This is a genomic window from Nitrospirota bacterium (genome assembly GCA_035873375.1).
Classification (GTDB): Bacteria; Nitrospirota; Thermodesulfovibrionia; order Thermodesulfovibrionales; family JdFR-85; genus BMS3Bbin07.
This window is the reverse complement of record JAYWMQ010000016.1, coordinates 1-50,655: the sequence shown is the minus strand read 5'-3', so window position 1 is coordinate 50,655 and position 50,655 is coordinate 1. Positions and strand designations below refer to the sequence as shown.

Annotated in this window: 45 protein-coding genes; 24 read left to right on the top strand and 21 right to left on the bottom strand. The window is 48.1% G+C overall.

The features are described 5' to 3' along the window. The 15 genes from VST71_04210 to VST71_04140 all read left to right on the top strand — a co-directional run. A partial coding sequence (locus VST71_04210; GenBank protein ID MEC4684922.1) for a hypothetical protein occupies positions 1 to 189 on the top strand: 189 nt, incomplete at its 5' end. A gap of 14 nt (positions 190 to 203) precedes the next feature. Then, the gene (locus VST71_04205; protein MEC4684921.1) at positions 204 to 470 is read left to right on the top strand and encodes a hypothetical protein; all 267 of its coding nucleotides are present in this window, start codon (positions 204 to 206) and stop codon (positions 468 to 470) included. A gap of 43 nt (positions 471 to 513) precedes the next feature. Then, entirely contained in the window at positions 514 to 1,245 is a 732-nt protein-coding gene (locus tag VST71_04200) for a Crp/Fnr family transcriptional regulator (protein ID MEC4684920.1), read from the top strand. A 168-nt stretch (positions 1,246 to 1,413) separates the two neighbouring features. After that, positions 1,414 to 1,932 carry a general stress protein gene (locus VST71_04195; protein ID MEC4684919.1) on the top strand — a complete coding sequence of 173 codons (519 nt, stop codon included), beginning with the start codon at positions 1,414 to 1,416 and terminating at the stop codon, positions 1,930 to 1,932. An 84-nt stretch (positions 1,933 to 2,016) separates the two neighbouring features. Then, on the top strand, positions 2,017 to 2,979 hold the full coding sequence (locus VST71_04190; GenBank protein MEC4684918.1) for a YfdX family protein: 963 nt from the start codon (positions 2,017 to 2,019) through the stop codon (positions 2,977 to 2,979). A gap of 321 nt (positions 2,980 to 3,300) precedes the next feature. Continuing rightward, positions 3,301 to 4,656: an APC family permease gene (locus VST71_04185; GenBank protein MEC4684917.1), complete on the top strand. Its 1,356-nt coding sequence runs from the start codon at positions 3,301 to 3,303 to the stop codon at positions 4,654 to 4,656. Then, entirely contained in the window at positions 4,616 to 7,219 is a 2,604-nt protein-coding gene (locus VST71_04180; protein ID MEC4684916.1) for a plasma-membrane proton-efflux P-type ATPase, read from the top strand. Before VST71_04185 ends, VST71_04180 begins: the two co-directional genes overlap by 41 nt. A gap of 235 nt (positions 7,220 to 7,454) precedes the next feature. Next, positions 7,455 to 10,061, top strand: coding sequence for a plasma-membrane proton-efflux P-type ATPase (locus tag VST71_04175; GenBank protein MEC4684915.1), 2,607 nt, complete (start codon positions 7,455 to 7,457; stop codon positions 10,059 to 10,061). Between the two features lie 63 nt (positions 10,062 to 10,124). After that, complete coding sequence (locus VST71_04170; GenBank protein ID MEC4684914.1) at positions 10,125 to 11,159, top strand: NAD(P)H-dependent glycerol-3-phosphate dehydrogenase; 1,035 nt, start codon at positions 10,125 to 10,127, stop codon at positions 11,157 to 11,159. Positions 11,160 to 11,411: 252 nt separating this feature from the next. Then, entirely contained in the window at positions 11,412 to 12,884 is a 1,473-nt protein-coding gene (gene glpK, locus VST71_04165; protein ID MEC4684913.1) for a glycerol kinase GlpK, read from the top strand. Between the two features lie 47 nt (positions 12,885 to 12,931). Further along, positions 12,932 to 15,082 (top strand): alpha-glucan family phosphorylase, encoded by a 2,151-nt coding sequence (gene glgP / locus VST71_04160; protein ID MEC4684912.1) that lies wholly within the window; start codon positions 12,932 to 12,934, stop codon positions 15,080 to 15,082. Between the two features lie 45 nt (positions 15,083 to 15,127). Beyond that, positions 15,128 to 16,087 carry a magnesium transporter CorA family protein gene (locus tag VST71_04155; GenBank protein MEC4684911.1) on the top strand — a complete coding sequence of 320 codons (960 nt, stop codon included), beginning with the start codon at positions 15,128 to 15,130 and terminating at the stop codon, positions 16,085 to 16,087. Positions 16,088 to 16,385: 298 nt separating this feature from the next. Then, complete coding sequence (locus tag VST71_04150) at positions 16,386 to 17,258, top strand: metal ABC transporter substrate-binding protein (protein ID MEC4684910.1); 873 nt, start codon at positions 16,386 to 16,388, stop codon at positions 17,256 to 17,258. Continuing rightward, the gene (locus VST71_04145) at positions 17,255 to 18,058 is read left to right on the top strand and encodes a metal ABC transporter ATP-binding protein (GenBank protein MEC4684909.1); all 804 of its coding nucleotides are present in this window, start codon (positions 17,255 to 17,257) and stop codon (positions 18,056 to 18,058) included. Before VST71_04150 ends, VST71_04145 begins: the two co-directional genes overlap by 4 nt. Next, the gene (locus tag VST71_04140) at positions 18,051 to 18,896 is read left to right on the top strand and encodes a metal ABC transporter permease (GenBank protein ID MEC4684908.1); all 846 of its coding nucleotides are present in this window, start codon (positions 18,051 to 18,053) and stop codon (positions 18,894 to 18,896) included. The genes VST71_04145 and VST71_04140 overlap by 8 nt, the downstream gene beginning before the upstream one ends. Positions 18,897 to 18,909: 13 nt before the next feature. Here VST71_04140 and VST71_04135 read toward each other — a convergent pair whose 3' ends face one another. The 9 genes from VST71_04135 to VST71_04095 all read right to left on the bottom strand — a co-directional run bounded on the left by VST71_04135 (position 18,910) and on the right by VST71_04095 (position 32,357). Further along, positions 18,910 to 21,585 carry a cation-transporting P-type ATPase gene (locus VST71_04135; protein ID MEC4684907.1) on the bottom strand — a complete coding sequence of 892 codons (2,676 nt, stop codon included), beginning with the start codon at positions 21,583 to 21,585 and terminating at the stop codon, positions 18,910 to 18,912. Continuing rightward, complete coding sequence (locus VST71_04130) at positions 21,575 to 22,414, bottom strand: universal stress protein (protein ID MEC4684906.1); 840 nt, start codon at positions 22,412 to 22,414, stop codon at positions 21,575 to 21,577. The genes VST71_04135 and VST71_04130 overlap by 11 nt, the downstream gene beginning before the upstream one ends. Before the next feature lie 84 nt (positions 22,415 to 22,498). Then, positions 22,499 to 23,887: a bifunctional DedA family/phosphatase PAP2 family protein gene (locus VST71_04125; protein MEC4684905.1), complete on the bottom strand. Its 1,389-nt coding sequence runs from the start codon at positions 23,885 to 23,887 to the stop codon at positions 22,499 to 22,501. Positions 23,888 to 23,984: 97 nt separating this feature from the next. Then, positions 23,985 to 24,536 (bottom strand): phosphatase PAP2 family protein, encoded by a 552-nt coding sequence (locus VST71_04120; GenBank protein MEC4684904.1) that lies wholly within the window; start codon positions 24,534 to 24,536, stop codon positions 23,985 to 23,987. 92 nt (positions 24,537 to 24,628) lie between these two features. Then, the gene (locus tag VST71_04115) at positions 24,629 to 27,697 is read right to left on the bottom strand and encodes an efflux RND transporter permease subunit (protein ID MEC4684903.1); all 3,069 of its coding nucleotides are present in this window, start codon (positions 27,695 to 27,697) and stop codon (positions 24,629 to 24,631) included. After that, positions 27,697 to 28,782, bottom strand: a complete 1,086-nt coding sequence (locus tag VST71_04110; protein ID MEC4684902.1) for an efflux RND transporter periplasmic adaptor subunit — start codon at positions 28,780 to 28,782, stop codon at positions 27,697 to 27,699. The genes VST71_04115 and VST71_04110 overlap by 1 nt, the downstream gene beginning before the upstream one ends. Continuing rightward, a complete protein-coding gene (locus VST71_04105) occupies positions 28,779 to 30,206 on the bottom strand; it encodes a TolC family protein (protein ID MEC4684901.1) in 1,428 nt (475 codons plus the stop codon). The genes VST71_04110 and VST71_04105 overlap by 4 nt, the downstream gene beginning before the upstream one ends. An 89-nt stretch (positions 30,207 to 30,295) precedes the next feature. Beyond that, complete coding sequence (locus VST71_04100; GenBank protein MEC4684900.1) at positions 30,296 to 31,699, bottom strand: ATP-binding protein; 1,404 nt, start codon at positions 31,697 to 31,699, stop codon at positions 30,296 to 30,298. Then, complete coding sequence (locus tag VST71_04095) at positions 31,680 to 32,357, bottom strand: response regulator transcription factor (GenBank protein MEC4684899.1); 678 nt, start codon at positions 32,355 to 32,357, stop codon at positions 31,680 to 31,682. The genes VST71_04100 and VST71_04095 overlap by 20 nt, the downstream gene beginning before the upstream one ends. A 118-nt stretch (positions 32,358 to 32,475) precedes the next feature. Here VST71_04095 and VST71_04090 point away from each other — a divergent pair, with 118 nt between their 5' ends. Both VST71_04090 and VST71_04085 read left to right on the top strand, forming a co-directional pair. Then, positions 32,476 to 33,402: a sulfite exporter TauE/SafE family protein gene (locus VST71_04090; GenBank protein ID MEC4684898.1), complete on the top strand. Its 927-nt coding sequence runs from the start codon at positions 32,476 to 32,478 to the stop codon at positions 33,400 to 33,402. Between the two features lie 64 nt (positions 33,403 to 33,466). Next, positions 33,467 to 33,823: a HEAT repeat domain-containing protein gene (locus tag VST71_04085; protein MEC4684897.1), complete on the top strand. Its 357-nt coding sequence runs from the start codon at positions 33,467 to 33,469 to the stop codon at positions 33,821 to 33,823. A gap of 53 nt (positions 33,824 to 33,876) precedes the next feature. On the opposite strand, the gene VST71_04080 is transcribed toward VST71_04085, so the two are convergent. After that, entirely contained in the window at positions 33,877 to 35,226 is a 1,350-nt protein-coding gene (locus VST71_04080) for a TolC family protein (GenBank protein MEC4684896.1), read from the bottom strand. Continuing rightward, a complete protein-coding gene (locus VST71_04075; GenBank protein MEC4684895.1) occupies positions 35,223 to 36,155 on the bottom strand; it encodes a carbohydrate kinase family protein in 933 nt (310 codons plus the stop codon). Before VST71_04075 ends, VST71_04080 begins: the two co-directional genes overlap by 4 nt. Positions 36,156 to 36,472: 317 nt before the next feature. Between VST71_04075 and VST71_04070 the strand changes: the two genes are divergently transcribed. From VST71_04070 to VST71_04060, 3 genes are all read left to right on the top strand, one after another. After that, complete coding sequence (locus VST71_04070) at positions 36,473 to 36,718, top strand: peroxidase (GenBank protein MEC4684894.1); 246 nt, start codon at positions 36,473 to 36,475, stop codon at positions 36,716 to 36,718. Then, positions 36,719 to 37,027: a peroxidase-related enzyme gene (locus VST71_04065; GenBank protein ID MEC4684893.1), complete on the top strand. Its 309-nt coding sequence runs from the start codon at positions 36,719 to 36,721 to the stop codon at positions 37,025 to 37,027. 195 nt (positions 37,028 to 37,222) lie between these two features. Beyond that, positions 37,223 to 37,720: a YajQ family cyclic di-GMP-binding protein gene (locus VST71_04060; GenBank protein ID MEC4684892.1), complete on the top strand. Its 498-nt coding sequence runs from the start codon at positions 37,223 to 37,225 to the stop codon at positions 37,718 to 37,720. Positions 37,721 to 37,860: 140 nt separating this feature from the next. Here the strand turns inward: VST71_04060 and VST71_04055 are convergent, their stop codons facing one another. Beyond that, complete coding sequence (locus tag VST71_04055) at positions 37,861 to 38,121, bottom strand: RNA-binding protein (protein ID MEC4684891.1); 261 nt, start codon at positions 38,119 to 38,121, stop codon at positions 37,861 to 37,863. A gap of 408 nt (positions 38,122 to 38,529) precedes the next feature. Here VST71_04055 and VST71_04050 point away from each other — a divergent pair, with 408 nt between their 5' ends. Further along, on the top strand, positions 38,530 to 38,997 hold the full coding sequence (locus VST71_04050; protein MEC4684890.1) for a hypothetical protein: 468 nt from the start codon (positions 38,530 to 38,532) through the stop codon (positions 38,995 to 38,997). Here VST71_04050 and VST71_04045 read toward each other — a convergent pair. From VST71_04045 to cdaA, 4 genes are read right to left on the bottom strand one after another with little or no spacing between them, the layout of a single operon-like run. Further along, positions 38,972 to 41,302: a DNA internalization-related competence protein ComEC/Rec2 gene (locus VST71_04045; GenBank protein MEC4684889.1), complete on the bottom strand. Its 2,331-nt coding sequence runs from the start codon at positions 41,300 to 41,302 to the stop codon at positions 38,972 to 38,974. The two genes, VST71_04050 and VST71_04045, sit on opposite strands and share 26 nt — an antisense overlap. Before the next feature lie 54 nt (positions 41,303 to 41,356). Beyond that, positions 41,357 to 42,706, bottom strand: coding sequence for a phosphoglucosamine mutase (gene glmM / locus VST71_04040; protein MEC4684888.1), 1,350 nt, complete (start codon positions 42,704 to 42,706; stop codon positions 41,357 to 41,359). Continuing rightward, positions 42,703 to 43,353, bottom strand: a complete 651-nt coding sequence (locus VST71_04035) for a CdaR family protein (protein ID MEC4684887.1) — start codon at positions 43,351 to 43,353, stop codon at positions 42,703 to 42,705. The genes glmM and VST71_04035 overlap by 4 nt, the downstream gene beginning before the upstream one ends. Further along, positions 43,350 to 44,120 carry a diadenylate cyclase CdaA gene (cdaA, locus tag VST71_04030; GenBank protein MEC4684886.1) on the bottom strand — a complete coding sequence of 257 codons (771 nt, stop codon included), beginning with the start codon at positions 44,118 to 44,120 and terminating at the stop codon, positions 43,350 to 43,352. The genes VST71_04035 and cdaA overlap by 4 nt, the downstream gene beginning before the upstream one ends. Before the next feature lie 187 nt (positions 44,121 to 44,307). Here cdaA and VST71_04025 point away from each other — a divergent pair, with 187 nt between their 5' ends. Beyond that, complete coding sequence (locus VST71_04025) at positions 44,308 to 45,786, top strand: transglycosylase SLT domain-containing protein (GenBank protein MEC4684885.1); 1,479 nt, start codon at positions 44,308 to 44,310, stop codon at positions 45,784 to 45,786. A 24-nt stretch (positions 45,787 to 45,810) separates the two neighbouring features. Here the strand turns inward: VST71_04025 and VST71_04020 are convergent, their stop codons facing one another. The 4 genes from VST71_04020 to VST71_04005 are packed head-to-tail and all read right to left on the bottom strand — an operon-like array spanning position 45,811 to position 48,845. Next, positions 45,811 to 46,569, bottom strand: a complete 759-nt coding sequence (locus tag VST71_04020; GenBank protein ID MEC4684884.1) for a tetratricopeptide repeat protein — start codon at positions 46,567 to 46,569, stop codon at positions 45,811 to 45,813. Continuing rightward, the gene (locus VST71_04015; protein MEC4684883.1) at positions 46,569 to 47,231 is read right to left on the bottom strand and encodes a histidinol phosphate phosphatase domain-containing protein; all 663 of its coding nucleotides are present in this window, start codon (positions 47,229 to 47,231) and stop codon (positions 46,569 to 46,571) included. Before VST71_04015 ends, VST71_04020 begins: the two co-directional genes overlap by 1 nt. 42 nt (positions 47,232 to 47,273) lie before the next feature. Further along, positions 47,274 to 47,870: an orotate phosphoribosyltransferase gene (pyrE, locus tag VST71_04010; GenBank protein ID MEC4684882.1), complete on the bottom strand. Its 597-nt coding sequence runs from the start codon at positions 47,868 to 47,870 to the stop codon at positions 47,274 to 47,276. 24 nt (positions 47,871 to 47,894) lie between these two features. Next, positions 47,895 to 48,845, bottom strand: a complete 951-nt coding sequence (locus VST71_04005) for an NAD-dependent epimerase/dehydratase family protein (GenBank protein ID MEC4684881.1) — start codon at positions 48,843 to 48,845, stop codon at positions 47,895 to 47,897. Positions 48,846 to 49,145: 300 nt separating this feature from the next. Here VST71_04005 and VST71_04000 point away from each other — a divergent pair, with 300 nt between their 5' ends. Both VST71_04000 and VST71_03995 read left to right on the top strand, forming a co-directional pair. Then, positions 49,146 to 49,373 carry a DUF2283 domain-containing protein gene (locus tag VST71_04000; GenBank protein MEC4684880.1) on the top strand — a complete coding sequence of 76 codons (228 nt, stop codon included), beginning with the start codon at positions 49,146 to 49,148 and terminating at the stop codon, positions 49,371 to 49,373. Positions 49,374 to 49,429: 56 nt separating this feature from the next. Then, positions 49,430 to 50,338, top strand: a complete 909-nt coding sequence (locus VST71_03995; protein ID MEC4684879.1) for a cation diffusion facilitator family transporter — start codon at positions 49,430 to 49,432, stop codon at positions 50,336 to 50,338. 88 nt (positions 50,339 to 50,426) lie between these two features. Here the strand turns inward: VST71_03995 and VST71_03990 are convergent. Further along, a partial coding sequence (locus VST71_03990) for an addiction module toxin RelE (GenBank protein MEC4684878.1) occupies positions 50,427 to 50,655 on the bottom strand: 229 nt, incomplete at its 5' end.

The following is a 50,655-nucleotide window of genomic DNA, read 5'->3' as shown; positions in this document are numbered from 1 at the left end:
TTTAGGTTTTATGATGGGACTGATCGAGGCATTCATACTATTAAATCAGCGCTTCGAGAGATTAACAGGCAAAAATGTAATTCGTCAATGGATAAGATGGGGCTCTATGCAACTCATAGAAAAACCTCGCTTGTTTTAGGGTTAGTTCCATCCAATCCCGGGTCTTCAGAGGATACTTGCACCTGCTGAGTGTGCGAAAAAGAATGCCATCATTTCACCCCGCCGGCACAAGGGATGCACTCTATATTGACAAGAGGTTATTGACCATTGTGAGAAAGTACAGGGGCAAGGCAGTGCTGGTGGTAATAAATGTGAGTAACGATATTATCTTTCTGCCTGAATATCAAGGAAGTTTCGACCTGATCAGTTGCAGGGAATTTGATGGAAAAGTATCACCGTACGGCGTATTTTTTTTAACAACAAACACAAAAGATTTCTCGGAAACCGGCCCCACCAATAAGGATATCTAAGCAGGTCCGTCAATGGCCTGTTAGAAGAAAAGGAGATTCACACATGAAGCCTGATTCACCATTTTATGACCATACACTGAAGGAGCTGAGACAATCGGAGTTATTCGGCAGGCTTGATCAAGCCGTTGTTCAGGAGATGCTGCTGTCATTTCAGCGGGAGACCTGGCCGAAAAAATCGACTGTAATGCACCCGGAGCAGACCATCAGGAGATTCTATGTCATTATTTCAGGCAGGGTAAAAATGACAAGGGTCAACCCTGACACGGGAAAAGAGTTCACCATATTTCTTCTCGGGTCTGGAGATGGGTTTGACGTGGTCTCCCTTCTTGATGGAAAGAAGCACAATGTATCGGTGATTGCCATGGATGACATTGAGGTCCTCACTGCCCCCTTTGATACCATCCACAGCTGGATCGAAGGGCATCCTGCTTTTAACAGGGAATTTCTTCCTTACATCGGTAAACTGATCCGGCAACTCACAAATCTTGCCTCTGATCTGGCACTCCACGATACAGGCACCAGGTTAGTGAAACTCTTCCTTCAGCATACAGTTCCGGGGAATCCTCATCCCCGGTTGAGGCTGATACACGATCTATCCAATGAAGACCTGGCCAGCATGATTGGATCAGTCCGTGCAGTTGTCAACAGGTATCTGCAAAAACTCCGGGAAGAAGGAACCATTATCGCCCGAAGAGGCAGTTTAGAGATAAAGGACCTGCACGCACTGGTGGAAAAAGCAGAATCCCGCCTGGGATTAAAGACTGCAAAAAAATAAGACTCCATTATACAGCTTCCCTTCCCCTGTTTTAGCCTTTTTATCTCCAGCCCGGGGTAAAGCATATCTTTTGTGTAACTTAAGTAGCAGAAAGAGTCTGGCATAAGGGGGTATCATTTTAATCAGTTGGTCAGAAGACCAGTAATAGAACATTCAAGGAGGCGAAAGATGTCTGAAACACAAAATTCAGTGGTATCTATTTTCAACACCCACACTGAGGCAGAAGAGGCGGTAAGGGAATTACAGAGGTCCGGGTTTGATATGAAGAAACTGTCCATTGTCGGCAAGGACTATCACGCTGAAGAACATGTGGTAGGTTATTACAATACGGGAGACCGTGTTAAGTACTGGGGCAAACTGGGGGCGTTCTGGGGAGGATTATGGGGACTCCTGTTCGGATCTGCATTCTTCTTCATTCCAGGTATCGGGCCTGTCGTTGCAGGTGGTCCCCTGGTAGCATGGATTGTAAGCGCCCTTGAAAGTGCTGTGATGCTGGGCGGGCTTAGCGCCCTTGGAGCAGCATTATTCAGCATCGGGATTCCGAAGGACAGTATCCTTAAATATGAGAAATCTCTCAAAGCCAACAAGTTCCTGCTGATAGCTCACGGTACAAATGAAGAGGTCGAACATGCCCGCAAAATTTTAGAGGCAACAGGCGCAATAGAGACAGCGGTTCACCATGGCTGACTACTGCCGGAATGACAGATAGGAAAAAAGCTGATATTTAGAAGACCCGGTTGAAGCCGGAGAACATAAAAGGAGGAATTCAACATGCAAAAGAGAATCCTGGTATTTCTGGCAGCAGGCATCTTAATGTTAGGTCCGATAACCTCAGGCACTGTATTCGCACAGGTTATCCATGAAAAGGTCACGGTCAGTCCGACCAGAACCCTTACCGCCGGTGAGGAATCGATCATCTCATCCTCAGCGGTCAAGGTCTTGCGGCATATTGCCCAGGCCAGGGCGGATATCCACGAAAAGGACCTGAGTCATGCCAGGGCAGAGCTGAAACAGGCCCTGACCCTGATTGATATCATAAGGGCAACACTACCGACAGCTAAGGTAAAAGACCACATCTGGGTGGCAAAAAAGCATCTCTCCTATGAAGATACGGAGGCCGTTGTCCCGGACCTGGTCCCGATCTATGCCTCTCTGGATGAAATCGCAGATATTGTTCCGGTGAGTAAGGCCAGGGAACATATAAACAGGGTCAGGGCGCATCTGAAGAGGGGAAACAAAAAAGGTGCTAAAGAGGAGCTTGAACTGGCTGATGAGTCCTTAATCTATAGCGAGGTTGACCTGCCGGTCTCTTATACTGAAACGCATATTATAGATGCCCAGGGCTTTCTGGCCAAAAATGAGCCCAAAAAGGCAGACGAGGAATTAAAGGCAGCTGAGGATGGGGTGCAGTTCGTGGCTATTGACATTAACACCCCGTTAACAAAGGCAAAGAAGAGTCTATGGAAAGCCAGCAGGGACTATCTGGCCGGAGACCTGTCTGCCACCAAAAAAGATCTGCAAGAGGCAAAGGCATCTTTAGGGAAAGCAACCAAAAATGCAGATGCAAAAACCAAAGTAAAAGTAAGCAAACTTCTGAAAGATGTTGAGGCCATTGAGAAGGAGGCGGATAAGGGTGCAAAGGCAGTCGGCAAGGACCTGAAAGGTCTCTATGAGCGGGCTAAAGCCCTCACACTGGAGACCATGAACCTGTTTGAGGCTGGAGGAACACACTGATACCAGGACAGCTATATGGGTGAGGACAGGGACAGGGACAGGGACAGGGATACAGAAATTTCTCTCGTTTTTGACAGACATCCTGTCTGTCTCCCTCCCTGTCCTTTTCCAACAGTCGCCAGGTTTTCTACCGAAGATCCCGGGAGATAATTAAAGTGTTGTATTGTTGCCTCTCCGGAGATATAATATTCATATCTCCTGCTTGGGGGTAAAGATTGAAGCAAAGGATTCCCGGTTATGTATTGCAGTAGCTGTTTTGATGGTGAAAGCCCCGGGACATGAGATTCCGACATACCAAGGTTGCACATTTAATAGCCCTTGATGAATAAAACCGCAAAAACAGAAAAACTCGGTCTCAAGGAGCTCATAGCCATGGGCGTGGGGGGCATGGTGGGGGGCGGTATATTTTCCGTCCTTGGCCTCTCTGTGGCATTGGCCGGTCACGCAGCCCCTATCGCCTTCATCATTGGTGGCATAATCGCCTCTTTAACCGGTTATTCATACACTAAACTCGGTCTGACGTTTCGTTCGGATGGCGGCAGTTTTACGTATCTGGAACGCGCGTTCAGCCAAAGAAACGTTGCCGGAATCGGAGGCTGGATGCTTGTGGCGGGTTATATCGGGACAATGGCCCTTTACGCGTTTACATTCGGGGTTTATGGAGCGGCAATGTTCGGTGCAAAGGCGCATCTTCAAGCCATGCACCACCTGCTGCAATCCCTGATCCTTCTTCTCTTCATGGGAATCAATCTCTACGGTATCAAGGCCGCAGGAGAGAGCGAGGACCTGATAGTTATGGTCAAGGTGCTGATTCTCTCCCTCTTTGCATTTGCCGGTCTCTTCTATATCAGGGTGGATCACCTTGTGCCGGTTTTCAACATGGGCGGCAGAGGGGTGCTGATGGGTGCAGCCCTCGTATTTGTGGCCTATGAGGGGTTCGAGTTAATCCCGAATGCGGTAAATGAAATGAAGGACCCCGGCAGGGACCTTGGCAGGGGGATTCTGATATCCATCGGCGTTACCATTGCCATTTATATCCTTGTTTCCCTGGTTGCAGTGGGCAACCTGTTGCCCGCAGAGATCAGCAAATATAAGGAGTATGCCCTTGCCGTGGCGGCAAAACCATTCCTGGGCAAAGCGGGCTTTATGTTGATAGGGCTGGGGGCACTGCTCTCCACCGCATCCGCCATAAATGCCACCATGTTTGGGACTGCACGCCTTGCAATGGTGATGGCACAGGACTCCGACCTTCCGAGGGTTTTCTCACACAGGGAACGGAGAAACAATATCCCCTATGTGAGCCTTATATTTCTCACTGTGCTGACACTGCTCTTTGTGAATACAACCGACCTGACAATCATATCATCATTTGCCAGCTCCACCTTTCTGCTGCTCTTTGCGGCAATCAACCTGTCAGCCGTCAGACTCCGGAAGAGGATTGGTATAAACATGGTTACACCCCTTTCAGGCCTTATCCTGTCACTCTTGTCATGGCTGGTCCTGTGCGTTTATCTTTACAGGTCATATTCGAAGGGCCTGGTATGGATAGGTACAATTTATCTGTGTGTAGTAGTGGCGGAATTGTTCTTCAGTGAACGAAGATTGTTCTTTAAACAGAAGCTCGAAGGAGGTAAGGATGGCAAAGACCGAGGATTACGAAAAGTTATCAGTAGATGAAACGATTAAAGCACTACAGACAGACAAAGAGAGGGGACTATCATCAGAGGAGGCCAGAAAGAGATTAGAGCAATACGGCTACAATGAAATCCCGGAAAAAGAGGAATCTACATTTCACAGGGTCTTCAGGCGCTTCTGGGGACCTATTCCCGCGATGATCGAAGTTGCGGCCCTGCTCTCTGCAGTAGTCCGCAGGTGGGAGGATTTCACAATAATAATGATTCTGCTTCTAACCAATGCATTCATAGACTTATGGCAGGAGTCAAAGGCATTAAATGCCTTAAAGGTATTAAAGGAAAAACTGGCAAAGCAGGCGCTTGTTTTGCGGGACGGAAAGTTTCAGACAATAGAGGCCAAGGAGTTGGTCCCCGGAGACATCATAAAGGTAAGAATCGGGGACCTGGTCCCGGCAGATGTAAAACTCGTAGAGGGGGATTATCTGCAGGCCGACCAGTCGGCACTGACAGGTGAGTCATTACCCGTCAGCAAAAAAGTCGGGGATGTCGCATATTCCAATTCCATAATAAAACAGGGAGAGATGTTATCAGTAGTTACCAACACGGCACTGAATACCTTTTTCGGTAAAACCGTTGCACTTGTGGCAAGGGCCCAGAGAGAAGAGAAAAGTCATTTTCAGAAAGCCGTTGTCCATATAGGAAATTATCTGATTATCATCACCATATTCCTCGCCGCAATTATCCTGATCACTGCCTTGTTCAGACATGAAAATATGATCGAGATACTGAGGTTTACCCTTATCCTGACGGTCGCCGCAATTCCCGTTGCACTGCCTGCGGTGCTCTCCGTGACAATGGCTGTCGGGGCTATGAGCCTGGCAAAGAAACAGGCTATTGTAAGCCGCCTCGTCTCCATAGAAGAACTCGCCGGAGTTGATGTCCTCTGTTCCGACAAGACGGGAACATTAACCCAGAACAGGATGACGGTCTCTGATCCGGTCACCTTTTACGGGCATAGCGTTGAGGAATTAATGCTTTATGCAGCACTTGCTTCAAGTGAAGAGAATAAGGACCCGATAGAGATGCCTATTTTTGAGTACCTGAAAAAAACAGGAAAGCTGAAAGAGTTAAAACAGTATCAGCAGCTGAAGTTTACACCATTTGATCCTGTAAGCAAAAGAACAGAGGCGACTGTAAAGTCAGGGGACAAGACGTTTATAGTTACCAAGGGGGCTTCCCAGGTAATACTTGAGTTATGCGGAGATCAGGTTGACAAGCAGGATATACTGGAAAAGGTGGAGGATTTTGCAGAGAAGGGGTTCAGAACACTGGGGATTGCAATAAAGCAGCCGGACGACAAACATTATGAATTTATAGGCCTGCTTCCGCTTTTTGATCCACCACGGGAAGACTCAAAAGAGACGATAGAAGAGGCAAAGAAACTCGGGTTAAACATCAAGATGGTTACGGGAGATAATGTAGCCATTGCAAAACATATAGCAAATATCCTTGGGGTTGGCGAAAACATTCTGGATGCCAGAGACCTTAAGGGAGCAAACAATAAGGAACTTATCGTGTTGGGGCAGATAATTGCAAAATCGGTATATAAAAGGTTGTCTCCGGGCGCCACGGAAGAGGATGCACAGAGGGTTGCAGCCGGGATTGTAAAGGATCTGGAAAAAGAGTTTGCAACCATGGAGCTGCCAAAGGGCTACGTGAAGAGGCATGAGTCGGAGATTATAGAGGTGATAGAGGATGCCGATGGCTTTGCCCAGGTCTTTCCTGAGGATAAATACCTTATCGTTGACAAGCTTCAGAAGGCCGGGCATATCGTTGGAATGACGGGTGACGGCGTCAATGACGCACCTGCATTAAAGAAGGCGGATGCCGGTATCGCAGTCTCAGGGGCAACGGATGCCGCGCGGGCGGCAGCGGATCTTGTGTTGCTGGCACCGGGATTGTCCGTAATCATTGATGCCATAAAGGGGGCAAGGGTCACATTTGAGAGGATGAAGAGTTACAGTCTCTACAGGATAGCCGAGACAATCAGGGTAATCCTCTTTATGACGGCGTCGATCGTTATATTCAATTTCTACCCGGTTACCGCAATCATGATTATTATCCTGGCCTTTCTGAATGACCTGCCAATACTGGCTATTGCATATGACCGAACCAAGGTGGATGCTGAACCCGTCAAATGGAATATGGCGGAAGTGATGAGTATATCCACCATGCTCGGCATTCTGGGTGTCATTGCAAGCTTTGGAATCTTCTATATTGCCGAAGAGTATATGCACCTTTCTGCCCCTGTTGTACAGAGTTTTATATTTCTAAAACTGGCAGTGGCCGGACATCTGACGATATTTATAACACGGACAGAGGACCGTTTCTGGCGGAGACCATACCCTGCCCCCATACTGCTCTGGGCAGCTATCCTGACAAAAATTCTCGCAACCCTCTTTGTGGTATACGGATGGTTTGTTGCCCCTATAGGCTGGAAATATGCCTTGATAGTTTGGGGGTATGCCATTGCCTGGTTTGTTATTAACGACTTTGTCAAGGTCTGGGCATATAAGTTATTGCGAAAGGACAAGATTATTGCCTGAAACAAGTGAGTTATGAACCGGTATCCACCTTTCAGATTATGCAGAGCAAAGGTTGATGAGGGTTCCGGATTCCGGATAAACAGCTTAACAGGAGGGATGAGGAATGGAAGGGAGATGGAAACAAAGAGAGCGGGGTTGACAGGAAAGATGGAGAAGGATTGTGGCTTAAGGGTTATACACCTATCCACCGTCAGGAGACAAAGGAGCTCCTCGACGTCCTTATAAGGAGGTTGTTATGCCAAAAACCACAGATGATTACAAAAAGCTCTCTATCGAAAATACGCTGAAGGAACTGCAGACCGACAGGAACAGGGGGTTGTCGGAAGGGGAGGCCCAGGAGAGACTTGCCCGATACGGACTGAACGAGATACCCGAGAAGGAAGAATCCACTCTCCGGAGGATTTTAAAGAGGTTTTGGGGACCCATTCCGTGGATGATAGAGGTTGCAGCCATTCTTTCCGCACTGGTTCAGAAGTGGGAAGACTTTGTAATAATAATGATCATGCTCTTTGTCAATGCCGGACTGGACTTCTATCAGGAATCAAAAGCCATAAGTGCATTAAAGACCCTGAAGGAAAAACTTGCCAAAAAGGCGATAGTTCTCAGGGACGGAAGGTTTAAAGAGACTGACGCAAAGTATCTCGTCCCCGGAGACGTCATAAAGCTTAAGCTTGGAGATATCATTCCATCGGATGCAAAACTCCTGGAAGGCGATTATTTATTGGTCGACCAGTCAGCCCTTACAGGAGAATCCCTGCCTGTTGAGAAAAAGGCAGAAGATGTCGTCTATTCAAACTCCATAGTCAAGCAGGGCGAGATGCTTGCACTCGTTGTAAACACAGGTCTTAACACTTACTTCGGTAAAACCGTGGCACTCGTTGCAAAGGCAGAGAGGGAAGAAAAAAGCCATTATCAAAAACTCGTCATAAGCATAGGTGATTACCTCATTGCGATTACACTTCTCCTCACTATAGTGATAGTGTACGCAGGGATACACAGAGGGGAGACCCTGATTGAACTCCTGAGGTTCGCACTTGTCCTCGCTGTTGCCTCAATCCCTGTTGCCCTTCCAGCGGTGCTGTCTGTGACAATGGCAGTCGGTGCAGTAAGCCTTGCCAGAAAACGGGCAATAGTCAGCAGACTCGTTGCCATAGAAGAGCTCTCAGGGGTCGATATCCTGTGTGCGGATAAGACCGGGACACTAACCAAAAACGAGCTCCTGGTGGAAAACCCCGTAATTTTTGACGGGTTTACGGAACGGGATCTGGTACTGTATGCCGAGCTTGCGTCAAGGGAAGAAAATAAGGATCCCATTGATATGGCAATTTTCAGCTACGGGCAGAAAATGGGGTATAAAGATATAACCGAAAACTATCAGCAGATTAAATTTATCCCCTTTGACCCGGTAAGGAAACGGACAGAGGCAGCGATAAAGTCAGATATCAGGACCTTTACTGTAGTAAAAGGAGCGGTTCAGGTAATTCTTGAACTCTGCGGTAATGGCGTTGACAGGAAAAAAGTGGAAGAGATCGTTGAGGACTTTGCAGAAGAAGGTTTCAGGACGATTGCAGTTGCCATAAAAGAGGAAGATGAGAAGTATTTCAGACTTGTAGGGATAATACCCCTCTTTGACCCACCGCGTGATGACTCAAAATCAGTGATTGACAGTACGAGAAAGCTTGGTGTTGATGTCAAGATGATCACTGGAGACAACATCGCCATAGCCAGGCAGATAGCAAGGCTTCTCGGGATTGGAGACAGGATATGCAGTGCCGTGGCATTGAGAAGTGCAAGTTACAGGGAGACGGTCCTTTTAGGAGAGGTGCTCGCGAGGGCGATTTACAAAAAACTTCAGCCTGACATGACGGAAACCGAGGCCGAAAAGTTTGCAAAGGCTGTTATTCAGGAACTTGAAAAAGAATTCAAGAATATAGAGATCCCGGAAGGGTATATCAAAAAGCATGAGTCGGAAATTATTGATTTAATAGAGCACTCACATGGTTTTGCAGAGGTGTATCCTGAAGACAAATACATAATCGTGGAAAAGCTGCAGAAGGGCGGACATATGGTTGCAATGACAGGAGACGGGGTAAATGATGCGCCTGCCCTTAAAAAGGCTGACTGCGGCATTGCAGTTTCAGGGGCCACGGATGCGGCAAGGGCTGCCGCAGATGTTATCCTGACCGCACCGGGCCTGTCAGTTATAGAGCACGGTATAGAGCTTTCCAGGGTTATCTTTGGAAGGATGAAGAGTTATACAATATACAGGATTGCTGAAACCATAAGGGTAATCCTCTTCATGTCACTGGCCATTCTGATGTTTAACTTTTATCCGGTGACCGCAATAATGATTATCCTCCTTGCCCTGCTGAACGACATACCGATACTGACACTTGCCTATGACAATGCAAGTGTGCAAAAAAAACCCACAAAATGGAATCTGCAGGAAATACTCACAGTCTCTACTGTCCTCGGGATAGCAGGTGTCCTGTCGTCTTTCCTGCTATTCTTTATTCTTGAAAAATACCTCCACTTCTCCCGTGAGCTTATACAGTCGCTGATATTCCTGAAACTCCTTGTTGCCGGACACCTGACTATATTTCTTACAAGGACTCCCGGGGGCTTTTTCTGGCAGAAACCGTATCCATCCGCCCTTTTGCTCTGGGCAAGCTTTTCCACAAAGGTTATAGGTACAATCTTTGCCGCTTACGGATGGTTCATCACACCCATTGGCTGGAAATACGCCATATATATCTGGATTTATGCCATTGTATGGTTTATTTTTAATGACTTTGTGAAGGTGGGGGTCTATAAATTCCTGAGAAAGGAAAGGATCGTTTAATATAAACCTTGCCTGAGCAGAGAATCGGCAAGATGAACTATAATTCGTCAGGGAGGCAGGATTGTGAAAACAGGCTTTGTAGGATTAGGGAATATGGGGACTGCAATGGCAGACCTTATTGCCTCTAATGGACATAAAGTAACCGGGTGGGAACATGACGGGGGCGTTGTAGATGAAATAAACCGCAAACATCTGAATTCCAAATTCCTGCCAGGGGTAGAACTCAACCCCAATCTTACGGCAACAGGAGAATTGAATAATGTATTTGAGGAATGTGAAGTTGTCTTTATTGCCATTCCGTCTGTCTTCATAAAAAAGACCCTTACTTCCGTTAAAGACAAGGTTACTGAAAAAACCATACTGGTAAATCTGGCCAAAGGGCTTGACAGGCATACAGGCCTTACATCATTTCAGACTATTGCCTCGTTATTCCCCGCCAATAGAATAATGATGCTCTCCGGCCCATCGATTGCCAATGAATTTTCAAGAAAGATGCCGACAGTAGTTGTACTTGCAGGGAAGAGCAGGGAAGACTTATCCATTGTCTCGCGTATTCTGGACAATAAATACTTCAGAACGCGGTTCTCCGATGACGGAATCGGCGTGGAGCTGGGAGGAATTTTAAAAAACATTTATGCCATTGGTCTGGGGATGTTTGACGGAAAGAATATACGCAGCGTTAACTTCAGGTCAGCATACCTGACGATTGCATTAGAGGAAATGGCAAAAACAGGAAGACGTCTCGGGGCAAGAAAGGAGACATTCTTCTATCTTTCAGGGATGGGGGATCTGCTTGCAACCTCTTTAAGCGAACACAGTCATAACAGAAGAATGGGCGAGTTGCTGGCCAGGGGATTAAGTCTCGAGGAAATAAAGAATCAGATGGGCATCCTGCCCGAGGGATATAATGCCCTGCAAAGCATCCTGTATATTGCCGAGAAGTTTCATGTCTCCACTCCGCTGTCCAGGAGTCTGTGGGATGTGATTAACGGGAGATATGAAGTTGAAAAGTTTATTTACTTATTCATAAAAGATTTCTTTGAGGAAGAACCGGTAGATGAAGATAATACGACAACAACAACCCGGAAATCTGGATAGATGGTTATTGGAAGCAACATGACAGAGTCTTCACTCATTCTCGTCCCGAAATACTTCGGGGCTCCGAGGCAGTTTTATCCTGCAATAAATGCGGATAAACCTGAAAACCGTTCAGACTCTGTCATGTCGCTTCCTTCCTTTAATTGAGGTTTTTTACTGCTGTATCCGGATAGCGGTTTGTTGTGCTGGATTTGCTCCATCGTTATATAAGGGATTACGTATTTAATGCCGAGGTAATATACGGGAGGAAAGATGAAGGTTGTTTTGGCAATTGATCTTGGAACCACAGGAAACAGGGTTATCGCATTCTCTGAAGATGGAGCAATTGTTGCAAAATCCTATTACGAATTTCCCCAGATATTCCCGCAACCGGGATGGGTGGAGCATAATCCGTTTGATATATTGAACACCACAAAAAAGGCCCTGAAAGACGTTATATCGTCGGTAGGGATTGACAGTGTGGTCTCCATAGGGATAACCAACCAGAGAGAGACAACCATCTTGTGGGACAGGAAAACCGGAAAGCCCGTCTATAATGCAATTGTCTGGCAGTGCAGGAGGACAAAAGAGATATGCGACCAATTAGCTGAACATTCACACATTATAAGGGAAAAGACAGGACTTCCCCTTGACCCGTACTTCTCAGCAACAAAGATTAAATGGATTATTGAAAATATCGGAGGGGTTAAAGAGCAGATCGAAGAAGGAAATATACTTTTTGGGACAGTTGACAGCTGGATTCTGTGGAACTTGACGGGTAGAAAAATTCATGCAACCGAGCCGGGTAATGCCTCCCGCACACTCTGCTACAATATACGCACACTGGGTTATGACGACGAATTACTCGGAATATTCAGCTTGCCGGGAAGTATATTCCCTGAGGTCAAGGAGAGCGGAGGGCATTTTGGAAATACGGACAGGACAATTACAGGCAAAGAGATCCCGATAACCGGCATATTAGGGGATCAGCAGGCCTCCCTTTTTGCCCAGGGAGGCTGGGAAGAGAAGGTGGTAAAAAACACCTATGGGACCGGTCTCTTTTTGATGACATCGACCGGCAAGGATCTGCCTGGCTCCGGAAGGCTGTTAAACACAATAGCCTGGAGGATAGACGGTGAAGTCAACTATGCAATGGAGGGAAGTATTTTTGTAGGGGGCTCATGCATCCAGTGGTTAAGAGACGGGTTAAAGATCATCAAATCATCCGCTGATACGGAATCCATGTCTGAATCACTCGGGTCCAACGAGGGGGTATATTTTGTGCCGGCCCTGACAGGCCTGGGCGCACCATACTGGGATCCAACCGCCAGGGGAATGATAATCGGGATTACAAGGGGGACGGGACGGGAACATTTCGCCAGGGCAGCCCTGGAGGCAATTGCCTACCAGACAAGGGATGTAATTGAAGAGATGGAGAGGACAACAGGAATGAATTTTAAAAAAGTACGGGTAGACGGTGGGGCTACCCAAAACAACTTCCTCATGCAGTTCCAGGCAGATATTCTTAATACGGTTATAGAGAGACCTCGGCTGATCGAGACAACAGCCTTCGGTGCCGCGGGTATCTCGGGAATTGCAGCAGGATTCTGGAGCAGGGAAGAGTTTCTTAATGCAAGAAAGGTTGACAGGATATTTACCCCGAAGATGGATAAGGTTAAGGGAGATATTTATTACTCACAATGGAAGGAGGCAGTAAAAAGGGCAATGAACTGGGTTGAGGGTTAAGCTTCAATTGAAAATGCAAAATCTCCAAAAAATCTATAGGAGCATTTATGATTACTACTACAGAAAGCAAAGAAAGATTCCCTGGTATTCCGGAGAGAATCAGCGGGCTGGGTGAGCTGGCTTACAACCTCTGGTGGAGCTGGCACCCTGAGGCCAGGATGTTATTCAAGATGCTTAACCGTGCTGCGTGGAAGGTGAGCATACATAATCCGGTAAAGATGCTTCACGATCTGGAGGGTGAAGTCCTTGATGCTGCTTCAAAAGACCCAAAGTTTCTGAGACATTATGATGCCGTAATGGCAAGGTTCAAGGCCGAGATGAATACCTCATCAGGTTGGTTCTACTCTAATATCACTGACCCCGGGATGTTCCCGGTTGCATATTTTTCTGCTGAATACGGACTTCACCACTCGCTTCCCTTTTATGCCGGAGGACTCGGTTTCCTTGCAGGGGATTTTCTGAAGGAATGCAGTGACCTTGGGGTCCCTGTAGTAGCTATGGGATTTATGTATCCCGAGGGGTATTTACGGCAGAGGATAAGGCCGGACGGATGGCAGGAAAGCGAGAGTGAGACCCTCGACAGGGAGAATGCACCGATACGGCGTGTTCTTGATGATAAAGGAGAACATCTGACAGTAAAGGTTCCTTTTATTGAACCGCCAATCTATGTGGAGGTATGGAAGGTTCAGGTGGGAAGGGTCTCACTGTATCTGATGGATACGGACATTGAGATGAACGATCCCTGGAGCCGCGGGATTTCAGCCCGCCTGTATATCGGTAGTCCGGAACTGCGGCTGAAGCAGGAGGTTGTCCTTGGGATTGGCGGGGCAGAAGTGCTGAGCGTTCTCGGAATAAAACACTCAGTTCTTCATCTGAACGAAGGTCACCCTGCCTTTGCCATTCTTGAACGCATCAGGGAAAGGGTGGCATCAGGAATGACCTTTGATGAAGCCTCCGGGCAGGTAAGGGCTACCACGGTATTCACTACTCATACGCCCGTACCGGCAGGTCATGACGTCTTCCCGTTTTCACTGATGGAAAAATACTTTCATAGTTACTGGCCCTCCCTTGGCCTGGATAGCGAGGCCTTCATGAAACTCGGAACAAACCCTGCCGATCCGGCTGCCGGGTTTAACATGACGGCATTTGCCATGAGAATGTCGGGGTACCGTAATGCCGTCAGCAAAAAACACGGGGAGGTTACACGCAGGATGTGGCAGCCGCTATGGCCTGACCTGCCTGAAGAGAGCATACCTATAGAGTCCATAACAAACGGTATTCACATACCCACATGGATTGAGCCGAGGATTCAGCTTTTACTGAACAAATTTGTGGATATGGACTGGCTGAACAAGCACGATGTTGCGGAGACGTGGAGGTTGGTAGAGGATATCAGCGATGAGGAGATATGGAAGACACACTTCTGGGTCAAAATGAAATTAATAATAAGGATGAGAGAGAGGGTAAGAGAGCGGTGGCTTTACGAAAATGCGGATCCGCGAATTGTACTTGCATCAGGAGTGCTGCTTGACCCGAATGCCCTGACCCTCGGGTTTTCCCGCAGATTTGCAACATATAAAAGGGCTACCTTGATTTTACACAACCTTGAAAGACTTAAGAGAATGCTTAATGATCGTTGGAGACCTGTACAGATTATCTTTGCCGGAAAGGCCCACCCTGATGACGACCCCGGAAAGCAGCTTCTGCAGCAGGTTTTTAACGCTGCAAAGGACCCATCCTTTGGGGGCCGCATAGCCTTTGTGGAGGACTATGATGAGCAACTGGCCCAGTATCTTGTGCACGGGGTTGACGTATGGCTGAACAACCCCATGCCGCCACTTGAGGCATGCGGAACCAGCGGAATGAAGGCATCACTGAACGGAGTTCCAAATCTCAGCATACTCGACGGCTGGTGGGTAGAGGGGTTTAACGGCAAAAACGGCTGGGCCTTTGGTGATGAGGATACACCGGACAAGGATACGGCTGATTCCGAAGCCATATATAACATTCTTGAAAACCAGGTGATTCCACTTTATTATAATGTGGGAGATGACGGAATTCCTCATGAATGGGTCAGGGTTATGAAAGAGGCAATGATAAGCACTGCTCCACGCTTCAGTGCCCGCAGAATGACAAAGGAATACGTAACGAAATTCTATCAGAACGCTCTGAAATCAGCTGTAAAAGGGGATTTTTGAACGTTGAGTCAGGAGATTGGCCTGACGTTTTGAAGAGGTATCCGGATGGAACTTGATACTTTCATGTTAAACAAAAACCGGTATCTGGAGTCTTCCTCTGTTGAGGAGTTCTTTGCCTCCCGTACAGAAGGCAGGCCCTTCTGGATTGACATAACGGAATCCGACGAGACAGCCCTGAAGGACTTCCTGTCTCCACTGCAATTGCATCCGCTAATCCTGGAGACATGCCTTGACTCCTCTGCCGGTACCCGAATCGCACCCTATGATCAGGCACTCTTCATCAAGCTGCCCACACAGCCCCGGTGGGACAGGCCTGACCAGTCTTTTCTCACAATCATCTGTCTGCCCCACGCCATTGTCACCATTCACAAGTTGCCCATTCCTGCCCTGAAGAGCATCGCAAAGGAATTCTCAACTGCTGTGCGATTTCATACTCAAAGCACATCCGCCATTATATATCAGATCCTTGACCGGTTAATTGATGAGGACATGGCATATGCACTGGAGGCACGCCGCGAAATTGACTCACTCGAAGAGGCCATTGACAGGGATGAGGAAGTCGACATAGACAAGGTACTGACATTAAAACGGCGGGTTTCCCGCCTATCAATTACCTTTGAGGAGCAACATCATTGTGTTACAACATTGCAAACAATAGAATCTGAGTTCTTTGATATTAAAGACTTCCGCGAATATTACCGCGATTCCCTGGCCAACCTGGAATACGCCATCCGCTCTGTCAATCGACAACAGGCACACCTCTCGGAACTCCGCCAGCACTATGTAGTTACGCTGCAGGACAGGACGAACAAGCGCCTCAGACTCCTCACCCTTATCTCTGCTGTTTTTATGCCGCTGACGCTAATAGCCGGCATTTACGGCATGAACTTCCGGTACATGCCGGAACTAAAATGGCACTACGGCTACCCTGCTGTGCTCGCAATTATGCTTGCCATAGCCGGAGGGTTGCTCTGGATATTCCATCGCAGGGGATGGTTCAGGTGAGCCAACACAGTAATGCCTTCCCGAAAGCCTGTTTGTATTAGTTTTTGCTGCAATATTGCAGGAAGGTCAGTTTTTGCTCTAACCCCTTGATTTATGATATATTTCAGACATGATCAGATTCGAGAAACTGCCGGAAGATATAATGGAACGAATACCTCCTCTCAAGGATTTCGAACACTACAAGAAAGCAATTCTAAATACAATTAAACAATGACCAGGTCTGCACTTATAAAGTTTGACCAATTCTTAAGCATCAGACCTGACCTTGCACCACCTGAATTTTGGCAGGAATAAAAAAGTGCTAAAGACAATATCCCTTGTTGTCGTGTTTCTTCTGCTCATTTTCAACATCTCCCTTGCGCAGGAGAGGAGAGACAGATTAAACGTTGTGGTCACAATCCCGGTACTTGCTGATTTTGCACGTAATATCGGTGGAAACCTCGTCTCTGTCAAATCCATTATCACAGGCCTTGAAAATCCCCATACCTATGAGCCCAGGGGCAGCGATGTTAAGGCCATTGCCAGGGCGGACCTCTTTGTCCGGGTGGGATTGGGGCTTGAGACCTGGGCGGATAAACTGGTGAGAAACGCCGGCAACTCCCGGCTCATTCAGGTGAGTGCATCACGCAGTTGCAATGTAATCAATAACAATCCCCATGTCTGGATGGATATTGAGAATGCAAGACAGATGGTTCTTGCTATAATGGAGGGAATGGTCCGTGCCGATCCTTCCCATGCCGATCTCTATCGCAGAAATGCCGGTCTTTATATTGATCGGTTATTAGCGCTGGATAAAAGAATAAAAAAACCCCTCTCCACGCTTTCAGGTGAGGCAGTGGTAACCGCGGTTCCGGCTTTCACATATTTCCTTAAACGCTATGGCATTGAAGAGGCGGCAACCATAATCAGTGTGCCGGGAAAGGAGCCATCCGGCCGTCATCTTCGCACGGTTATAACCTTGATGCGTAAAAGGGGAATCAGGATAATCCTTACGGTACCACAGTTCCCGCCAAGGATTCCGAATATGGTGGCTGAAGAGACAGGGGCTGTGGTAGTGGTAGCCACACAGCTTCCCGGTTCCTTGCCGGGGACTGACACCTATATTGAAATGCTGCAGGAGGATGTCCGGAGAATACTGAAAGCCATTGGGGGGAGTGGGCAGCCGGAATGAAAAACAACCGACAAATCAACGGAAAAAGAGATGAACGCATTGTTTTTGACAACGTAACGTTGGGGTACATAGAAAAACCTGTGCTGCGCGATATCAGTCTGGATATATTCAGAGGTGAATCCATAGGCATAATCGGCCCGAATGGCTGCGGCAAGACCACGCTTCTGAAATCACTGGTCGGCTTGATAAAACCTCTTGGGGGGAGCATCAAAATATTTGGACAGCCGGTAATGACGGCCCGCAGGCAGATAGGATACGTCCCCCAAAGGGAAACACTGGACATATCCTATCCAGCCACGGTCTTTGATATGGTCATCATGGGCAGGTATGCCAAAATAGGACTTTTCAGGCGGCCTAAAGACCTGGACCGTAAACGGACTGAACAGGCCATAGCCGATGTAGGGCTGACAGAGCTTATGCATGTCCCCATAGCCCACCTCTCAGGCGGGCAACGCCAACGCGTTTTGATTGCACGGGCACTGTCTGCCGACCCGGAGGTCCTGCTCCTTGACGAGCCCACGGCTGCTGTTGATGTAAGAGCGCAGCGGGAAATTGTGGCCCTCTTAAAAACACTGCACAAGGAGCGGAATCTGACCATTTTCCTGGTAACCCACGATGTAAATCTTGTCTATTCCATGGTAGACCGGATAATATTCATGGCAGACGGAGAGGTCTTAATCGGAACTCCGGAGGAGATGCTGACCCAGGAGAAACTCCAGCGTATCTATAACGCCAATGTAATTGTAACCGAAGCGGCCGGCCGGGTATACGTTATTGTAGGGGATGTTCACCATGGATAATGCCTTCTCTCAGGTGATATCCGACTTCTTTGCCTTTGCATTTATGCAGAGGGCGCTCCTGGCTGCCATCCTGATCGGAATACTCTGCTCTGTAATAGGTGTGTTTGTAGTGGTAAAAGGGTTCTCTTTTATAGGTGCCGGGATTGCCCATGCATCTTTTGCCGGGGTAACACTCGGTTTTCTGCTTGGAATCCATCCATTGCTCCTCGCCCTCCTCTTCAGTCTCCTGATGGTATTCTTTGTCGGCTGGGCAACAGATCGCGGTGAGCTGAAACTCGATATATCCGTTGGCATCTTCTTTGCTTTTACCATGGCCCTGGCCATCCTATTTATAGGCCTGATGAAGCAGTATCAGGCCGGCGTCTACGGATATCTCTTCGGGGACATTCTTTCCGTCACCCCTGCTGACCTGTGGTTGATCCTGGGTATATCTGTTTTTGTCCTGACAGTCGTTGCATTGCTTTATAAAGAGCTGCAGTTTATCACGTTTGATCAGGAGATGGCAGAAGCCAGCGGACTGCCGGTTACGTTCCTGTACTACATGCTATTGGTTCTCATAGCCATGACCGTGGTGGTCTCACTGAAGGCCGTTGGGGTTATACTTGTATTTGCACTGATTGTTACCCCGGCAGCGGCAGCCTATCAGCTTGTTCACAGATTGACGCCCATGATCTTTATCTCTGCTGCAATCGGCACAGGGGGTTCCATTGTTGGCCTGATCCTCTCCTATATCTGGGATGTGCCGTCCGGAGCCACCATTGTCTCTTTACTGACCCTGATCTTCTTTATCTCCCTGTGGTGGTCGCCAAAGAGGAGACATTGCAGGTGTGAGGAGTGAAAGTGGGGATTTATCAGGGAGAGGAAGTTCTGTGTATGCCTGCCCGGAAAAACTTCCTTAACTCCTCTGCTGCAAAGAGAATAAATGCAAAAGGTATCAGGACAAGCCAGACCTTTAGCGGGATGGGATATGTTGAGAATATCCTGTTCCCCAATGGATGATAAACAATAAAGAGCTGAAACAGGAGCTCAAATGCTATGCCAACAAATATCAATTTGTTGGAGAAAAAACCGATACTGAATACCGATTCTCTGAAAGAGCGGCATGCAAAGACATTGGCAACCTGAGTGACTACTATGGCTGTAAGGCATGCAGTTGTTGCCTGCATATATAGAGGATTGCCTGCTGCAAGCGTCTCTCCCCACGTCCACCCGCCCGTATTCAGGACATAGAAGAATCCGAACATGGCTGCCGCTGCCTCTATGGGTCCGAGAAAAAGGTATGCCCGGCTCAAGAGCTTGAGATTCAGGAGCCTCTCACGCGGTGACCTGGGAGGTTGTTTCATGAGCTCTTTTGTGGGCTTCTCTGCCCCAAGGGCAAGGGCGGGAAGCATGTCGGTTCCGAGATCAACTGCAAGTATCTGCATAATGGTAAGGGGCAGCGGAATCCTGAAGAGTACATAGGCAAGATACGGTACAATCTCGGGGATGTTTGACGAAAATATATAACTCATAAACTTTCTTATGTTCTCATACACTGCCCTGCCTTCCTCTATGGCGTTCACTATGGAGGCAAAATTATCATCCAGCAGGATCATGTCTGCCGATTCCTTTGCCACATCAGTTCCTGCAATGCCCATTGCAATACCGATATCAGCCTTTTTCAGGGCAGGTGCATCATTAACGCCGTCCCCTGTCACTGCAACCCTTTCACCCCCTTCTTTAAGTATGGAAACGACCCTCATCTTGTATTTCGGCGTCATTCTTGCAAATATTATCTCTCTGCCTGAAAGCCTCTCCCTGAGCTCCCTGTCTTTCATCCTTTCAAATTCATGTCCCTCTATCACCACAGGATTTTCCCTTACAAGTCCTATCTCCCTTGCGATGGCAACAGCAGTCCTGCTCCCGTCACCTGTAATCATTATCACCCTTATTCCTGCCTCACGGCATCTTCTTATTGCTTCAGGGACCTCTGGTCTCGGAGGATCCTCAATACCGATCAGGCCTGCAAAGACAAGGTCTTTCTCTATCTCCGCAGGGTTAAGAGTCGAGGCCCCACTGTCTTTTAACTCCCTGTATGCAAAAGAGAGGACCCGAAGGCCATTGCCGGTCAGTGAATGATAAGCATCCTCTGCCATCTTCCTCAGGTGCTCATCCATCTCCACCTCTTCACCATTCAACAGCATGTGGCTGCACAAGGGAAGCACGCTTTCCAGGGCACCCTTTGTCAGGGCAAGTTCTTTCCCCTCGATTACATTCACGGTGGTCATCCTCTTTCTCTCGGAATCAAACGGTACCTCAAATATCCTCTCTCCTTTGAGGTCACCCACCCTTTCCCTTACAGCTTTTAAGAGGGCGACCTCGGTAGGGTCTCCGCTGTATTGGCCATCGCTGTGTTTATCATCAATAAATCTTGCATTGTTACAGAGGCCTGCAATCGTGGCGAGAAGAGCCGATTTCTTCAGGTCCTCCATTCCGTGAATCTCTCCGTCAGACCAGAAGTTTTTTGCCTCCATCAAGTTCCGGGTAAGTGTGCCGGTCTTGTCAGTGCATATGACCGTTACGGAGCCGAGTGTTTCTACAGAGGTGAGGGTCTTTATCAATGCCTTCTTCCTTGCCATCCTTTGACTTCCCATTGCAAGGGAGAGGGTTACCGTGGGAAGCAGCCCCTCAGGCACATTTGCCACGATTATGCCTATGGCAAAGATGAAGTTCTCCCAAAAACTCCTGCCTATAAACTGTCCCACCATAAAGAAGAAGATGCCCATTATTGTTGCAAAGACTGCAATAATCCTTGTTACCCTGACAATCTCCTGCTGCAGCGGACTCAAGCCTGTCTCCACACCACTTGTCAGATGGGCTATACGGCCGAACTCCGTCCTCATGCCCGTTGCAAAGACAACACCCTTTCCAGTGCCGCTTACCACCGTGGTTCCGGCAAAGGCAATATTTCTGCTTTCGATCAGGTCACCCACATAGGGGTTGTGATCAAGGGGCACGGGTTCGGACTCACCTGTCAGGGGGGCATTGTTCACCATCAGGTAATTACTGTCAATAAGCCTTGCATCTGCGGGAACCCTGTCCCCTTCTGAAAGGATTATCACGTCTCCCACTACCACATCTCTTGCGGGTATCTCCTTCTCCATGCCCGTCCTTATTACCTTCACATAAAAAGGAAGGAGCTGCTTTAAAACTTCTATGGATTTTTCAGCCCTGTACTCCTGTACGAATGTAAAGACTGCATTGACAAATATGACACCAACTATTGCAAGCCCGAGTGTCAGCATCCCTTCTCCCGGGTGCAGATACTCTGATAAAAAGGCAAGCCCTGCCCCTATCCACAGAAGGATGGCAAGGAAATGGGTGAACTGCCTGAGAAACCTCACCAGTAAAGGAGTCCTTTTTACCTCCCGGATCTCGTTTGGTCCAAACTCCTCAAATCGTTTTTTTGCCTCTTCTTCGGTAAGGCCCCCTTCCGAGGTGACAAGCGTGTGAAGGACTTCCTCTCTTGCGAGATTATTAATCTTCATGTCGCGGTTTAAGGATTATGAGATTACATGGGGTCTCCCTGAGCACGTCTTCCACGGGATTCCCTTTCAGAATGGAGGCCAGAAGACTCCGCTCGCTGGCCCCCATTATTATAAGGTCGTGCCTCTTTGAAGCAGCCTCAATTGTTATGCTTCTCAATGCAGCCCCGGATGAAAGCCTCCCCTCAAGCTCTATCCTGTATTTTCCGATATGCTCCATAAAATCCGATATATCCCCGGGCAACCCTGCCTTTCTCTGGACAGGGGTGAGGGGAATCTCACCATGAAAAAACCTTACTATCGGCTCCGTGCAATGGAATACAGACACTTTTGAATTGAAGGCCTCTGCCATCTTTGCAGTAAAAAAGACCCTCTCTTTCATACGATTAATCCTTGCCTTAAGCGGGACGAGTATCTTGTGCGGATGAATCTTTCCCATGTGAACCACCCTTACGAGTGCTACTGAACACGGAAGCCTCAAGGAGAGCCTCCGGGCAATGGTACCGGCATAAAACCTCTTCTCAACATCCTCCCGCCTCGTAGATGCAAAAACCAGGTTGATTCCCTCATGCCTGACAATCCTGTCAATCTCTCTTACCGGATCGCCAACACCTGTGATACTCTCCACCTGAACACCCAGATTCCTTGCCTCTGCAAACAATCTCTTCATAGCCTTCCCGGCCTTATCAATGCCTGATTGCGGCATACCACTGTCTGCGATAAAAGAGATATAAAACTTTGCCCTGCAGGCCCTGGCAAGGTGCAATGCATACCTTGCAGAGACTTCCGAATTCAGGTGTTCATTGACTGCTGAGAGGATTTTTTTATACATATCCATATCCCGGGACGAGAATGAGTGAAGGGTTTATCATGTCACTCCTTAAAGCCTCTTACTTCTGGATTAGGTTATCAGGCTTCACCCGCCCCTCCTGACAGAAACCTTTTTCCTGTACACCTCAAGCCCCGTTATACAGATGCTTAGCCAGAACATCCCCCCGGCATAACCCGCAAGCACATCGCTCAGGTAATGAACCTGGAGATATATCCTGCTGAGGCCTATCATAAAGATCACAAACCCTGCTGCCATCACCATGAATACACGCAACTTCCATGACCTCATATCCCGGATTATAAAGTATGTAATCATTCCATATAATATCACAGATATCATGGCATGACCACTCGGAAAGCTCCACCCACCTATACTTATAAGTGAGGTTTCAGAGATTGGCCTTATCCTGTGAATCGCCCTTTTCAATACAGTAACAAGGAACCCTCCGCCAAGTATTGCCATGATATAGGTGACAAGATAATCAAACCGTCTTCTTAATACCAGATAACTTCCCACAACAAGACTGCCGATCATTATTGCTATAACCCCGCCAAGCTGTGTAAATAAAATCATAAAACGGCTTACCCCAGGGGTTCTGAAATAAAGCACATGGGTAAGGACCCAGGTGTCAACCGCCACAAAAGGGTCACCGGTGAGTATATCCTCGGTTATCCCTCCGAATACCCATACAAAGACCGCACTTATTACAAGTCCCACGGTAAGATGAAGCCCCAGATAACTCTCCGGCGAGAGCCTCTCCCGGACAAACAAGACGAGCTCAGGATGACGCTCCACAAATCCCCTGATCCGCGGGTCTGAAATAAAAACCCTGTATTTATCCATGACCCATCCGCAAATCTCTGCGTGTCTTCTGACCACGGTTTTATACAGATAACCAAACCCACCGGCTACCAGCAGAATAAAGAGGACAAAAACACCTGCCCTGCCTGACCACTTCTCGATTAACTGCCAGCTCTGACCAAAGAAATACCCAAGCAGTGTAAAGCTGATTGACCATAAAATACCGCCTGAGACATTATAAATGAGGAATCTTCTGTAAGGCATCTTTGCCATACCGGCTACAAAGGGTGCCAGTGCACGGAGAAACCCTACAAACCTGCCGAAAAAGATTGTCTTGCCGCCATGTTTTTCAAAATACCTGTCCACTTTCCGGATATGCTTTTCCTTGAGGAGGAGCAGCCTCTTGTGCCTTTCAAAATAGCCCCTTCCAACTGCCTTGCCCAGGCTGTACCCCACACTGTCACCAAGCACGGCACCGAGGGCGATTACCCACAGACAGTTCCAGAGGTCAAAATATCCCTGCGAGGCAAGCACCCCTGCCAGAATAACCACGCTCTCACCAGGCACAAGCAGTCCCAGGAAGGCTGAGCTTTCAAGGAAGGCAGCAAGGAAGATTATCAGGTAGCCCCAGTTGCCGAGAAGGCCTATCGTATCGAAGAGTTTTTCAATCATGCCCAAGCATATCTTCCCGGGACCGATCTGCCCGGGAATGGATTGCGGGTGTCGACCCTCTGGCAGCAGAACAGCATCCTGATGCAGCGTGTCAGGCTTACCATATCCTGTTAACAGTCAGACCGTAAAACCCGTTACCCGCAATTGGAGTTACGGTTACGCTTTTATACGGTGTTGTAAAATAGTAACTGCTCAAAACTCCTATAACTGCACCGGCCACAACATCTTCTATGTAATGCTTGTCTGCATAAACCCTGCTGTAACCCGTAAATGTTGCCCCTGCGTACGCGGGTATGGCATATTTCCAGCCATAGCGTCTCTGGATGAAAGCAGCACCCTGAAATGCTGCTGATGTGTGCAGGGAGGGAAAAGAGTGATTGTTACTCTGATCCGGCCGCTCCTTGTTTATTGAAAGCTTCAAGACAAGTGTAACTCCCAGGTTCGTCAGAAACGACTTGTAGAATTGAGTCTTCCCGCTTTTGTCGTCCAGGAAAAATGCAGTCCCATACGCTGTTGCAGGAATAAGCACGAGCAACACATCGCCAGCCTTCTCAGTATCATTTTCTCCGGCATTTACCATATTGGCAGCAGCCAGCAAGGATATCAACAGAAATACACACAGTATATGCTGTCCTCTTTTTTTATTCATTAAATGGAGTTCCCCCGTATTTTAAGAAAAAGTGCTACTTATAATAATATAGAAAAAATGGATTGAGAAAATCTCTTTAAAATATAACATCCCTACTCCTGCTGACCCTGCTCTTTTATTCCCTCCATACGTCCTGATACAAATGTAGCCAGCACCGGGACTACAATGAGTGTTGATACTGTACCTGAAACAAGGCCACCGATTACCGTAACGGCAAACGGTTGAAAAATATTTGACCCCGCGGCCGTACCGACCGCTGTCGGGATCAGTGCAAAGATGGTAGTCAGCGCTGTCATCAGGATAGGACGAAGGCGCACGGAGGCAGCAGACAGGAGCGCCTCCCTGACCGTCTCTCCACTGGCAACCCTCCTGTTGGAGTAGTCAAGGAGAACAATGGCATTGTTAACGGAGATACCGACAAGGGTCACAATCCCCATACCCACCGATACATCAAGCCCCTGTCCGCTTATAAACAGGGCCGTAAAAGCACCAACCATGGACAGCGGTATGGCAGTGAGGATGACAAGCGGCTGCAGCAGGGAGCGGAATTGCATGACCATGATAAGGTAAATCAGGGCTATGGCTCCGAGCACCACAAAGACCATATCCCTGGCTGTCCGTATCAATGACCTGTACTGGCCGGTAAAGTCGATACTGTAACCCTCAGGCAGCCTGATGGAGCGAAAGCGCTCCTTCAGGCGGGACACAAGTGCGGGAATACTGCCGTCAACCTCTGATACAAGGGTGACCTCCCGCTGTCCGTTAAGCCGTGTAATGGATGAGGGGGTCTGGATAATCCTGTAATCCGCAACCCGGTCAAGGGGGATTATATTGCCGTTGCCGGAAGATACCGGAACTTTCCTGATTGAGTCGATATCGTGTGGCCTGTCAAGGCCCATCCTTACAAGAACGCTGATATTCTCCCTCTGCCGTATAATCCTGGTCGCCTCCACCCCCAGCTCTGCCGCCCGAAGCGTATTGAGGACATCCGCAGACGAGACACCATACCGGGCAAGTTGCGGGTACTTTATCTGAACCACTATCTCGGATGCCTTTACCCTGGTGTTATTTATGATATTTGAGACTACGGGATCCTCCGCCATAATTCTTTCCACATCGTTTGACAGGGAGGCAAGCGTGTTCATATCCGTTCCGTAGATCGTCACACCAAACAGTGCAGAGAGGCCGGAGAAGCTCTCGTCTATCTTCTCCTGAGTCGGCTGGTGGTACAGGAAGACCATCCCCCCGAACCTTCCGTACTCCTTTTTTAGTGTATCCATAATCTCAACAACAGACCTCTTTCTTTTGTTTTTCGGCTTCAGTTTGATCATAATCTCGCCCATATTCACACCCTCTATCTGGTATCCCTGCTCCGGAGAGCCCGTTCTCCGGTAGACACATGTTACATCAGGGTCGGAAAGGGCGATGCGCTCCAGTGCATTCCCGATGCGGTTGCTCTCCGACAGCGCCGTTCCGGGCGGCATGACATACTCGCTGAGGATTGCCCCCTCGTCTATAGGAGGCAGCAGGTTTGTCCTGCCCAGGAAGGCGACAATTCCGATTAAAGATAGAGAGAGAAACGCTGTGAAAATCGTCAGCCCCCTGTGCCGGAAACAGAACCGGAGGATGGCATGTAATGCCTCATCCAGCCTTCTGAGCAGCCGGGCACCCACAAAGTCGGTACCGGGCGGGGTTATCCCTTTCCTGCTGAATGCCATTGGGACAAAACTGATTGACAGCAGCAGCGAAACTACAAGGGCGGCGCTGATCGTTAATCCAAAAGGCTTGAGAAAGATGGCCGCCAGGCCGGTTATGAGGATCAGGGGCAGAAAGGCGGCAACGGTCGTAAAAGTCCCTGATGCATCTGCTCCTGCGATCTCGATTGTTCCGTCTATACCTGCATCCTGTTCATTCTTCCCCATCTGGCGGTGTCTGAAGATATTTTCGGATACCACTATTGCATCATCCACGATCATCCCCACAGCGAGAGTCAATGCAGACATGGTAACCACGTTAAGGCCGAGGCCGAAGATACTCATTACCGTAAGAGTTGCAATCAGGGTAACCGGAATGGTTGCCGCCACAATGAGGGTGGGCCTCAACGCCCCAAGGAAAAAGTAGAGGACCAGAACGGCCAGCAGTGCGCCGATCAGGAGACCGTAAAAAATGCTGTTGCGTGCCTCAGTGATGATTTCCGACTGGTCATAGAATTTCTTTATCCTGGTCCCGGGGGGAAAGAGGCTGTGCAGTCCGGCAATCTCTGCATTGACCTCGTGGGCAACACGGATGGCGCTTGCCCCTGGTTGTTTACGAACTATAAAGGCAACTGCCGGGACACCGTCTCCATGCACCACATAGTGTCTCGGCACCACACCTGAGGACACGGAGGCAACAGAGCCAAGGAGCACGGAACGGTCAGCCCTTGCAATAACCGGGAGTGCGCGTATGTCATTCAGTGTCCTCAGACGGGCGTCACCGCGAATCAGGTATTCCTGGGAAGACCGGTCAAGATAACCTGCCACAGCCGTCATGTTGTTCTGCCTGATAGTCTTCACTATGTCATCCACTGTCAGGTGCAGGGGGATAAGCTTCTCCGGTCTTATCCTTACAATAAAGGCGCGTTGGTCACCCCCGAGCACCTCAACATAGGAGACACCGTCTATGGCCATGAGCCTGTTGGCCAGGTTATAGCGGACATTGTTTCTAAGGGCTATCAGGTCCTGTCCACCATAGACGACATAGCTGACAACATTCTGAAGGGTCGTCCCGATGTTCTCAATACGTGGGAGAGTGCCCGGAGGAAGGATGCTTTTAACCCGTGCCAGCCGTGCCTGTATAAGCTGGCGGGCATACCTGATGCCCGTTCCCCAGGTGAACTCTACCGTGACCTGTGATATCCCCTGCACGGATGTGGAGGCAACCCGTTTAACCCCCTGAATGCCCCGCACCTCGTCCTCAAGCGGACGGGTGATGAGAAGCTCCATGTCCTCCGGTGAAGCGCCGGGATAATGGGTGATAATGTTTACCACGGGGATATCAAGGTTCGGAAATAGGTCAACCGGCATATGGATGGCAGCATAGAGACCTGTAATGGTAATCAGTATAACTGCAAATGCCATGACAAGGGGATTATCGATTACAAAGCTGAGAAATCTCTTCATCAGTCCGGTACCCTGTACGTCTTGTTAAAATCCCGGTAGAACAATTCATATGCCCCTTTTGTAACTACTTCATCATTGCCTGTTATACCGGAGATGACCTCCAGCCAATTACCGGATCTGAGCCCTGTGTGCACCTCCTCTTTCTTATAGCCTTTAGCCTGTTTTACAAAGATATACTGCCTCTGGTTACTGCCGTAGACAATGGCGCTTTGAGGGATGGCAAGGGCTGCATGCCTTGTCTCAAGAATGACCTCACCACTCACTGTCTCCCCTGGTTTGAGCCTGCGATTGACCTCGCTGCTCTCAATCCATACAACTGTTCCACCGGCAGGGGTATGCTCCGGAAGCACCCTGGTTATTTTGCCTGTGATTGTCTGTCCCTCTGGTGTGTGAACAATTGCTGTCTTACCCTGAAGTGAGACGGTCGGGCCGGGAAACAGTGTTGCAACAATCCGCAGGTGAGCGGGATCAGTGATATAGCCGAGTATCATCCCCTTTTCCACATCCTGACCTGCAGTTACAGTCCTCCGGGTAAAGACACCGCGAATAGGGGCCCTGATCCTTATCAGGTCTTCAAGGAGTTGAAGGTCATGCCCTGTCTTGCTCAGGTCTGACTGAATCCGGGCAAGGGCATCCTCTGCCGTCTCAAGTTCGTCCCGGGAGGAAAACCTCTGTTTTACAGCCTGTCTCTTCCGTTTGACCCGTGCCTCTGATATGGATAATCTCTGTTCTAAAGAGGCAACCCTGTCCTTCAGATAGGCCAGGCGGCTGTTAATTCCGGGGCCGCCCATAGTAAACAACAGGGCTCCCTTTTTGATAACCGTTTCATCCGCCGTATCTACAGAGATGACCCTTCCCTCCTCCAGAGCCACGACCTTCACGAGGTAACGGCTTTCAACCCGGCCGATCCACTCTGCAGAGAGTCGAAAATCCCGAAGTGACGGCCTGCCGGTCTCTATCAATACCGGCTGAGGTCCCTTGCCGGCTGATATCTCTCTGTTACCACGTTCTATCAGAAAATATCCGGCTGCCAGCGCTATTGCAATAATTGAAATGATAGTGATTCCCGATATCGGTCGTTTCATTCCGGCTCCTTTGCATTGTCCATCTTTGCAGGCGAGGCAGGTGAAGCCCCTTTGACAACCGGAAGGTACTCTCCTGCCGCCACCTCCAGGGCAATGCCCATATCACTCAATGCCTGCCTTAATTTGATGATTCTTATCTGTTTTGCCGTCAGCTCGTTTTGCACCTTGTTATAACTCATAATATCGGTACTGCCCTGCTCCAACGCCCTCCTGTAGGTCTGTGTCAGGTTTTTCAGTACAGTCAAAGACCCGGCAGTGGCGCTGAGCTCCTTTTTCAGGGATTTTATGTCCGACAGGATGCCCGCAACATCTGAGTGTGCCTCAAAGAGGCGGGTAATATACTCATCAAAAACCTGTCTGCGGGTTGCGCGTTCAACGGCGATTTTACCCTGGTTCCGGTCAAAAAACGGAAGGTCGATACCGACCTCAAACCCGGTGGTAACAATGCCTCCTGTATCACGTGTATTGTTCAGACCGATACTTATTTTCGGAAACTGAGACAGGATGGCTGCCCGCACACTTGCCTCCCGGCTCCGGTATCCCATCTTTAAGGCAAGGAGGTCAAGACGGCGGCCCTCTATCCCTTCCGTAATCACTACCCCTGACGGCAGTGAGCGCCATAAGGGAAGTGAGATATCTCTTTGAATGGGAATAATCTGATCAGGAGGGATACCAAGTGTTCTGTTAAGGGCAAGCCTCTCCCGCTCCTTTGCCTTTTCCGTGGTTAAGACAGAGGCATGTGCCTGCTGCAGGGCCACCTCTGCGACAGCAAGGTCCGTATCCGTCCTCTCCCCTGAGGCAGCCGACTTTTTAATAGCCTTAAGGACTTCCCTGAACTGCTGCTCTGCTTTTTTTGTCAGTAACAGTTGCCTGTCAAGATAAAACAGACGGAAGAGATGGAGCTTTGCAGACTCCGCCACCTGCCACTCCTGCCACGCTATATCAAGGTCTACCGAGGCGGCATGCGCCCGGGCTGCATCCACTCTTGCACCCCTGGTAATAAGAGACTGGATATCCCAGCCAATCCCGAAACCATACCCGTTAACCGCACCCTCTTTATTTCCGCCTGTGGGGATATCCAGATTATAAGAGACCCGGGGGTTGGGAAGGATTCCAGCCTGGATAAGCTGGGCCCCGGCAATCCCCCTCAGGTCTCGAACAGCACGGAGGGCCGGATTGGCGATAACAGCCATAACAGCCGCCTCATCAGGAGAAAGACCGTCGCGAATATCAAAATCAACAGGTCTTAATATCGGATGTCTGATTGCCCCTGCCTTGATCCTTATAACTTCCGTTGCCAGTGGCATAAGGGCATTTTTCACAGCAGGCCCCTCAATCGGCTCGGGATGATAGGTCGCACAACCATGTAGCAGGATTAAAAAAGCTGCAAGGATTAGAGATATGTTTTTTGCCCTGCCTGTCATAACACCTGATTATATAACAGCAACATTGCGGGAAGATTTCCGGAAGATTACACTTATGAAAGGTTTTAATACGAGTCCGGGTTAATATGCTAAGCAGCTTTTGCAGGCAGATATATTATAAATCCGGAACCCCTGTCAGGCTCACTGTAAACCTCAACATATCCCTTATGGGCATGGACTACTGCCTTCACAAGGCTCAGCCCCAGACCCAGCCCCCTTGCAGAACGGCTCTGCTCTCCACGGTAGAGGCGGCCCCAGATCTTTGGCAGTTCCTCCTCGGAGATACCGATACCGGTATCCTCCACCCGGACAATCACATGGTCCCCTTTCCGTGAGGCCTCAACCTCCACCCTGCCACCCGCAGGAGTGTATTTAACGGCATTGTCCAGCAGGTTTGCAATAACCTGCCGCATCCGGTTATGGTCGGCAGTCAGAAAAAGCTCCCCGGGTGTCTTTATGTAAATGGCGATATCCCTCTCCTCTGCAACATAACGGTAAAGGTCAACCACATCCTCTATCAGGGAAGAGAGATTTATTTTCTCCAGCCTTAGCCTCATCACCCCTGTCTCCGCCTCTGATATATCCATGAGCGTGTTCAGCATCGTAAGGATCTGATCCGATTCCTCCAGACAGTCGGACAGGGCCTCCCGGCAGACCTCCCTGTCCTGCCCTGACCGGAGGGCCATCTCCGCCGTACCCCGCAGTCTCGTCATGGGAGTACGCAGGTCGTGGGCTACATTGTCCAGTGCACTTCTCATCCCGTTAATAAGAACCTCAATCCGCTGAAGCATCCCGTTAAACAGGATAGTCAGTTCCTCCAGTTCATCCCCGGTATGGCGGACGGAGACACGTGCATCCAGCCTGCCCTTGTCTATGGACCTGACGGTCTTTATTATGTTACGAATAGGCATAAGTGCCCTGAAGGCAAACAACACCCCCCCGGTAAAACCGAGCAGTATCACCGGAATGATGATACCGGCAAAGGTCTCGCGAAACCTCTCCAGGAACTCTTCCCTCTCACCCCTGCTCATGCCGACCTGAAGGATACCTCCATCCGGCAGTCTGGTTGAGGCGATATCCAGCACACCCCCTTTATCACCTTTTGCAGGCAGGTGTGTCCACTGTCCGCTGTCTGTAGGGGCACTGTTCTCAATCTGCCTTAGATCAAACCCATCTCCCATCAGGGCTGGAATATTTACAAAAAGGGTATGCCCCTGAGGCCCTGCCATCCTGACAAAAAAGAGGTTTCCGGAATGTGCCTCAAAACCGACTTCGCTCTTCAGTGCCTCTATGCCTCCCCTCTGGTACTGTGCTGAAAACTCCCTGAGTTTTGACTGAATCGTATATCTCTCTTCCTGTTTAAAAGAAGATGAAATGAGGAAATAAACAATGACGAAAAGTATAAGAGAACTAAGAATAAAGAGGGCTGAATACCATAGGGTGAGTCGAAATCCGATGGTCTTCCATATACGGTCAAGAGACCTTAAGGACATAACCAACTCCCCTGATAGTGTGAATCATCTTATCTTTAAACCCCCTGTCCACCTTGTTTCTCACCCTGCAGACCAGCACATCCACCACATTGGTCTGGGGGTCGAAGTCATAGTTCCAGACATGCTCCATAATCATGGTCCTCGTAATGACCCTGCCTGCACTGGACATCATGTATTCAAGCAAGGCAAACTCACGCGGCTGTAAATCAATCTTCCTGCCTGCACGAACAACCTCCCGCCTGAACAGATCCATTGACAGGTCTCCAACCTGAAGATGTGAGGGGTCGGTGGCACTGCCGCTTGACCTTCGGATAAGTGCCTGCACACGCGCCAGCAGCTCTGCAAAGGAAAAGGGCTTTGTCAGGTAATCGTCACTGCCTGTCTGAAGCCCTTTAACCCGATCGTCCACCGAGCCTCTGGCACTAAGGATAATAATGGGAGTCCCGACCCCCTGGCCCCGAAGTTCGTTGATAAGGCTGAGACCGTCCCGCTCCGGCAGCATCACATCAATAATGGCTGCATCGTAGGAGATGGTAAGGGCAAGATGAAGTCCGTCCTCACCATTGGCGGCATGGTCAACGGCAAACCCGGCCTCCCTGAGTCCTTTTAAAACAAAAGATGCGATCTTTATGTCATCCTCTACAAGCAGTAGCCGCAAGGGTTTGCCCCCTTTCAAGTTTATTGATACAGTGAAAACAGCTGATAATTACGAAGCCAATCAATTTTAACATTTTTCAAAAAGCAGTTTTTGCTATAATATCCAGCAAGGAGTTGCTTTGGATCTCTTAAAAGTGGTTTTCCCCATATCCGGAATTGAAACCTATATCTTTATACCACCTCTTGTCTCGTTTCTGATATCCTTTTTTACTTCCATGGCCGGCATCTCCGGGGCCTTTCTGATATTGCCCCTTCAGATGAGCATGTTTGGCTTCACCACACCATCTGTCAGTTCAACCAATTTTCTCTATAATGTCGTGGGCACACCTGGAGGGGTGTTTAGATACATCCGGGAAGGAAGGATGTCGTGGCCCCTGGCTGGCTGCATCATAGCAGGCACATTACCCGGTGTGCTGGCCGGGTATTATATAAGGGTGAAATATCTCCCTGACCCGCAAACTTTCAAGTTTTTCGTAGGGGTTGTCCTTTTATACGTCGGGGTACGGCTCTTCAGGGATGTCAGGCAGAAAAGGTCAAACGAGGGGGGGATGGCTCAACGCCTGCAGGAGCGGAATCTCCCTGAAAACACCCTCAGAATCTCTAACGTATCATACAGCCTGAGCAGGATAGAGTATGACTTTATGGGTGAGAGGATATCCTTCAGCGTGCCTGCCATGTTTGCATTGTCACTGGTGGTCGGGGTTATTGGCGGCATATACGGGATTGGTGGAGGTGCCATAATTGCCCCCTTCTGCATAACATTTTTCAGACTTCCTGTTTACACGGTGGCAGGCGCTGCATTAATGGGAACATTTGTCACGTCAATCTCAGGGGTGGCAATCTACAGTTTAATTCCGTTAAACAATGGCCTGACAGCCCCTCCTGACTGGCCTCTGGGCCTGTTGTTTGGAATAGGGGGATTTTTCGGCATGTATTTAGGGGCAAAGACTCAGAAGCATATACCCGAGAAGGTCATAAAAGTGATACTTGCGTTGATCATTGTCTCAGTCTCTGCAAAATATGTATGGCAGTTCATAGCGGGATAAAATCCCCTCAAGACAATAAAAGAGATTAAGGAGGAGAGTGAAATTGCAGGACGATTTGAAAGAAATGATTGCTGATTACATGCAAAAGGGTTTTCTGGAAAACATAATAGATATGTTCAAACATGATACATCCCTCTATTCAATTACAGGAGACCTGCTGCGGGATGAAAGGGTACGGGTGAGGATAGGGGTTACCGCACTCATTGAGGAGCTGCAAAAGGAGAGGCCAGAGGAGGCAAGGCTTGCAATCACTCCACTGCTGCCTTTGCTCAACGATGATAATCCCACTGTAAGGGGAGATGCCGCCTACCTGATTGCAACCATTGGAGGGAAAGAAGAGCTTGAAGCACTGAAACCACTGTTAAACGACCCCGAGCCCCAGGTGGCTGAAATCGTAAGGGATATTCTGGACGAGAGGTAAAATATCCCTTCAGACTTTACCATATCGCTTTCAGCAACCGTTTATCACTGAATTCAGGGACTGCTCTTCCCGTAGACCCCGTTAATATCCTCTCCCATTGCATGCAGCAGTCCTGCCTCAGCCCTCTTCAGATCATAAACAGCACTCCAGTAGTTTGTCTCTGCCCTGCTCATCAGCGTTACAGCGTCTATGACATCCGTTGCCGTTCCAACGCCTTCACGATAGCGAAGCCTCTGGAGCCTCTGGTTCTCTTCTGCCTGTGCCACCGCCTCGCTGGTCACCTCCACCTTTTTCCCGGTACTCCGGAGTTGAAGATACGCCTTCTTCACCTCAAGCATTATGTTGTCACGGAGTTTTTCTTCCGTCAGACCGAGCGTTTTGAGCTCCGCCCCGCCCCGCCTTATCCTTGCCCTGGTTGCACCGCCTGAAAAGAGGTTTATTTTTACCCCTGCCAGAAGAGACCAGTTACCCTCATAGACCATGTAACGGTTCTCCTGATATTCGTATCCGCCGGAGAGGTATATATCCGGATAAAACCTTGCCTTTGTTGCCTTCAACTCTTCCTTCTTTGCCCTTATTCTTGTCTGTATCCCTTTAAGTTCAGGCCTTAATCGCACTGCAGACTCCCATGCAGCCTCAAGGCTCATCTCTGTATAGGGTCTTACACTGATCTCCTCCGGACTGACCTCTTCGTTCAGGGGTTTTACAAGCAGGCTGTTTATCCTGGAAGCCCTCATTGCCCGGAGGTTTTCTGTGGTTAAAAGTCTCTGCCTTGCATCAGAGAGCATAACCTCTGCCTGAAGCAGGTCGTTCTTTGTAATAAGTCCTTCCTCATACATTGCCCTGGTGTCATTCAGATGCGCCTCAAATCGTTTGACCTCATTCTGAGCCACTGTCAGGAACTTCCCTGTCTCAAGGAGGTCAAGGTAGGCAAGTGTAAAATTAAGGGCAACAAGGTTTCTCACCCTGAGTGTGTCCAGCTTTTTTTCCTTTAATCCAAGCCTGGAGGCCCTCAGCATCGAATAGGTACTGCCAAAGTCATATACCAACTGGTTTACCCTGAAGCCGTAGGTGAGGAAGTCTTTCTCAGAGATAGGGATGGCCTCAAAAGCCCCCAAAAGCGCCTCCGGCCGGTACCTCAGCCAGGTCTGATGTGCATAGAGGTCCACCTGGGGCAGCAGTGGAGACCTTGCCAGTTGCACTCCCTCCCTTACCACATCCTCTTCTGCCTCGGATATCTTTATATCCCTGCCCCGCTCGGAAACTATTTTAAGCCCCTCTTCAAGGGTCAGGGATAAGGCATTTGATGGCAGCACAAACAGAAGAACGGCATGCACGAGAAGCAAAAGCTTCAGGAGTGTGCCGGATAACCGGTTGCAGTTATTGACGCCGGAGGGGATCACAACGGACCAAAGTTGCTTGTGTATCGTTCAACAAAATCCTCGTATGTATACCGATGTTCCTGAGTGCCGTATTTCTCTATCGCATACACTGCCGCAACAGCGCCCATCTTGACTGCAGTCTCCATATCCTTGCCCGTAACAAGCCCTTTTATCAGTCCCGCCCTGCATGCATCACCTGCACCTGTAGGGTCAACAACTCCGGAAACCTTTGCCGGAGGTATAGTGGTGTCACCATCTGAAGTACTGACAAGAGCTCCTTTTTCTCCGAGGGTTGTAACTATGGTACGTGTAAGCCCTAAAAGCCCCTTTTTATCCAGTCCGGTCATCTTCATAATCATCTCGAGTTCGTAATCATTGGAGATAAGTATCGCTGAACCATTAATCCACTCCCTGAGCGCATCCCCTTTCCAGGCAGTAAGCGACTGTCCGGGGTCGCAGATATAATCGATGCCACTGTCCCTGCAAGTCTTTGCATACTCTATCATGTCCTGAAGGTTGCCGGGTGCTATCAGGGCAATGGAGTCTCCTGTTCCGTCACTATTGAACTTATACCCGGAGGGATACTTCATTGCACCCGGATTAAACCCTGTTATCTGGTTGTCGGATTTGTCGGTTGTTATATATGCACCGGCAGTAAACTCATCATTGATTATCTTTATCCCCTCAACGGAAATCCCGTTCTTCTTCAGCCAATCGAAATAACTTCCATAGTCCTTCCCTATGGTCGCAAGTATAACCGGACTCTCTTCAAGCAGACTCAACGAATATGCCACATTGCCGGCAGTGCCTCCGAATTTTTCCACTAACCCGTTAACAGTGAAACAGACATTCAAAATATGTATCTTGTCCGGTAAAATGTGATCTGAAAATTTACCGGGGAAATCCATTATCCTGTCGTATGCCATTGAACCTGAAACATAAATATTCATATCTCTTTTTTTCTCCTTCGGATTTATTATATCCCGTCTCCATGCGTCTTCTGTTTCTCTTTCCTTCTTTCAGCGCTGGTCTTGGGTTTTACTCAATACAGATACGTTACAGTACTATATATTGATTCATGGGTTCATTATGTCTGGTATTTTATATCACCAAGTTCTTTTTTTCAAGGTTTAAGGGGTTTATTTACTGTAAAGCATTATTATAATATAATATAAGAATATTGTTATATATCAAAAACCCCTAAATCGCTAAACGGAAATCTCCAGCTTTTGGCTGGAGAGATTCACTCTTTAAGGAGGAAAAAGCAATGAGCTGGATCCGTACGATAGCAGAAGAAGATGCTGATGGTTTATTGGCAGAGATCTACGAGGAGACTCGCGCAAAAGCAGGGCGCGTACTTAATCTGGTAAAAGTCCAGAGCCTCCGCCCGGAGACCATGGCAATCGGGAGGAAGCTTTACCGCCACATGATGGATAGCCCGGGAGGTCTAAGCAAACTGCAGCGGGTACTGATCGCTACAGTAGTGTCAAAGCTCAATGGCTGCTATTACTGAATGGAGAGCCATGAATCCGATCTCCGTGAAGAGATCAGAGACGATGCCGAGGTATCGAGAATTCAGGAGGATTACCGCCAGGCCAACCTTGATCCAGCCACCAGAAAACTGCTCGACTTTGCAGCCAAATTAACGCTGACCCCTAAAGAAATCAACAGAACAGATGTTGAAGTTTTACGTGCAACCGGATTTGCCGACGAAGACATCCTTGACGCAGCACAACTCATTGGTTATTTTAACTACACCAACCGTGTTATGGATAGCCTTGGAATAGATCCCGAACCCGGGATGAGATACAAACCGGAATAAAACCGGCATACCCCTGACCACTCCCACCTGTTTGCGTGCAATGTACAGGCACGCAAACAGGTGGGGATAAAACATACGCAATTCAGGTATTATAATTTAATAAATTGCGCAGTTCATACAGACATCATTCCCGGTTTGTCCGCGAAGGCTCAGAAAATAGAGGAATAAAGTAACCTTGAAAAGAAGGGGGTATAAATGGCAGAAGCACATTCTTTTGACATTGTATGCGTAGTGGATATGCAGGAAGTAGACAACGCCGTAAATCAGGCAATGAAAGAAATAAGTCAGAGGTTTGACTTTAAAGGGAGTAAAAGCAATATTGAGCTTAACAAGGATAAGGGCGTTATTACGGTTATTTCCGATGATGAGCAGAAGATTAAGAGCGTTATCGATATTCTGCAGTCAAAGCTTGTAAAGAGGGGGATTTCTCTCAAGGCCCTGAGCTATGGCAAAGTGGAGCCGGCAGCAGGGGATACAGTCAAACAGGTAATAACCCTTCAGCAGGGAATCCCTCAGGATAAGGCAAAGGAGATAGTAAAGTTCATAAAAAACACCAAGCTTAAGGTGACCTCGGAGATCCAGCAAGAACAGGTTCGGGTTAAAGGGAAAAAGATAGACGACCTTCAGGCCATTATGTCCAGGGTTAAGGAAAAGGACTTTGGAATACACCTGCAGTTTACAAACTACAGGTAGTAATACAGCCGGTCACGGGTTTACACTAATCCAGCGCAGACCTCCTCTCCTGTTTCCATAAAAATATAACCGGCGGACAGCAGGCACACGCTTTCTACCGTGTCCCTGCCGAATCAGACTGTCAGGTGTTAATAACTTTGTCAGCGTTGCGGGCGCTCTCCTCGAGGTTTTGCCTGATTAACCTTTATATTACGTCCCTTCAGTTCTCTTCCATCCAGGGCTTTAATTGCTTCATCTGCTTCTGAATCGTTAGGCATTTCTACAAATCCGAACCCCTTCGACTGCCCTGAAAACTTGTCCGTTATAATGTTAACAGTACTTACTTCTCCAAACTCTGAAAAAAGTGCTTTCAACTCATCCTCGGTTACATCGTAAGGCAGATTTCCGACATAAATATTCATGATATCCTTCCCTCAAAAAATGTGCGTTAAAAGAGATTACGCCATCAAACAACTATACGCACAAATTAATCGACAGCGTTCAGCCAACCATTGGCCAATCAATTAAAGACCTATCATTTATCATGATCGCATTTAATGACATCATTATATCCGATGGCACCTCAGTTGTCAAGCACCGAATTGCCTCATAAAAAATCGAAGCGAAACAGTATCATTGCCTCATAAAAGAAATCTTGATGAAAGAGATGAAAACATGACGAATATCCTCTTCTTTTATTGAAAATATACCGGATAGAGCGCATTTCGCAGTATCTTGAATCTTCAATATCAATATGCTATTGTAAGCTATTAAGGAACATGGCGTATTTTCTACAAAAGTCTGAAGACCCATATTAATTCAGGAAAATAATGAGCAGAAAAACTGTCATAATATTACTCTTGCTACTCACCATCCCGCTCGCCATATATCTCCTGCTGCCCTCTGATGCAAAAAGGATCAGGAAGCTTGTCGGGGAGGGCAGGGAGGCAGCAGTACAAAAGGACCTTTCAGGGGTGATGAGCCTGGTCTCTTATAATTACAGGGACAGGTATGGCTTTTCGTACCTTTATCTTAAAGAAACCCTGAAGCGGATATTTAAGGATTATGATTCCATCGAGATTGATTTGAAGCGGTTGCGTGTTGATGTTGACCCTGAAGACGGAAAGGCCACGGCAAAGTTCCTGCTCAAGGCGGTTGGAATTAAAAACAACGACAGGGAGTACATACTCGGCACCGAGGAGGTCTATGAATCGGTCTTTCTTACACTTAAAAAAGAGCGCATGAAGTGGAGGGTGGTCGAGACCTACCTGCCTACCAGAGAAGGATTAATCTTTTGAGATTATCTATCTCCTCCGGGTCTCCCGGCCCAGCTGTCCTCTTCAGTCTGTAATCCCTGAACCGCTTTACCACAAGCCCTTTTACGGGGTCTGTCTCCACCCTGATTGCACCGCCCAGATCTGTTCTGAAGAGATTAAAGCCCGAGAGCCTCTGCAGGGCTGCCCTGTGGGGATGGCCGTAGGGGTTTCCTGTTCCCACACTTATGATTGCTGCCGCAGGATTGACTGAATCAAGGAATGCCCTGGTGCTTGATGTCTTGCTGCCGTGGTGTGCAACCTTCAGCACATCGCTTGGAAGATATTTTTTAAGTTCAACAAGGGACTCTTCTGCATCTGCCTCGATATCTCCGGTAAAGAGTACCTTGAGGTCTCTGTCCTGAAACCTCAACACCAGCGAGTAATTATTATCATCAGCCTCGGAAATGGTGTAATAACCCCTCCGGGGATGAAGGGCGAGGAATCCGCTTTCCCCGGAGGTCAGAATATCTCCGGCCTCTATCTCTCTGTGGATGATATCCTGCCCTAACTGCGGGCTGTACCTGAGGAGCCCGTTATCCCATACCTCCTTTACCGGAACGGAGCTGAGCAGCTTCCACAGGCCACCTGAATGGTCTTTGTCTGCATGAGTTATGACCAGGGCATCCACTCCCTTGATGCCTTTGTACCTGAGAAAGTCCACGACTTCCCTTCCCGTGTAACCGGTGTCCACAATAATCGTTCTGCCGTCTGAGGACTCAATCACCGCAGCGTCACCTTGGGCAACATCAAGAAATGTTACCCTTGGAAGGGCTCTGTCATAAGAGATAAAGGTCAAAATAATGGTGGCTGCAAGGGCTGTTGTGCTTAAAATGAACCATCTCCACCTCTTCCTCAGGGCAAAATATATTGCAGGATAGATGAAGAAGAGGGTTATTGCCGGAAATGCCCCAACGGAGAGGGCTGTATTTCCAATCCCGGAGATATAGCTGACTGAAGAATTCACAATATCCACCATACCCTGAAGCATTCCCTTGAGGGGGAAAAATCCTGTTACAAGATAAATCATCCCTCCAAATACACCGGCAGGCAGGATCGAAAAACAGATAACAGGGGTGAATATCAGATTTGCGGGCATACTGAGAGTTGAAACGGTATGGAAATAGTAAAGAACGAGTGGGGAGGTACCAATCAATGCACCTGCAGTAACTAAAATTAATCTAAAAAGTTTCTGCAATGCCGGGTTAAACCTCTCCTGCCGAATATGTCCCTCAAAAGTCTCCAGGGTAATGCCTATAAAGAAGACGGCAAGGAAGGAGAGCTGAAAAGAGATGGTTTTCAGGGATTCCGGGTCTAAAAAAAGGATAACAGTCGCTGCAAGCAGAAGGCTGTTAAGCCACTGACCCTTTCTGCCGATCAGGAGGCCCAGCAGGAAAATGTTTATCATGAGGAATGACCTCATTGCAGGGATACGGCCGCCTGACAGGAGGAGATAGAGCAGTATAAGCGGGAACGTTAGAAGGGCGGCAATCTCGTCAAGACTCAGCCTGACGGTCAGCCATACAAGCCATCTGTACGGCAGCCACCTTGCCGAATATCTGATGAGAAAGAAGGTCAGAAGTGTAAATAGGGCAAAGTGTGTGCCCGAGATGCTCATGAGGTGGGCAAGTCCTGTCCCGGCATATGCGGCATAGAGCGTATTGTTGCTGCTTTCCCGGTGACCAATTACTATGGCTGACAGCAGGGAGGCCGCATCAGGGCTGAAGTTTGACCTGAAATAATTATATAACCTCCACCTCATCCGCTGCGGAAGCCATTGGATGGAGTCATCCCTGCTCAAGAGCAGGGTGCCGTCTGTCTTCAGAAACATGACGGGTTCCCGGTTCCGGCTTCCGGGATTTATGCGCGGCCCCTTGGTGCTCATGTAGGCAAACCCCTCAAGAAGTGAGCCCGGCATCAGGGGCCGGTCTGCTGACAGAAAGGTTTTTTGCCTTGCCTCCGGATACCTGAGCTGAATCTCCTGAATGTATCCGCGTTCTGTAGTAATCGGTAGTCCTGAGACAACACCTGAAAATGGCTGCAGTTCTCTTGTCTTTAATGAGAGAGTAATGCGGGACTCTTTTGTCTCAGCAGGTTCTTCCCTGAACTGCGCATAGCTGAAGGCAAGAAGCACGATAGCTGCATATACAATGACATGCCTGCCGCTGTTTTTATAAAGGACTGCCAGAAGGAGGGAAAACAGAAAGAGGGTTACGACAGGGAAAAACTGATAGAGATAAAAGGCACCGACCCCTGAAATAAACCATATATATGGCAGGGCCGGGGTCATTCCAGTAGGCGCTTACCTGATTCCATAGTTCTTAAATCCCTAATCCCTAATCCATTAATCCCGACTGCTTGCCGATAAAATTGTTTTGACAATCCCGGCAGCAACGGCCTGTATTGTCTCCCTGTCACTGCCCTCAACCATGACCCTTACCTTCTGCTCAGTGCCGGAGGGCCTCACAAGCACCCTGCCTTTTCCGTCGAGTATCTTTTCAGCCTCTTTTATCTTCCTTACAACCCCGGTATTTTTAATAATATCTTTTTTCTTCACCTTTACATTTTCGAGGATCTGGGGGTAGAGGAATATGTCGGAGACCATCTCGGAAAGAGGTGCTCCTGTTTTCTTCATGAGATAAAGCATCTGAAGTGCGGTAACAGGGCCGTCTCCTGTTGTGTTGTAGTCAAAAAATATTATATGCCCTGACTGCTCCCCTCCAAGGTTGTAGCCTCCCCTCTGTATCTCCTCAACCACAAACCTGTCTCCCACGTCTGTCCTTATGAGCTTTATCCCCTTTCTCTGAAGGTAATGTTCAATTCCAAGGTTGCTCATAACTGTTGCAACCACGGCATCATTCTTCAGTTTGCCCTCTTTTTTCAGTGCCACGCCCCAGATAGCCAGGACCTTGTCTCCGTCCACCTCCCTGCCTGTCTCATCGACAAAGAGGGTCCTGTCGGCATCACCATCATGAGCAACCCCGATATGTGCGGCATTGCGCAATACCTCTTCTTTAAGATGTGCAAGGTCAGTGGAGCCGCAACAGTGATTGATATTCGTGCCGTCGGGATTGTTGTTTATTGTAATAACATCTGCGCCCAGTTCGGTCAGCACCTCCGGGGTAATTTTGTACGCCGCCCCGTTGGCACAATCCACCACTACCCTCAGGCCCTCAAGATTCATGCCCTTCGGGATCGTGGATTTTATGAATTCTATGTACCTCCCGGTTGCATCCTCAAGCCTGTAGGTCTTTCCTATGGATGCTCCGGTAGGTCTTTTTGCAAGAAAGGAGTCATCCTTGACCAGGGCTTCTATCTCTTTTTCCACCTTGTCAGGGAGTTTGAACCCGTCAAACGAGAAAAACTTGATTCCGTTATCCTCAAAGGGATTATGTGATGCAGAGATAACGACTCCTGCATCAAGCCTCATCGTTCGTGTCAGGAAGGCTATGCCCGGAGTGGGTATGGGTCCTACAAGGATGACATTCATCCCCATGGAGCATATCCCGGATGTCAGGGCGCTCTCTATCATATAGCCTGATATACGGGTATCCTTGCCAATAAGGACCAGGTTCCTCCCCTCCTCTTTTCTCAATACCTTTGCTGCAGCCATGCCCACCTTCAGTACGAGTTCCGGAGTCATGGGGTTCCTGTTAACCCGTCCGCGGATACCATCAGTTCCAAAAAGTTTCATTTTTCTGTTCCTTCCTTGATAATGATGTGTACATCTACTTTTCCTGTCATTAATCTTGCAGCAGGTATGTCTGATACTATATTGACCTTGCTTATACTGCTTTCATCCAGTCCGGATATATCTATGGGCTCTGTCCTGACAAAGGAGATATTTTTCAGCACACTCTCTGGTCCTTCTACTTCCACCTCCTCAGGTTTTATGATTATCTGACTTATATATTTCCCCGGCGCCGGCTCTCCGGAAATGTCAGGCTTTACAGGGACTTTTTTCCTGACTGTCCTGTCAAGGATGATATTTACCTTTGAAGGGTTTACGTTGGAGATTGTAAGGGCCGGCGGCACCTTTATATTACGTTTTTTTATCCTGTATGCCCCTTTCCCGGGCTGTGCGTCTTTCAGGTCTACATAAACCCTCAGGTCTTCGGGCTTGATCGACCTGAGTACCACTTCACTGCCAAAGAGACTCACCCTGACCGTATCACGGTCCTTTTTTATTATCTCAAATCCCGGCGGGATGTTTATATATTCTATGGGTACTTCAAGGGTGATTTCGGAGACTCCCCTGCCGGATATCAGGAACCAGAGGATTACAGCCAGGCAGAGAGCGAGTATCTTGAGGCCGAGGTTTTTAAAGAGTAAATCCCTCATTTCTTTCCCTTCTTTCTTTCTGTGAACATCTCCGTAAGTATATCGCGCAGGTGTCCCATATCCATGTGAGTCTCCAGCTCTCCGTTAACCGCAAAAGAGATCATGCCTGTCTCCTCTGAAGTTGTTATGGCAACGGCATCAGTCTCTTCGGTTATACCGATTGCAGCCCGGTGTCTTGTGCCCAGGGCGCGGCTTATGTCCGTCCTGAAGGTTATGGGCAGAAAACATCCTGCTGCCACTATCCTGTCAATCCTTATAATGACTGCACCGTCATGCATGGGAGAGCTCGGATGAAAAATGCTGAGGAGAATCTCCTTTGAAACCTTTGCATCAAGCGGCGTCCCGATCTCTATAAAATCCTTGAGTGATATATCCCTTTCAATTACAATCAGGGCGCCTATCTTTCTGCTGGACAGCGCCACTGTAGCCCTGACTATCTCTTCCAGTGACTTCAGTTCCGAGGCCGAGGTAAGGGAAGGCAGAAAAGAGGTCTCTCCCATCTGGGCGAGGGCCTTTCTTATCTCCGGCTGAAAAAGGATTATCAGGGCAAGGACAACCTGTGCCCATAAGCTCTGTATAATCCAGTACATTGTATGAAGCTTGAGGTAACTGGAGAGAAAAAAGGCGCCCAGCAGAACACCAAGGCCGATGAGCATCTGGACAGCCCTTGTGCCGTTTATGATCAGAAGCACTCTGTACAGGACAAGAGCTACAACGATAATGTCCAGTATATCCTGCCATCTCAGATGTCTCAGGGCTTCTACCATATCCCTCCAGGGTAACAGTATTTCCTGTTGTTAATTTCAGGTCCGCATTGTCTGAAGCCGTGAGAAAACGGCAACCATATATGAAAGTTAAGGAAATAATAACATTTTAACATAAAACCGGTGTTTGACAAAAAAACGGGCTTCAATTAATATAGAAATCATGATTTTTAATAACCCGGCTGGTTCGATGACACTAAAAACCAGTAGAAGCCGCAACATTGCAATGCTACTTACTCTTCTTCTTCTGAGTCTGATACTCGACCAGAAAAGTAAGGCCTGGGGGTCTTCTGTTAATGAGACCCTGCTTTCAGGCACTGATCAGGATGTAATAGACGAGGTCATGGAGAATCTCCCCCCCTTCTTTGACCGGAGATTCAACCTGTTGTCAGGCTTTTTAATAGACGATAACCTGCTGTCGATAACTGCAACAGAGCTTACCCCCTATCTATGCAGGCAGTCCGGGCTTTCCCCTTCGGTGGATAAGGATACCCTTATTCAGGAGACAGCGGCCCCGCAGGTGCAGGAGTTTGTCCTCCTTGCCTCGTATAAAGATGATGATTCGGCAAGGGACAGGGTAGACAGGCATATATATCTGTATACAACCCAAAAAAGAAGGACCTTTGCAACCTGGCTTCAGCGGTCGGGCAGATACCTTGATACGATCAAGGCCATCCTTAAGGAGAACGAGCTGCCTGCAGACCTTGTTTATCTGCCCCTTATAGAGAGTGGTTACAGTACGGATGCACGCTCAAGTGCCCATGCAGTGGGCCCTTGGCAGTTCATGCAGTCAACCGGAGAGAGCTATGGACTTAAGACGGATTACTGGAGAGACGAAAGACAGGACCCGATAAAATCCACTGTTGCGGCAGCGCGTTATCTGAAAGACCTGTACAACCAGTTCGGCTCGTGGTCACTTGCCCTTGCTGCCTATAATGCAGGTGAGGGAAAGGTAAGGAGGGCTCTCCGCAAGAGCAGGTCTGACAATTACTGGAGCATCATCAGGACAAGATACCTGAAGCAGGAGACGAGGAACTATGTATCAAAGTTTATAGCAGCAGGGATAATCGCATCCGAGCCGGAGAAATACGGGTTTACCGATATTGATTATCATGAGCCGTTGAAGTTTGAGGAGGCTGAGATTAACAGCCCTGTATCACTGTCGTTTATAGCCAGGTGTACTGATTCGACGATAAAGACGATACGCGGGCTAAATCCCGAGTTGAAGAGATGGTGTACACCACCTGACCTCAAGACCTACAGGATTCGCGTACCTGAAGGAACGGGTGAGCGGTTTAACGAATGCTTCAATAATGCCACCCCTGAAGAGAGAATGCCGAAGATACCCTACATAATTAAAAAGGGGGATACTTTGTGGGACCTTGCAAAGAGTTTTCACTTTACCCGCAGGGAACTCTATGCCCTCAATAAGGGTATTAACCCCAAGAGGTTAATACCCGGCTCCATCATCTATCTCCCCCCAACTAACGGGGCCTATGTAACGGAGACCAAACCAAAGACACCCTATATCATAAAGAAAGGGGATACACTGTGGGAGATTGCAAAGAGATTGCGCATCACGCGTAAGGAACTCTTTGCCCTTAACAAAGATATCAACCCAGAAAGGCTGAGGCCGGGCTCGATTATTTATCTGCCCCTGAAAAGATAGATTTAAAAACCCAGGGTTAAGTTTTTAAGGTTTCTCTTCTTTAGTTGTTTTCTTGTTGTCCTTATTATCGTTATCCTTCATCTTTTTCTCTGCTTCCTTTTCTACCTCTGAAACGGCAAGATGATAATAAGGCGACTGGGGATAGTCCTTTGCAAGCTGTTCATATTTCTTGAGTGCCTCCTCTTTCCTGCCCATTTTCTCAAGTATGCTTGCTGAATCATGCAGGGCAACGTCTTTCAGGAACGGACTTGTCTTGAGATTATATAGGGTATCGAGTGTCTTGAGGGCCTCCTCTTTCCTGCCCTCTTTCATCTGGATTGCCGCAATCTTGTAGTATGCCAGAGGGAGGAGGTCTTTGTTGCCTGAATACTTTTTTGTAAATTGCTCCAGGGTCTTCAGTGCATCTTCATTCTGCGCGAGCGCAAACTGTGTGTTTGCAATGTAAAGGAGGGTAATGGGTGATTTTTTCTTGTCATATGCCTCCTGGAATTTTTCCAGGGCTTTTTTCAGGACAGCCTCATCCGCTTTCTTGCCATCCTCCTGATAGAGGTTATGGTAAAGCTTATACCCCTCATACTGAAGGGTTGCTGCCTGTTCGGTAAGCTTTTTGTTATAAAAGAGCAGACCTGTCACTATTGTGATGAACAGGACCGTCAAAGCCGCACCGAGATATACGGTCTTTTTGTTCTCAAGATAGTAATCCAGCGCTTTTTCATAGAGAGATATGACCTCTCTCTCTCCAACACTTCTTTTCTGTACACGTTTCTTTATTGGCTTAGGCATTAATCTCCTCCCTGTAAAAAGACTGATTTAACTATTTCTTCAGATGTGGCTAATACCCTGTTCAGGACAGTTGTATCGAGTCCGGCCGAGAGTATAACTTTTTCTGCAAACCCGCGGTCTATAAGGTCCCCCGGAGAATGTGCATCGGTATTTATAACGAGCCTGGCACTGTACTGCTGTGCAAGTCGTGCAACATGTCCGTTTGACAGGCAATGTCCTTTTCTTGCACTCAACTCAAGGACTACACCCTGTGCAGCGGCGTACTTTACGTCTTCCTCATCTATCAGACCCGGATGGCTCAGGATATCGGCTCCTCCGGCAATGGCTGCCCAGTTGGTCCCCTCCTGAACAGGCTCCACCAGGGTCTCACCATGAACAACAACAATCCGTGCCCCAAGTTTCCTTGCCTCTCTGATGCCTTTTGCTATGAGTTCAGGTGGAAGGTGGGTGAGCTCTGCCCCCGGAATAACCTTTACGGGCTGTATTGCATTAAGCTCATCGGCAATCCGTACAAGCCTTGGAATAATAAAATCCATATTTGATGAATCCATATGGTCAGTGATCGCTATGGCCCTGTAACCCTTCATCCGTGCCCTTCTTACAAGTTCAGTCGGAATCAGCTCGCCATCACTGAATAGGCTATGTGTGTGGAGATCGATCATTAAAAAATCAGTTTTTGCATGTCAGGTGTTCTGTATTGCGTGTTACCCATTACCTATCGCCTGTTCCTTTATAGCCGCTGCATCTTCTTTAATATCCTCTACAGTTACTATTGAATAAAAAGGATACCCCTTTGCCTCTATATTCTCCCGGCCTCTCTGTTCACACCTGTCAAGGAGGGCCATAACGGCAATTATTTTAAATTTATACTCTTCGGCTATCTCTATGGCCTTTATAGTTGAAGCCCCGCTTGTTACAACATCATCGACTATAATTACTTTATCTCCCGGACCGACATTGCCCTCTATCTGAAGACCCATGCCATGTTCCTTAGGCTCTTTTCTTATTACAAATGCCTCGATCGGGTCCCTGGCATCATAGGAGTAGCGTGCTACGGCTATTGCAATAGGGTCGGCACCCAGAGTAAGTCCTCCGATTGCCTTTGGTGAAAGGTTGAGCTCCTTTATCTTCTCATAAAAAAGTTTGCCAATCAGGAATTGTCCTTCGGGTGTATAGGTAATCTTTTTGAGATTAAAGTAATAGTTGCTCATAAGACCCGAGGACAGACGAAACACAGGACTATCGCTATATTTAAAGGCATATTCACGTATAAGTTTAATTAACCGCTCTTTGTCTCCCATCGCACCTCCAATCGTTTTAACTTTTTAACTTAACTCATTAAGAATAGTTTCTTCAAGCCCTCGCTTGAGGTCATACTCCGGCTGCCATCCCAGTATTGCCTTTGCCCTCTCAATATTCAGGGCACTCCTCCTGAGGTCTCCGGACCTTGCAGCACCCTTTTGAGGGGTGTCAAATACGGCATCCTTTGCGTATCCGTGTCTCCTCATTATCTCCAGTATCGTCCTGTAAAGTTCACCAGTGGTGGTCTCCTTTGAAGTGCCTATGTTCACGGCGTCACCGGAGCCTTTTTTTAAGGCAAGTATATTGGCCCTGACAATATCCCCGACATAACAGTAGTCCCTTGTCATGCCATCGGGTTCATCAGGATAATGGTAAATCACGGGAAGCTCTCCGTTTCTGAGTTTGTTCATGAATATGGAAACCACTCCTGCCTCGGCATGGGGTACCTGCCTTGGTCCGTAGACGTTTGCATAACGGAGAACCGTGTAATCAAGGTTGTGTTGATGTTTGTAAAACCCGAGATAGTTCTCAGAGGTCAGCTTTGTTATGGCATAAGGAGAGAGCGGCAGTGGCTGGTCTGTCTCGGAGATTGGAATGCTCTCCTTCTCACCGTAAATTGCACCCCCGGAAGAAATGAAAATAAATTTCCTTGCCTGGTATCTGACGGAATTCTGAAGCAGGTTTATCAGGCCCATTATATTTACATCAGCATCAAACGCAGGGTCTTCCACAGAAGCAGGAACCGACATTTGCGCAGCATGATGATTTACGATATCAGGTCTTTCGATCTCAAAGACCTTGCTTATCTCTGCAGACCGTACATCGAGGAGATAAAACCGTGCTTGTGGGTTGAGATTCTCCATGCGTCCAGTATATAAATTATCAACAACAACCACTTCATGGCCTTCACGGATATAGCCATCCACCACATTGGAGCCGATAAATCCTGCCCCCCCAGTAACAAGTATCTTCATGGCACCTCCATATACCTGATTATCAGAGATAAAACCCCGGATGTCAGAAGCTGAAATATCGGGATAAAACTAATAAATAATAACATAACAGTATCCCTTTTCTGTTCCTTCCTTATATGTTTTAGTAAGTTTGGTAAAAGGCATGGTAAAATAGAATATTGATATGCCAGGAACTATCAGGAAAATAAAGCAATTCAAAGGAAAGGTGTATGAGCACAGCAAAACAGGAAGTCCAGTCATTACTGTTACTGTTAAGAAGCTCCGGATGATTGTACAATAGAGGATATTAAGGAGGGAGTGATGAAAGTATTTTATGACAATGAGGTAGATGCACTTTATATAAAATTAAGTAATAAGAAGCCTGATGGTGTAGTAGAGATATCTGAAGGAGTAAATTTAGACACCACCGTAGATGACAAGATTGTCGGGATAGAAATTCTTGATGCTTCTAAAAAGATGGATTCGAAAACCATTTTGACTTATACATTGGAAATAGACAAGAAAAGGTTATTAAAGAAGATTGCCTAACACTTATAAGTTTCTTATCTGTGGACGGCTAATCCACCGCAGAAATTGCCTCCAGGATGAACATGGAAGAACATTCAACCCAGCCAAAACAACATCATCATGACGTAGAGATGCTGGGCGACCGGCGGCTGATTGTCGCCATTGCTGTCAATATGCTGTTGACACTGGCGCAGGTGATCGGCGGCATCATTTCCGGCAGTCTTGCCTTGATAGCCGATGCCCTGCACAATTTCAGTGATGCCGCCTCATTGCTGATCGCATGGGTGGCACGCAGGATCGGCAGACAACCCCCTGACCACTTCAAAACTTTTGGCTATAAACGGGCTGAGGTAATTGCCGCGCTGATCAATCTTGTCACATTGGTGCTGGTGGGGCTCTATCTGATCTATGAGGCGATATGGCGCGTATTTGAACCACAGGCCATTGAAGGCGGCATGGTTATCATTGTCGCAGGTGTTGCCTTGGTGATAGATATAGCCACAGCAATACTGACCTATACCATGTCAAAACACAGCATGAATATCCGGGCTGCCTTTCTGCACAATGTCTCGGATGCCCTGGCCTCGGTGGGGGTCATCGTTGCCGGAACGTTGATTCTGCTCTATAACTGGTACTGGAGCGATACGCTGCTGACCCTGCTCATCGCCGGTTATGTGCTCTATCAGGCTGCAACTCTCTTACCCAAAACCATTCATATCCTCATGGAAGGTACTCCGGAAGGTATCTCGAGTGAGGAAGTGGCCAAGGCTATGGAGTCTGTCGAAGGGGTTTCAAATGTTCATCATCTCCACATCTGGCAACTCGATGAACAAAGAAATGCCCTGGAGGCCCACGTGGTCATTGCCGATTTTATTGACACCGAACAGATCAAAATGGCGTTGAAAGCAGAGCTTGAGAAGCGGTTTTCCATCAGTCACTCTACACTGGAATTCGAGATCGATCATTGCAGCAAGGTTTCTTGTTGATGTCCGGTTGCGCTTGTGAAAATGAGTCCTGTCCCGGCAATCAACCCGTCTTTCACTTAACCCTGCGATTTTTGATACAGTCTTAGTGTTAAAGTTCAATGCGTATCACCTCAACCTCTTTCTGGCTGTAACCATGTCTTTCTACTGCTTCCTGCACTTTCTCTTTCCGCTTTTTCCTGTCACCTTTTATTTCTTCATCAAATAATACCTCAAGCCCCGGTCTGCTTGCATATCTCTGGCCCCTGGGTATTTCTTTTATATCCCGATACCCTTTTACATAGTCTATCAGTCCCTCCACAAAATCCTCTTTCCCCAGT

Coding starts and splice junctions, on each gene's coding strand:
- VST71_03995 (MEC4684879.1), top strand. CDS start 49,430: ATGAACATGGAAGAACATTCAACCCAGCCAAAACAACATCATCATGAC.
- glpK (MEC4684913.1), top strand. CDS start 11,412: ATGAAGGTTGTTTTGGCAATTGATCTTGGAACCACAGGAAACAGGGTT.
- VST71_04180 (MEC4684916.1), top strand. CDS start 4,616: ATGGCAAAGACCGAGGATTACGAAAAGTTATCAGTAGATGAAACGATT.
- VST71_04115 (MEC4684903.1), bottom strand. CDS start 27,697: ATGAAGAGATTTCTCAGCTTTGTAATCGATAATCCCCTTGTCATGGCA.
- VST71_04035 (MEC4684887.1), bottom strand. CDS start 43,353: ATGAGGGATTTACTCTTTAAAAACCTCGGCCTCAAGATACTCGCTCTC.
- VST71_04190 (MEC4684918.1), top strand. CDS start 2,017: ATGCAAAAGAGAATCCTGGTATTTCTGGCAGCAGGCATCTTAATGTTA.
- VST71_04005 (MEC4684881.1), bottom strand. CDS start 48,845: ATGAAGATACTTGTTACTGGGGGGGCAGGATTTATCGGCTCCAATGTG.
- VST71_04175 (MEC4684915.1), top strand. CDS start 7,455: ATGCCAAAAACCACAGATGATTACAAAAAGCTCTCTATCGAAAATACG.
- VST71_04100 (MEC4684900.1), bottom strand. CDS start 31,699: ATGTCCTTAAGGTCTCTTGACCGTATATGGAAGACCATCGGATTTCGA.
- VST71_04105 (MEC4684901.1), bottom strand. CDS start 30,206: ATGACAGGCAGGGCAAAAAACATATCTCTAATCCTTGCAGCTTTTTTA.
- glmM (MEC4684888.1), bottom strand. CDS start 42,706: ATGAAACTTTTTGGAACTGATGGTATCCGCGGACGGGTTAACAGGAAC.
- VST71_04145 (MEC4684909.1), top strand. CDS start 17,255: ATGAAAAACAACCGACAAATCAACGGAAAAAGAGATGAACGCATTGTT.
- glgP (MEC4684912.1), top strand. CDS start 12,932: ATGATTACTACTACAGAAAGCAAAGAAAGATTCCCTGGTATTCCGGAG.
- VST71_04130 (MEC4684906.1), bottom strand. CDS start 22,414: ATGTATAAAAAAATCCTCTCAGCAGTCAATGAACACCTGAATTCGGAA.
- VST71_04200 (MEC4684920.1), top strand. CDS start 514: ATGAAGCCTGATTCACCATTTTATGACCATACACTGAAGGAGCTGAGA.
- VST71_04055 (MEC4684891.1), bottom strand. CDS start 38,121: ATGAATATTTATGTCGGAAATCTGCCTTACGATGTAACCGAGGATGAG.
- VST71_04085 (MEC4684897.1), top strand. CDS start 33,467: ATGATTGCTGATTACATGCAAAAGGGTTTTCTGGAAAACATAATAGAT.
- VST71_04135 (MEC4684907.1), bottom strand. CDS start 21,585: ATGAAGATTAATAATCTCGCAAGAGAGGAAGTCCTTCACACGCTTGTC.
- VST71_04045 (MEC4684889.1), bottom strand. CDS start 41,302: ATGACCCCGGCCCTGCCATATATATGGTTTATTTCAGGGGTCGGTGCC.
- VST71_04120 (MEC4684904.1), bottom strand. CDS start 24,536: ATGAATAAAAAAAGAGGACAGCATATACTGTGTGTATTTCTGTTGATA.
- VST71_04000 (MEC4684880.1), top strand. CDS start 49,146: ATGAAAGTATTTTATGACAATGAGGTAGATGCACTTTATATAAAATTA.
- VST71_04205 (MEC4684921.1), top strand. CDS start 204: ATGCCATCATTTCACCCCGCCGGCACAAGGGATGCACTCTATATTGAC.
- VST71_04020 (MEC4684884.1), bottom strand. CDS start 46,569: ATGCCTAAGCCAATAAAGAAACGTGTACAGAAAAGAAGTGTTGGAGAG.
- VST71_04065 (MEC4684893.1), top strand. CDS start 36,719: ATGGAGAGCCATGAATCCGATCTCCGTGAAGAGATCAGAGACGATGCC.
- pyrE (MEC4684882.1), bottom strand. CDS start 47,870: ATGGGAGACAAAGAGCGGTTAATTAAACTTATACGTGAATATGCCTTT.
- VST71_04110 (MEC4684902.1), bottom strand. CDS start 28,782: ATGAAACGACCGATATCGGGAATCACTATCATTTCAATTATTGCAATA.
- VST71_04075 (MEC4684895.1), bottom strand. CDS start 36,155: ATGAATATTTATGTTTCAGGTTCAATGGCATACGACAGGATAATGGAT.
- VST71_04025 (MEC4684885.1), top strand. CDS start 44,308: ATGACACTAAAAACCAGTAGAAGCCGCAACATTGCAATGCTACTTACT.
- VST71_04185 (MEC4684917.1), top strand. CDS start 3,301: ATGAATAAAACCGCAAAAACAGAAAAACTCGGTCTCAAGGAGCTCATA.
- VST71_04155 (MEC4684911.1), top strand. CDS start 15,128: ATGGAACTTGATACTTTCATGTTAAACAAAAACCGGTATCTGGAGTCT.
- VST71_04060 (MEC4684892.1), top strand. CDS start 37,223: ATGGCAGAAGCACATTCTTTTGACATTGTATGCGTAGTGGATATGCAG.
- VST71_04050 (MEC4684890.1), top strand. CDS start 38,530: ATGAGCAGAAAAACTGTCATAATATTACTCTTGCTACTCACCATCCCG.
- cdaA (MEC4684886.1), bottom strand. CDS start 44,120: ATGGTAGAAGCCCTGAGACATCTGAGATGGCAGGATATACTGGACATT.
- VST71_04125 (MEC4684905.1), bottom strand. CDS start 23,887: ATGATTGAAAAACTCTTCGATACGATAGGCCTTCTCGGCAACTGGGGC.
- VST71_04015 (MEC4684883.1), bottom strand. CDS start 47,231: ATGATCGATCTCCACACACATAGCCTATTCAGTGATGGCGAGCTGATT.
- VST71_04140 (MEC4684908.1), top strand. CDS start 18,051: ATGGATAATGCCTTCTCTCAGGTGATATCCGACTTCTTTGCCTTTGCA.
- VST71_04195 (MEC4684919.1), top strand. CDS start 1,414: ATGTCTGAAACACAAAATTCAGTGGTATCTATTTTCAACACCCACACT.
- VST71_04070 (MEC4684894.1), top strand. CDS start 36,473: ATGAGCTGGATCCGTACGATAGCAGAAGAAGATGCTGATGGTTTATTG.